General features: G+C 75.3%; 37 protein-coding genes and 1 pseudogene. 18 read left to right on the top strand and 20 right to left on the bottom strand.

Annotated features, from left to right (window positions below):
* Positions 1-108: 108 nt before the first annotated feature.
* Together ABZ570_RS22555 and pknB are read right to left on the bottom strand one after the other, a co-directional pair.
* Positions 109-1017: a deoxyribonuclease IV gene (locus ABZ570_RS22555; protein WP_358066852.1), complete on the bottom strand. Its 909-nt coding sequence runs from the start codon at positions 1015-1017 to the stop codon at positions 109-111.
* Positions 1014-2999 carry a Stk1 family PASTA domain-containing Ser/Thr kinase gene (gene pknB / locus ABZ570_RS22550; RefSeq protein ID WP_358066850.1) on the bottom strand — a complete coding sequence of 662 codons (1986 nt, stop codon included), beginning with the start codon at positions 2997-2999 and terminating at the stop codon, positions 1014-1016. Before pknB ends, ABZ570_RS22555 begins: the two co-directional genes overlap by 4 nt.
* A gap of 207 nt (positions 3000-3206) precedes the next feature.
* Between pknB and ABZ570_RS22545 the strand changes: the two genes are divergently transcribed.
* Positions 3207-3551, top strand: coding sequence for an Rv2175c family DNA-binding protein (locus ABZ570_RS22545; protein ID WP_358066864.1), 345 nt, complete (start codon positions 3207-3209; stop codon positions 3549-3551).
* 149 nt (positions 3552-3700) lie between these two features.
* Here the strand turns inward: ABZ570_RS22545 and ABZ570_RS22540 are convergent, their stop codons facing one another.
* Positions 3701-4783 carry a polyprenyl synthetase family protein gene (locus tag ABZ570_RS22540; RefSeq protein WP_358066847.1) on the bottom strand — a complete coding sequence of 361 codons (1083 nt, stop codon included), beginning with the start codon at positions 4781-4783 and terminating at the stop codon, positions 3701-3703.
* 9 nt (positions 4784-4792) lie between these two features.
* The gene (locus ABZ570_RS22535; protein WP_358066844.1) at positions 4793-6235 is read right to left on the bottom strand and encodes a helix-turn-helix domain-containing protein; all 1443 of its coding nucleotides are present in this window, start codon (positions 6233-6235) and stop codon (positions 4793-4795) included.
* A 226-nt stretch (positions 6236-6461) separates the two neighbouring features.
* On the opposite strand from ABZ570_RS22535, the gene metF reads away from it, so the two are divergent.
* Positions 6462-7379 (top strand): methylenetetrahydrofolate reductase [NAD(P)H], encoded by a 918-nt coding sequence (gene metF / locus ABZ570_RS22530; protein ID WP_358066841.1) that lies wholly within the window; start codon positions 6462-6464, stop codon positions 7377-7379.
* Positions 7380-7424: 45 nt separating this feature from the next.
* The gene (locus ABZ570_RS22525) at positions 7425-8114 is read left to right on the top strand and encodes a CDP-alcohol phosphatidyltransferase family protein (RefSeq protein ID WP_358066838.1); all 690 of its coding nucleotides are present in this window, start codon (positions 7425-7427) and stop codon (positions 8112-8114) included.
* A gap of 104 nt (positions 8115-8218) precedes the next feature.
* Here the strand turns inward: ABZ570_RS22525 and crtI are convergent, their stop codons facing one another.
* The 6 genes from crtI to ABZ570_RS22495 all read right to left on the bottom strand — a co-directional run bounded on the left by crtI (position 8219) and on the right by ABZ570_RS22495 (position 13770).
* Entirely contained in the window at positions 8219-9706 is a 1488-nt protein-coding gene (crtI, locus tag ABZ570_RS22520; protein WP_358066835.1) for a phytoene desaturase family protein, read from the bottom strand.
* A gap of 11 nt (positions 9707-9717) precedes the next feature.
* Entirely contained in the window at positions 9718-10845 is a 1128-nt protein-coding gene (locus ABZ570_RS22515; protein WP_358066833.1) for a glycosyltransferase family A protein, read from the bottom strand.
* 34 nt (positions 10846-10879) lie between these two features.
* Positions 10880-11887 carry a carotenoid biosynthesis protein gene (locus ABZ570_RS22510; protein WP_358066830.1) on the bottom strand — a complete coding sequence of 336 codons (1008 nt, stop codon included), beginning with the start codon at positions 11885-11887 and terminating at the stop codon, positions 10880-10882.
* A complete protein-coding gene (locus tag ABZ570_RS22505; RefSeq protein WP_358066828.1) occupies positions 11884-12462 on the bottom strand; it encodes a GNAT family N-acetyltransferase in 579 nt (192 codons plus the stop codon). The genes ABZ570_RS22510 and ABZ570_RS22505 overlap by 4 nt, the downstream gene beginning before the upstream one ends.
* Positions 12459-13190, bottom strand: coding sequence for a monooxygenase (locus ABZ570_RS22500; RefSeq protein WP_358066825.1), 732 nt, complete (start codon positions 13188-13190; stop codon positions 12459-12461). Before ABZ570_RS22500 ends, ABZ570_RS22505 begins: the two co-directional genes overlap by 4 nt.
* A 70-nt stretch (positions 13191-13260) precedes the next feature.
* On the bottom strand, positions 13261-13770 hold the full coding sequence (locus ABZ570_RS22495) for a YbaK/EbsC family protein (RefSeq protein WP_358066822.1): 510 nt from the start codon (positions 13768-13770) through the stop codon (positions 13261-13263).
* A 118-nt stretch (positions 13771-13888) separates the two neighbouring features.
* Between ABZ570_RS22495 and ABZ570_RS22490 the strand changes: the two genes are divergently transcribed.
* Both ABZ570_RS22490 and ABZ570_RS22485 read left to right on the top strand, forming a co-directional pair.
* Entirely contained in the window at positions 13889-14491 is a 603-nt protein-coding gene (locus ABZ570_RS22490; protein ID WP_358066819.1) for a TetR/AcrR family transcriptional regulator, read from the top strand.
* Between the two features lie 42 nt (positions 14492-14533).
* Positions 14534-15178: a lysophospholipid acyltransferase family protein gene (locus ABZ570_RS22485; protein ID WP_358066816.1), complete on the top strand. Its 645-nt coding sequence runs from the start codon at positions 14534-14536 to the stop codon at positions 15176-15178.
* Between the two features lie 70 nt (positions 15179-15248).
* Here the strand turns inward: ABZ570_RS22485 and ABZ570_RS22480 are convergent, their stop codons facing one another.
* The 3 genes from ABZ570_RS22480 to ABZ570_RS22470 are packed head-to-tail and all read right to left on the bottom strand — an operon-like array spanning position 15249 to position 17994.
* Complete coding sequence (locus ABZ570_RS22480; protein WP_358066813.1) at positions 15249-16046, bottom strand: FAD:protein FMN transferase; 798 nt, start codon at positions 16044-16046, stop codon at positions 15249-15251.
* Between the two features lie 14 nt (positions 16047-16060).
* Positions 16061-16576: an FMN-binding protein gene (locus ABZ570_RS22475; protein WP_358066810.1), complete on the bottom strand. Its 516-nt coding sequence runs from the start codon at positions 16574-16576 to the stop codon at positions 16061-16063.
* A gap of 20 nt (positions 16577-16596) precedes the next feature.
* A complete protein-coding gene (locus ABZ570_RS22470) occupies positions 16597-17994 on the bottom strand; it encodes a ferredoxin reductase family protein (RefSeq protein WP_358066807.1) in 1398 nt (465 codons plus the stop codon).
* 546 nt (positions 17995-18540) lie between these two features.
* Between ABZ570_RS22470 and ABZ570_RS22465 the strand changes: the two genes are divergently transcribed.
* The 9 genes from ABZ570_RS22465 (at position 18541) to ABZ570_RS22425 (ending at position 29138) form a co-directional block, all read left to right on the top strand.
* Positions 18541-19044 carry an SAV_6107 family HEPN domain-containing protein gene (locus ABZ570_RS22465; RefSeq protein ID WP_358066804.1) on the top strand — a complete coding sequence of 168 codons (504 nt, stop codon included), beginning with the start codon at positions 18541-18543 and terminating at the stop codon, positions 19042-19044.
* Between the two features lie 138 nt (positions 19045-19182).
* On the top strand, positions 19183-19953 hold the full coding sequence (locus tag ABZ570_RS22460; RefSeq protein ID WP_358066801.1) for a hypothetical protein: 771 nt from the start codon (positions 19183-19185) through the stop codon (positions 19951-19953).
* Positions 19950-21569 carry a DNA polymerase Y family protein gene (locus ABZ570_RS22455; protein ID WP_358066798.1) on the top strand — a complete coding sequence of 540 codons (1620 nt, stop codon included), beginning with the start codon at positions 19950-19952 and terminating at the stop codon, positions 21567-21569. Before ABZ570_RS22460 ends, ABZ570_RS22455 begins: the two co-directional genes overlap by 4 nt.
* A 150-nt stretch (positions 21570-21719) precedes the next feature.
* Positions 21720-25124 carry an error-prone DNA polymerase gene (locus tag ABZ570_RS22450; protein ID WP_358066795.1) on the top strand — a complete coding sequence of 1135 codons (3405 nt, stop codon included), beginning with the start codon at positions 21720-21722 and terminating at the stop codon, positions 25122-25124.
* Between the two features lie 96 nt (positions 25125-25220).
* Entirely contained in the window at positions 25221-25400 is a 180-nt protein-coding gene (locus tag ABZ570_RS22445) for a hypothetical protein (RefSeq protein ID WP_358066792.1), read from the top strand.
* A 14-nt stretch (positions 25401-25414) separates the two neighbouring features.
* Positions 25415-26164 carry a methyltransferase domain-containing protein gene (locus tag ABZ570_RS22440; RefSeq protein ID WP_358066789.1) on the top strand — a complete coding sequence of 250 codons (750 nt, stop codon included), beginning with the start codon at positions 25415-25417 and terminating at the stop codon, positions 26162-26164.
* Positions 26161-27324: a nucleotide pyrophosphatase/phosphodiesterase family protein gene (locus ABZ570_RS22435; protein WP_358066786.1), complete on the top strand. Its 1164-nt coding sequence runs from the start codon at positions 26161-26163 to the stop codon at positions 27322-27324. Before ABZ570_RS22440 ends, ABZ570_RS22435 begins: the two co-directional genes overlap by 4 nt.
* A 46-nt stretch (positions 27325-27370) precedes the next feature.
* Positions 27371-28630 (top strand): DNA polymerase IV, encoded by a 1260-nt coding sequence (locus ABZ570_RS22430; protein WP_358066783.1) that lies wholly within the window; start codon positions 27371-27373, stop codon positions 28628-28630.
* 115 nt (positions 28631-28745) lie between these two features.
* On the top strand, positions 28746-29138 hold the full coding sequence (locus ABZ570_RS22425; RefSeq protein ID WP_358066780.1) for a DUF3040 domain-containing protein: 393 nt from the start codon (positions 28746-28748) through the stop codon (positions 29136-29138).
* A gap of 221 nt (positions 29139-29359) precedes the next feature.
* Here ABZ570_RS22425 and ABZ570_RS22420 read toward each other — a convergent pair whose 3' ends face one another.
* Genes ABZ570_RS22420 through ABZ570_RS22410 form a run of 3 tightly spaced genes read right to left on the bottom strand, consistent with a single transcriptional unit; the run spans position 29360 to position 34191 of the window.
* Positions 29360-31825 carry a DUF3488 and transglutaminase-like domain-containing protein gene (locus tag ABZ570_RS22420; protein ID WP_358066777.1) on the bottom strand — a complete coding sequence of 822 codons (2466 nt, stop codon included), beginning with the start codon at positions 31823-31825 and terminating at the stop codon, positions 29360-29362.
* A 16-nt stretch (positions 31826-31841) separates the two neighbouring features.
* Complete coding sequence (locus ABZ570_RS22415; RefSeq protein WP_358066774.1) at positions 31842-33140, bottom strand: DUF58 domain-containing protein; 1299 nt, start codon at positions 33138-33140, stop codon at positions 31842-31844.
* 1 nt (position 33141) lies between these two features.
* Positions 33142-34191 carry a MoxR family ATPase gene (locus tag ABZ570_RS22410; protein ID WP_358066771.1) on the bottom strand — a complete coding sequence of 350 codons (1050 nt, stop codon included), beginning with the start codon at positions 34189-34191 and terminating at the stop codon, positions 33142-33144.
* Positions 34192-34584: 393 nt separating this feature from the next.
* Between ABZ570_RS22410 and leuS the strand changes: the two genes are divergently transcribed.
* On the top strand, positions 34585-37425 hold the full coding sequence (gene leuS / locus ABZ570_RS22405) for a leucine--tRNA ligase (RefSeq protein ID WP_358066768.1): 2841 nt from the start codon (positions 34585-34587) through the stop codon (positions 37423-37425).
* 180 nt (positions 37426-37605) lie between these two features.
* On the opposite strand, the gene ABZ570_RS22400 is transcribed toward leuS, so the two are convergent.
* Genes ABZ570_RS22400 through ABZ570_RS22385 form a run of 4 tightly spaced genes read right to left on the bottom strand, consistent with a single transcriptional unit; the run spans position 37606 to position 40561 of the window.
* Entirely contained in the window at positions 37606-37884 is a 279-nt protein-coding gene (locus ABZ570_RS22400) for a hypothetical protein (protein ID WP_358066765.1), read from the bottom strand.
* A 1-nt stretch (position 37885) separates the two neighbouring features.
* Entirely contained in the window at positions 37886-38584 is a 699-nt protein-coding gene (locus tag ABZ570_RS22395; RefSeq protein WP_358066861.1) for a VTT domain-containing protein, read from the bottom strand.
* Positions 38585-38601: 17 nt separating this feature from the next.
* Positions 38602-39324: a glutamine amidotransferase gene (locus tag ABZ570_RS22390; protein WP_358066762.1), complete on the bottom strand. Its 723-nt coding sequence runs from the start codon at positions 39322-39324 to the stop codon at positions 38602-38604.
* On the bottom strand, positions 39314-40561 hold the full coding sequence (locus tag ABZ570_RS22385; RefSeq protein ID WP_358066858.1) for a MurT ligase domain-containing protein: 1248 nt from the start codon (positions 40559-40561) through the stop codon (positions 39314-39316). The genes ABZ570_RS22390 and ABZ570_RS22385 overlap by 11 nt, the downstream gene beginning before the upstream one ends.
* Positions 40562-40916: 355 nt before the next feature.
* Here ABZ570_RS22385 and mraZ point away from each other — a divergent pair, with 355 nt between their 5' ends.
* The 3 genes and pseudogenes from mraZ to ABZ570_RS22370 form a co-directional block, all read left to right on the top strand.
* Positions 40917-41348 carry a division/cell wall cluster transcriptional repressor MraZ gene (gene mraZ, locus ABZ570_RS22380; RefSeq protein ID WP_089006009.1) on the top strand — a complete coding sequence of 144 codons (432 nt, stop codon included), beginning with the start codon at positions 40917-40919 and terminating at the stop codon, positions 41346-41348.
* 206 nt (positions 41349-41554) lie between these two features.
* Entirely contained in the window at positions 41555-42664 is a 1110-nt protein-coding gene (rsmH, locus tag ABZ570_RS22375; protein ID WP_358066855.1) for a 16S rRNA (cytosine(1402)-N(4))-methyltransferase RsmH, read from the top strand.
* Positions 42661-42855 (top strand): annotated as a pseudogene (locus ABZ570_RS22370) (hypothetical protein); the annotation flags it as partial. The gene rsmH and the pseudogene ABZ570_RS22370, both read left to right, overlap by 4 nt.
* Between the last annotated feature and the right edge of the window lie 84 nt (positions 42856-42939).

Genomic DNA, 42939 nt, shown 5'->3' with positions numbered 1-42939 from the left:
CTTCGCCCTGCTCCGCCGGTGACCGCGCCCGGGCCCGCCCGCGGCGCGGATCCCGACGCAAACTCCTTGATCAACGCGGACCGGCGGGCGGACCGGCGGGGGTCGGGGTCAGGGGTGGAGGCGCTTGAGGGTGGCGATGTCGGCGGCGTGGCCGACGTGCTTCTCCGTCGGGGTCTCCACCAGGATCGGGACGCCCGCAGTGGCCGGGTGGCACATCAGCTCGGCGAACGCCGGCTCGCCGATGGTGCCCTTGCCGATGTTCTCGTGCCGGTCCCGCGTGGAGCCGCACAGGTCCTTCGAGTCGTTCGCGTGCACCAGCTTCAACCGATCGGCGCCCACGGTGGCGACCAGAACGTCGAGCGTGCCGGTCATCCCGCCCTCGGCGGCCAGGTCGTGCCCGGCGGCCCAGGCATGGCAGGTGTCGAAGCAGACCCCCATCATCGGGTGACGGTCCACCGCGTCCAGGTACGGGCCCAGATGCTCCACCCGGGAGGCCAGCGACCGGCCACCGCCGGCGCTCGGTTCGACCAGCAGCATCGGCCCGCCAGCCGCCGCCGCCTCGTCCAGCAGCGGCAGCAGGGCCTCGCGGACCTGTCGCATGGCCGTCTCGGCGTGCCCCGCGTCCACCGCGCTGCCGGCGTGGAACACCACCGCCTCGGCGCCGATCGCCCGGCCCCGCCGCAGCGCGTGCGCCAGGGTCTGCGCCGACCGCTCCACCGTGGCCGGGGTGGGGGAGCCGAGGTTCACCAGCAGCGAGGCGTGGATGAAGACCGGCAGGCCCCGCTCGCCGCAGCCGTCCCGGAACAGCGCGTCCTGCTTCGGGTCGCCCGCCGGTAGCGCCCAGCCCCGGGAGTTGGAGACGTAGACCTGCACCACCTCGGAGCCGGCCGCGTCGACGTACGGCAGCGCCGCCTTTGCCAGACCGCCCGAGGTGGGGGTGTGCGAACCGACCCGCCGCCGCCCGCTCGCGGTGTCGCCCTCTGTTCGCGACTGCGGGGCTCGCTCCTCGCGGCTCACAGGCAGGTCACCGTGACCGGGGTGCCCGGGGGCACCGGAGTGTTCTCGCCCGGGTTCTGGAAGTGGACCACCCCGTTCGGGTTGAGCTGCATCGTGGTCGGGAAGCCCTGGCTCTCCAGCGCCTGCTTGGCCTCCTGGCAGGGCATGCCGATCACCCGGGGAACGGGCACCTGCGGCGGCCCCTTGCTGACCTCCAGCTTGACCTGGGCGCCCTTCTCCACGCCGGTGCCGTCGGCCGGGCTCTGACCGAGGACCTCGTCCTTCGGCTTGTCCGAGTCCTTGTACGACTCCACCGGGGTCAGCCCGAGCTGGGTGAGGATGCCCCGCGCCTCGCCGAGGTTCTTGCCCACCACGTTCGGCACGGTGACCGGGGCGCGGCCCTTGCTCAGCACCACCGTCACCTTCGTGCCGGGCTTGACCACCGTGCCCGGCTTCGGGTTGGTACTCAGCACCACCCCGGCCGGCAGTTCGTCGTCGTACTTGGCGGGGCCCTTCGCCACCACCAGCTTGGCGTCGGTCAGCTCGGCCTGCGCCAGCTCGAATTCCTTGCCCACCACGTCGGGCACGGGCAGCTGCTCCGGGCCGAGCGACAGGGTCAGGGTGATCGTGCCGCCCTTGAGGACCCGGGCCGAGGAGGCCGGGTTCTGCCCCAGCACGCTGTCCTTCGGCACCTTCTCGTCGTAGCGGGGATCGGCGTACTCCAGGGTGAAGCCGCCGCGGGCGGCCTGCGCCTCCGCCTCGGCCTTGGTCAGGCTCACCAGCTGCGGGGCGACCGTGTAGCGGCCCACCCCGAACCACCAGCCGCCGACCGCCGCGACCAGGCCGAGCACCACGACCGCCGCCGCCACCGCCAGCCGGCCGCGTGGCGAACCCATGAGCCGCGCGCGCAGCCCGGCCAGCCCGCCACCCAGGTCGTCGTCCTCGGGGACGGCCGGGCGGCGGTGCGGGCGCTGCCCGCCGCTCTCGGGCAGCCGGGCCCAGGCGGGGCGCTCGGCGGGGCGGACCGCCGCCACCACCATGGTGGGCTGGGCCACCGGTGCGGTCTCGTCGGTCACCCGCCGCAGCACCGCGGTGTGCGAGTTGGGGTTGCCCAGGTCGTCCCGGGCCACCTGCACCTCGGCCAGCAGCGCACCGGCGTCGGCGGGCCGGGCGCCCGGGTCCCGCCGGGTGGCCCGGCCGACCAGTTCGTCGAGGGCCTTCGGCAGGCTCGGGACCAGGGTCGACGGGGCGGGCACGTCCCGGTCGACGTGCTGCCACGCGACGTCCACCGGGCGGTCGCCGTCGTACGGGACCCGGCCGGTGAGCATCTCGAACAGCACGATGCCGGCGGAGTAGACGTCGGTGCGGGGGTCCGCACGCCCCTCGGTGACCAGCTCCGGAGCCACGTAGGCCACGGTGGCCATCAGCTGGTTGCCGTTCTCCTCCTCGGCGCTCGCCTCGACCGCGCGGGCCAACCCGAAGTCGGCCACCTTGACCACGCTGTCCACCAGGTTGAAGGTGCCGCCGGTGGGCGCCTCGGCGACCAGCACGTTCTCCGGCTTGACGTCGCGGTGCACCAGGCCGGCCCGGTGGGCGGCGGCGATGGCGGCGAGCATCTGCTCGGCGATCGCGAGGGCCTCGTCCGGGTTGAGTCGGCGCCGCTCGGCGAGGACGTCACGCAGCGTGCGGCCCCGGACGTACTCCATCACCAGGTAGGGGAGGCCGGCGTGGGTGCCCTGGTCGTAGACCGCCACCACGTTGGGGTGGGTCAACCGGGCGATCGTCTTCGCCTCGTCGGTGAACCGCTCCACGAAGCCGGCCGTCCGGGACCGTGCCTCGGGTGCCTGGGTCGGGTGAATGATCTTGACCGCCACGGTGCGCTCCAGGCGCTCGTCGGTGGCGGTGTACACGGTCGCCATGCCGCCGCGCGCCACGCGACCGCGAATGCGGTAGCGCCCGTCGATCAGCGAGCCCAGCAACGTGTCGGCGACCTGTGTGTCCATCGGCAGGCAGTCTATGTGTCCGGAGGGTGAAGGTTGAACAGGATGCTACAGCCGGGGTCGGACGCTCGTCCCGTCGCGCTCCCGGGCGGGCGTCGCCGCACGCCGGACGCCCGGCGGGGGTGCCGGTACCCGGCACGGACGGGCGCGTGGCAGGGTGGTCGGGTGACCGATTCCGTACCCGCCGACGCGGCCGCCACCGGCGCCGACCTGCCCGGACCGACCGACCCCGCCGGCTGGCTGACCCTGCCGGACGTGGCCGAGCGCCTCGACCTGTCGATCAGCAAGGTGCACCAGATGATCCGGGACCGCGAGCTGATCGCGGTACGCCGCGACGGCGTCCGCCGCGTGCCGGCCGACCTGGTCGCCAACCGCACCGTGCTCAAGCACCTACCCGGCGTGCTCAACCTGCTCGCCGACGCCGGGTACGACGACGAGGAGGCGCTGCGCTGGCTCTACGAGGAGGACTCCACCCTCCCCGGCACCCCGGCCGCCGCCCTCGCCGGTGACCAGGCCCGCGAGGTCAAACGCCGCGCCCAGGCCCTCGGCTTCTGACCACTCCGACCCACCCGGCTCCTCGTTGATCATGAGGTTGGCGGCGGTTCTGGACATCGACTTCGCCGCCAACCTCATGATCGCCCGGCCCGGCCCGGCCCGGCCCGGGCTGGGCCGGTCCGGTCCGGGAGGGGAGGGGGCAGGGTGGGTCAGTCGGTGCGGCGGGTGGCGGCGATGGCCAGGTCGACCAGGGCCTGGCGGGCCTCGGTGTCCAGGTCGACCGTGGCGAGGGCGGCCAGCGCGCCCTCGGTCAGCGTCGCGATCCGCCGCTCGGTACGCTCCAGCGCCCCGCTGGCCGTGATCAGCTCGCGCAGCCGGGTCACCCCGTCCGTGTCCAGCCCAGGGTCGCCGAGCCCGGCGAGCAGCAGTTCCCGGCCGGCGTCGTCGGCCCCCTCCAGGGCCGTCGCCACCAGGTACGTCCGCTTGCCCTCGCGCAGGTCGTCGCCGGCCGGCTTGCCGGTGCGGTCCGGATCCCCGAAGACGCCCAGCACGTCGTCGCGGAGCTGGAACGCCTCGCCCAGCGGCAGCCCGTACGCCGAGTAGGCCGCGTGCACCTCGGCCGGGGCGTCGGCGAGTGCGGCGCCCAGCAGCAGCGGCCGCTCGACCGTGTACTTCGCCGACTTGTAGCGGGCCACCTTGCCGGCCCGCTCCCGGGAGGTGTCCCCGGTCACCTGGGTCAGCACGTCCAGGTACTGCCCGATGGTCACCTCGGTGCGCATCTCGTCGAAGACCGGACGGGCTCGGGCCACCGTACGGGGGTCGAGGCCGGCGGAGTGCAGCAGCTCGTCCGACCAGACCAAACAGAGGTCACCGAGGAGGATCGCCGCGGCGTCGCCGAATCCGTCCGGGTCGCCGCCCCAGCCGGCCGCGCGGTGCCGGGCCGCGAAGCGCCGGTGCACCGCCGGCTCGCCGCGCCGGGTGTCGGAGCGGTCCATCAGGTCGTCGTGCATCAGGGCGCTGGCCTGCACGAACTCCAGCGCGGCGAGGGCCGCGACCACCTGGTCGGAGTCGACCCCGCCGGCGCCCCGGTAACCCCAGTACGCGAAGGCGGGGCGCAGTCGCTTCCCGCCCCTCAGCACGAACGCCTCTATCGCCTCGGCGACCGGCACCAGGCCGTCGTCGATGGCGGTCAGCCAGCCGCGTTGGCCGGCGAGAAACTCGGTGAGGGCCTTGTCGATCCGCTGACGCAGGCCGGCGCGGTCGACAGGGGATACGGGAGCAGCGTGGGTCACGCCACGACGCTAGCCGGTCCCTGCCGGCCGCGTCGTGCCGCCATGGCGGGGTTTTGGCGCGCGGGGACGGGATCCCGCCGCGACGGGCCGGGCCGCCGCCCCGCGCGGCAGGTACGGGCGGGCCCCGGCGAGCAGGCCGGCGTACCGCCGGGCCGCCGGCTCGTCGCGGTGCGTGGCCAGTCGGCGGCGTACCTCGGTGAGCTGGCCGACCGCCCGGGGCGAGCCGGACCGGACGGCGTCGAGCAGCGCCTCGCCGGCCACCGCGCAGGCCCCCGCCACCTCGCCGAGCTGCAGGTGCGCCCGGGCCAGCCAGCCGCCGTAGACCGCGGCGCGGCGGGGGCCGCCCCGCCCGCGCACCACCCCGGCCAGCAGCGGCACGGCGGGCCCGGGGCGGCCCAGCGCGACCAGGGTCCGTCCGGTCATCGCCGCCAGCTCGGCCTCGTCGAGCCAGTACAGCCAGGGCGGCTCCCGGCCCGGGCCGGGCCCCCCGGCCCGCTCGGCGGCGGCCAGCGCCTGCCGGGCGGCGCGCGCCCGCCCGGCGAGCGCGGCGGCGAGCGCCACCCGGTGCAGCAGCAGCGCCCGCAGGCCGGGAGAGGCCGCGTCGCGGCAGCCGGCGTAGCCGATCCGGGCCAGCGTCAGCGCGCCCAGCGGATCTCCGATGCCGGCCAGCAGATGGCTGGCCGACCCGAGCACGTGCCCGGCGAGCCCCCGGTCGGCGGCGGCCACCGCCGCGCGCAGCGCCAGCCGGTAGGCGTCCAGACCCCCGGCGTCGCCGGCGAGCCAGCCGGCGAGCTGCGCCGACTCGGCCAGCACCGGCAGCAGCCGGCGGCGGCCGGCCGGCCCGGTGACGGCGAACTCCCGGGCGGCCCGGCGTAGTCGGCGGGTGCCGTGCCCGGCCAGGTCGGCCCCGCCCAGCAGGTCGTCCCAGCGCCGCAGCTCGGCCAGGGCGGCCCCGGCGGTCTTGTCGGCGAGCAGTTCGCGTGCGGCCCCGTCCGGCCGGTCCCGGGCGGTCCCGGCGGTCTTGTCGGCGAGCAGTTCGGGTGCCGCCCAGCCCGGCGCGGCCAGGGCGCCGCCGGTGAGCGGACCGCCCATCGACGCGCCGGACGGGTCGGCCGCCCAGCGGTGCGCGAGGGCGAGCAGAGCCACCCGCGAGCGGGAACCGGCCCGATCGACCACGGCCGGCACCACGCCCAGCCGGCGGCTCTGCGCCGCGGCCTCGGCGAGCAGCTCACCCGGCACGCCGAGGACCACCGCGAGCCAGCCGGACCAGAAGTCGCCGGGGAGCCGACGGTGCCGCTCCCACCGGGAGATCTCGTGGCGGGTCAGGGTCGGCACCCCGGAGGCGGCGCAGAGCTCGGCGGCGACCCGTTGCTGGCTCCAGCCGCGGGCGGAGCGCAGCTCGGCGAGGAGCGGCCCGAGCGGGCGCGGCTCGGCTGGCGGGAACGGGGTCATCGGTCCTCCGGAGGGTGTCGGCGGGGTGTCGGCGCGGACGCCCGGCACTGCCGGACCGGCACGCGCCGATCGTGCTGACCCCCGCGCGGACCCCCGGACCGGTCACCGCCGGGCCTCACCGCGCTGCCCCCGTTTCTACCCCCGGGGTACGACGCTTCCGCGGCACGCGTGCTCGCGGGCTGGGAAGTTCCTGGGTACGACGGGACGTGCCGGTTACAGTCGGTCCGTGGCGCTCGGTCTTCCTTCGGTCCTCCCCAACCCGCAGCCGGCCATCGGGGAGCTGATCCGCGACGGCCAGCCCACCTTCTCGTTCGAGTTCTTCCCGCCCAAGACGCCCCAGGGCGAGCGCCTGCTCTGGCAGGCCATCCGCGAGCTGGAGCCGTTGCGCCCGTCGTTCGTCTCGATCACCTACGGTGCGGGCGGCTCGACCCGGGACACCACGGTCGCGGTGACCGAGCGGATCGCCACCGAGACCACCCTGCTGCCGATGGCGCACCTGACCGCGGTCAACCACTCGGTCGCCGAGCTGCGGCACGTCATCGGCCGGCTGGCCTCCGTGGGGGTCCGCAACGTGCTGGCCGTGCGCGGTGACCCGCCGGGCGATCCGGGCGGCGAGTGGGTCCGGCACCCGGAGGGCGTGCGGTACGCCGAGGAACTGGTCCGGCTGATCCGCGACGCCGGCGACTTCAGCGTCGGGGTGGCCGCGTTCCCGTACAAGCATCCGCGCTCGCCCGACGTGGCCAGCGACACGGCGTACTTCATCCGCAAGTGCCGGGCGGGCGCCGCGTTCGCCATCACCCAGATGTTCTTCGACGCCGACGACTACCTGCGGCTGCGGGACCGGGTGGCCGCCGCCGGCTGCGACACCCCCATCCTGGCCGGCGTGATGCCGGTGACCCAGATGGGCACCATCGAGCGGTCGGTGCAGCTCTCCGGCGCGCCGTTCCCGCCCGCGCTGGCGGAGCGGTTCGCCCGGGTCGCCGACGACCCGGAGGCGGTCCGCCGGCTCGGCATCGAGCAGGCCAGCGAGATGTGCGCGCGGCTGCTGGACGAGGGCGTGCCGGGGATCCACTTCATCACCCTCAACCGGTCCACCGCCACCCGGGAGGTCTGGCAGCACCTGCGGGCCGGCGCGCGGGTGTGATCACCTCGCCCGCGACACCCGGGCCGCCCTTCGACGGTTGATTCGGTGGTGGGCACACAGCTGAACTGGGACCAGTACGCGACCGCGTGGGCGCGGCTGCACGGCGGGTTCGATCCGCGGGCCGCCGCGCCGGTGGTCCGCGCCTGGCTGCGCTTCGCCTACCACCTGGGGTACGTCCTGGGCCGGCTCCGGGTCGGCCCGACCCCGGTGACCGTGTTCGGGGTGCTGCTCTGCGTCTGCGTACCGCTGCTGGTCGGACGCCCGGCCGACGGGCCGTTCCTCGGCGCGCTGTTCGTGCTGCTCGCCGGGGTGGCGGACAGCGTCGACGGGGCGGTGGCGGTGGTCACCAACCGCACCACCCGGCTCGGCTACGTCTACGACTCGATCGCCGACCGGCTCGGCGAGGTCGCCTGGCTGATCGCGTTCTGGCTGCTCGGCGCGCCGGGCGCGCTGGTCGCCGCGGCCGGCGGACTCTCCTGGCTGCACGAGTACGTCCGGGCCCGGGCGGTCGCCGCCGGAATGCGTGAGATCGGCGCGGTGACCGTGGGGGAGCGCCCCACCCGAGTCTGCGTGGCCCTGGTCGGGCTGCTGGTCGCCGGGCTCACCGGGCTGATCGACGCCGACCTGACCGCCGGCACCATCACCATGGCCGCCGCGGTCTGGGTGCTGCTGGCCGGCTTCGGCCTCGGGCAGCTCCTCTCCACCGTCCGCCGCACCCTCATCGACGCCGGCTGACCCGCCGCCGCCCGCCCGCCGCCGCCCGCCGCCGCCCTCGGCGGGCGGTGGCGGTGAGAAGGGAACCCTTCTCGACCACAGGCGTTAAGCGGGGGCCCTTCCTTTCACCAGGCCGGGCCGATGGCGGTGGTGACGATCTCCGCGGAGAGGGTGACCATGGGGAGGCCGCCCCCGGGGTGGCTGGAGCCGCCGACCAGCCAGAGCCCGTGTGCCGGGCCCCGGTTGGCCGGGCGGAGCAGCCCGCCCGCCGTGCCGTAGATCGCCCCGCCGGGCGTGCCGGTCGCCGCGTCCAGGTCGGCCGGGGTACGGATCTCGCGGAACACCAGCCGGTTCCGGACGTCCACGCCCCGCTCGGCGAGCACGTCCAGGATCCGGTCGGCGTACGCCTCGGCCAGCCCCGGCCGCCGCCAGTCGACCGCGCCCGCGGCGGTGCCGTGGCGGGCGGCGTTGACCAGCACGAACCACGCCTCGTGCCCGTCCGGGCGGACCGCCGGGTCGTCGGCCACGGTGACGAAGACCGTCGGGTCGGGCGCCGGCCGGGCTCGCACCCCGCGCCCCGGGGTGCCGAAGACCGCGTCGAACTCGGCGTCGTGGTCGTCGGGGAAGAAGACGGTGTGGTGCGCCAGCCCGGAGTCGCCGCGTACGCCGAGCAGCAGCACGAAGCCGGCCAGGCTGCGGTCGGTGAGTCCGGCCAGTCGGCGCGGGCTGGGCAGCAGGTCACGGTAGAGGGTGAGCGCGTCCACGTTGGCCACCACCACGTCGGCGGGGACCGGGGCGGCCATCCCGGCGAGGCGTACCCCGTGCACCCGGCCGCCGGCGGCGTCGATCCGGGTGACCGTCGTGCCGGTCTGCACCACCACGCCGAGGTCGAGGCAGCGGGACAGCAGCGCGTCGGCGAGGGTGGCCAGCCCGCCGCGCAGGTACCAGCCGCCGTACGTCAGCTCGGCGTACGGGACGGCGACCAGCGCGGCCGGGGCGCGGCGCGGGTCGGCGCCGGTGTAGGTGGCGTACCGGTCGAGCAGCATCCGCAGCCGCGGGTCGGACAGGTGGCGGCGACCCAGGCCGCGCAGGGTGCGGCCGGGGGCGATGGCGGCGAGGTCGCCGAGCCGCCAGGCCAGCGCGGCCAGGTCCCGGGGCGAGTCGACGGTGCGGCGCAGGACGTCCCGGTGCGAGGCCGCCCAGACCTGGCCGGCCCGCCGCCAGAGCCGCTGCCAGTCGGCGGCGGACCGGTCGCCGAATGCCGCGCCGATCCGGGCGGCGAACTCTGCCGGGTCGGCGCAGGAGTCGAGGGTGGGGCCGTCGCCGGGGAAGACGTGCCGGACGATCGGGTCCAGCGGCACCAGGTCGAGGTACTCGTCGAGCTTCGCGCCGGTGGCCTCGAAGAGCTCGTGGAAGACCTGCGGCAGGGTGATCAGGCTCGGCCCGGTGTCGAAACGGTACGCGCCCTCCGGGGTGTCGTGGACGTACCGGCCGAGCTTCCCGCCGACCGTGTCGGCCCGCTCGAAGACGGTGACCTCGTGCCCGGTGACCGCCAGCCGGGCGGCGGCGGCCAGCCCGCCGACCCCGGCGCCGATGACCACGATCCGCGCCATGCCGCGCCCCCCTAGCCGACCGGGCGACCCCGCCAGGTGAGCCGGCGTCGCTTCCGCAGATGGTACGACCGGAATGTCAGCCAACCGAGGACCACGACCGACACCGGGTGTGTCAGCGCGTCGGGCCAGGCCCGCCCGCCGGTGGCCCGCGCGCTGACCACCCGCCCGGCCACCCCCAGCAGATAGGCCAGGAACGCGAGCCCGGCCGGCGCCGGCGAGTCGGCCGCCAGGGCGCCCAGGGCGATCAGCGGGGGAGCGGTGAAGAGCACGAGCAGCAGGGCCACCACCACGGCGGCGGCGCTCGGGTGCCCGAACGAGGCCCATAGCGACTTGGTGTAGCCGTCGCGCAGCTGCGGCCAGGTCCCGTACATCCGGCAGGCGGCCAGCCGGGAGCCGTCGGCCAGGGCGATCCGGTCGCCGGCGCGCTTCACCGCCCGGGCCAGTTCGACGTCCTCCAGGACCTTGTCGGCCACCGCCGCGTGCCCGCCGGCCCGCAGGTAGCCGGCCCGGTCCAGGACCAGGAACTGGCCGCCCGCCGCGGCGAGCGACGGCCGCGGCGAGCGCTCCATCGCGCGCAGCGGCAGGAAGGTCAGCCACAGCCACTGCAGCAGCGGCTGCACCAGCCGGTCGGCCGCCGTCCGCACCACGATCCGGGGGTACGGCGACAGCAGCGCGGCCTTCGCGGCGCGCAGCTCGGTCACCGCCGCCGCGACGGCGTACGGGGCGAGCACCACGTCGGCGTCGACGAAGGCCAGCACGGTCGGGGCCGGGTGGGTCCGGGTGGCGAGCTGCCAGCAGGCGTGCGGCTTGCCCAGCCAGCCGGGTGGCGGGGCGACCCCGGTGAGCAGGGTGACCCGGGGGTCGTCGCCGGCCACCGCGCGGACCACGTCGGCGGTGCCGTCGGTCGAGCCGTCGTCGAGCACCACGATGCGCAGGTCGGGCACCCCGCGCTGGGCGAGCAGCGCGCGCAGGCACGGCGTGACCCGGTCGGCCTCGTCGCGCAGCGGCAGCAGCACGGCCACCGCCTCGGCCACCTCGACCGGGCCGGCCGCGGGGCGGCGCAGCCAGCAGGTGGCGTTGACGAGGGCGTGCGCGGTCAGCGCGGCAACCGCGGCGACCAGGGCGACCAGGGCGCTCATGGCACCGGCACACCGAGCTGGCCGCTTCGCTCGCTCATGTCACCGCACCGGAGCGGGGTGGCGCGGGGTGCGGCTGCCGGTGGGCGGTGGCGCCGCGGCGGGCGCCCAGCAGCGCCACCGCCAGCGGCACGGCGGTCACCGCCATGCCGATCCCGCCCCAGAGCGCCGAGGCCGGCAGCCGGAGGAAGACCGCGTGCGCCAGCAGGCTGGCGGCGTACGTCCACAGGTAGAGCGCGAACATCGGCGCGTCCCGCCGGTCGGTGCGGTCGACGGCCGGCCCGGCGAGCGGACGCAGCGCCGCCGCCAGCAGCACCGTGAAGAGCAACCAGCCGAGGTAGTTGCTGACCGGCACGCCGGGCAGCCCGGGCAGGGCCGGGGTGGCGTCCCGCCACGTCCAGTAGCCCTCGGCCACCATCTGCGGGTCGAGGAAGAGGTCCCAGGTGACCAGCCCGACCGCGGCCAGCGCCACCCGGCCGACGCGGCTCCGACAACTCCAGCTCGGCGCGTCTAGCGCCGCGCCGCGAGCTGGAGCCGTCGTCCGACAACTCCAGCTCGGCTGGCGGCCGTAATTCGGCCTTCCCGCCGCTAGACGGCGCTCCGGACCGAATGCGGGCCGGTCCGGCGCCGCGCCGCGACCTGGAGCCGTCGCCGGTCGTGCTCCGGCCGGGGTGGCGGCGCCGGTGAGCCGGACCGCGGTGAGCCAGGCCGGCCAGGCCATCCAGGTCCACGCGAGGGGGATGACCAGCGGCACCCCGGCCAGCTTCGGGCCCAGCTCGCCGGAGTAGTCGTAGCCGCCGAACGGGAAGCCGGTGGCCACCCCGAGCGCCTCGACCGCGAACCCGCCGCCGGTGGCCACCACGACCAGCGCGAGCGCGGTACGCGTACCCCGGCTGGCCAGCGCGTGGCCCACGGAGAGCAGACAGCCGAGCACGACCGTGGCCGTGGTCAGCCCGGCCCGGGTGGTGCCCGTGGTGAGCGGATAGCAGATCTGGGCGAGGACCAGGCCGGCCAGCAGCGCCCAGGGCAGCCGGCCGCGGATCACGGCGTGGCCGTACCCGGGGCGGTGGCCGGGCCCGGTGGAGGCAGTGGCAGGTCCCGGCCGAGCACCCCGAACGGCCGCTCGTCACCGGGGAAGTGGAAGTCGCGCAGGATGTCGACGAAGCCGAACCGGCGGTACAGCCGCCAGGCCCGGGACCGCTGCTCGTCGGCCTCCGGGGTGGAGAGCAGCGTGGTGGTCCCCTCCGCCATGGTGAGCAGGGCGCGGAGCTGGCCGGCGCCCAGGCCGTGCCCCTGCGCGGGCGGGCGGACGTGCAGCTCCACCACCTCGAAGGGGTGGTTCAGCCAGCGCCGCCGGGCCTCGGTGTCCAGCGCCCGGTGCACCTGGTCGTGCCACCACTGCCCCGCGGCGCCGAGGTAGCCGTAGCCGAAGCCGGCCAGGTGCCCCTCGCTGGTGAGGCTGGCCACGGCGCGGAAGCCGGGGCGGCGGACGTGGGTGGCGATGTAGCCGCGCCGGGCCTCCAGCAGGTCGGCGCGGTAACCCATCGCCTCGCCGTAGACGGCCACTACGTCGTCCAGCCGCCGGACCAGATCGTCCGGCGTCCACCGCACCAGCCTCATGCGTGTCCTCTCGCCGATCCCGGGTCGCCCTCGGCAGCCCATCCCAGCACCGCGGGGTCGCCGACCAGGCCGCGCACCGCGAACCGCGCGAACAGCTCCTCCGCGTACCACCCCTCCGTCGAGGTGCGGGTGATCGCGGCGCGGTGCTCCGGGTGACGGTACGCGAACGCGACGAGGTCCGCCGCGTCGCGCCACACACTCACCGTGCCCTGCCAGCCCAGCGGCGCCTCGCCGACGCCGAACCGGGCGAGCAGCCCGGGCGCGGCGTGCAGGGCGGCGGCGACCGGCGGGACGGCCCGCCAGAAGGTGACCGCCCTGCGGGCCCGCAGCCGGGCCCGGGTCAACGCCAGCACGGGGCCGGTGACCGGGCCGCCGGGCGGCTCGCCGAACGGCCGCCGGCCGGACCACTCGCCCCGGCTGGTCAGTGGGCGCAGCTCCAGCCGGGCCGAGGAGCGGGCGATCCGGGCCCAGGACCGGCCGACCGGCGAGGCGTCGAAGCCGGCCGCCGCGGCGGGGGAGTCCCACGCCACCAGGGCGGCCCACCGGGTCAGGTCGGCGTCGCCGGGCCCGAAGCCGGTGCCCGTCCCGGTGCCGAGCAGCTTGCCGAACCGTACGCCGGGGGTCCGGCGCAACCGCGCGGGATGCGCCGCCATCCGGGCCAGCGCCCGGGGGACCGCCGCGCGGGGGATCCGCCACACGTGCAGCGTGACGAGTCCGGGAACGCTCACACCACCGCTCCGCTTCGCTCCGCGGCGGCGTGAGTGGTGCTGAGCTTGACGGTTCGCTCGCTCCGCTCGCTCACGCCACCGCTGTGGGGGTGCCGGCGGTGATCCGCAGCAGCTCCGCGTAGGTGCTGGGGAAGACGGCCCGGGGCACGCCGCCGGCCGCCCACACCTCGTCGTACGCCGCCAGGGCGGTGTCGACCAGGGTGCGCAGCGGCTGGGGGTGGCCGACCGGGGCGACCCCGCCGATCACCTGCCCGGTGTGCCGCTTGACGAACTCCGGGGTGGCCCGGCGCAGCCGGGTGACCCCGATGGACGCGGCCAGGCCGGCGGTGTCCACCCGGTGCGCGCCGGAGGTGAGCACGAGCAGCGGCGCGTCGTCCGCGTCGAAGATGAGCGAGTTGGCGATGGCGCCGACGCCGACGCCGAGCGCCTCGGCCGCCGCCGCGGCGGTGTGCACCGCCTCGGGCAGCAGGCGGACCTGGCTCGCCGCGCCGGAGCCGTCCCGCGCGCCCGCGTCGTCGAGCGCGCGCTGCACCGCCCGCACGTTCGGGTGTACCGCCTGCACGTCTGGCTGTGACTGCATGTCGCTCATTCTGCTTCCTGCCCCGTTCCTCGTCACACCCACCCGGGCGGGACGCAGGGCGGATGCTTCGCCCCTCGTGCAGTAGACATTGTCTACGGGTCTCTGGTAGACAGCCGTTGTGGATCAGTCGAACGGCGGGCTCCGGGCTCGCCTGGTCGCGACGGGCGTCGAGCTGGTGGCCCGGCGGGGGGTGGCAGGGCTCTCCCTGCGGGAGATCGCCCGCCAGGCCGGGGTGTCGCACGGGGCCCCTCGTCGGCATTTCCCGACGCATCAGGCGCTGTTGGTCGCCATCGCTCGGGAGGGCTACCGGGAACTCGGCCGGCAGATGGACGAGTTGCTCGCCGACGGTGACCAGGACCCGTACGACCTGCTGCTCGCGCTGAGCCGGCGGTACCTGGAGTTCGCCCACGGAAACCGGGGCATGTTCGAGTTGATGTTCCGGCACGACCTGTTGCGGGGTAGCCAGATGGGCCTGCGGGAGGCCAGCGTGCCGCTGTTCGAGGTCCTCGTCGACCTGGTCGCCCGCGCCCGCCCCGCCCGGCCCGGCGGGCCGCCGGCCGCGGTGATCGCCGGCGCCCTCTGGGCCAACCTGCACGGCCTGGCCCAGCTCCGACTGTGGGGCAGCCTGCAGTTGGTGACCCGGGTCGACGAAGCCGAACCGTTGCTGCGCGCCGCGCTGGACGCCCATCTCGGGCCCGCCGCGATGCCCGTCCGCCACTGAGAGCGAGGACTGCCGGTGCTGGTGCAGGCGATCGTACGACGAGTGATCGCTCCGCTCGTTCGGCTGCTCTACCGGCCGGTCGTGGCGGGGCGCGGGAACGTGCCGCGACACGGGCCGGTGATCCTGGCGGCCAACCACCTCTCCTTTCTCGACAGCATCGTGATCCCCCTGGTGGCGCCCCGGCCGGTGGCCTTCCTGGCCAAGGCCGAGTACTTCCGGCGGCCCGGGTTCCGGGGCTGGCTGACCCGGGCCTGCCTCACCGGGATCGACGCCGTGCCGGTGCCGCGGGGTGGCCACCGGGCCGCCCAGGAGTCGCTGGAGGTGGCGCTCGGCGTCCTCGCCGCCGGGCGGGCGTTCGGCATTCACCCGGAGGGCAGCCGTTCCCGGGATGGGCGGCTCTACCGGGGGCGTACCGGTGTGGCGTGGCTCGCGCTCGCCTCCGGTGCGCCGGTCGTCCCGGTCGCCGTGGCCGGCACCGACCGGATCCAGCCCGTCGGCGCCCGACTGCCCCGGATCGGGCGGATCACCGTACGCTTCGGCGCCCCGCTGCACTTCACGCCGCGGCCGGGCAGCGCCGGTCAGGCCCGGCGTGCGGTCACCGACGAGATCATGGCGGCGATCCACGAGCTGTCCGGCCAGGAGCTGGCCGAGGGCTACAACGAGCTCTCCGCCACCACCGTCGGGTGACCCGCCCGGGCTCATCCGCGTGCGCGGTCCGCGGTGCCGACACACTGGCCACGGATGTCGGCCTGCCCGACTATCCGGTGCAGGTGTGAGTCGGCCAGTTCGGGGTGGCCCGGACCCGCCCGGTGGCGTCCACCAGCAGGGCCGCGTACCCGTCCAGGGTGGCCAGCCAGTCGAGCGCGTCCGCGCCGCGGGCGACGGCCGCGGTCGCGTACACGTCGGCCCAGAGCAGTTCGGGGCCGACCACGGTGACCGACCGGACGGCCTCGGTGGGCCGGCCGTCGCGCGGGTCCACGATGTGCGCGCCGCGCCGTGCGGTGCCCGACGTGGCGACCGCGCCGTGCGCTCGCTCGACGACGTCGAGCATCCGCTCCGGGTGGTCGGGGTCCTCGACCCCGACCCGCCAGGCCGGCCGGCCCGGCGCGGCGCGCAGCAGCACGTCCCCGCCGGCGTTGAGGCAGAGGTCGTGGCCGGGCACGTCGGCGAGGTGCCGGGCGGCCCGCTCCACGGCCCACCCCTTGACCAGGCCGGACGGGTCGAAGCCGACGCCGCCGCGGGGCAGCGGCAGCCGCCGGGCGTCGAACCACCCGCCGGTACGGGTGCGGGCCAGCTCGCAGAGCGCCAGCACCTCGCGCACCACCGGCCCGGCGGTGGCCGGGTCGGGCAGCGCGCCGCCGAGCCGGCCCAGCACGCTGTCCGGCCGGTACGTGCTGAACACCGCGTCCGCCTCGCGCAACTCGGCGAAGACCCGCTCCACCCGCTGCGCCACCGCGTCGGTGTGCACCTCGGGGCCGCGCAGGTGCACGCTGACCGGCAGCCCCATCACCTGCATCACCCAGGCCCGCCGGTCCGGCTCCACGGCCAGGTTCATCGTCGCCACCCCGCTCATTTCAGATGCGCCGCGTCGATGGCGGCCTGAAGGGACTCGCGGTAGCCGTCGCTGGTGACGGTCGCGCCGGAGACGGTGTCGATCCGGGCGCTCTGCGCCGCGAGGGCCTCCTGCCGCAGGATCGGTACCGCGTAGTCGTTGATCTCCTGGTCGCGGCGGTTGCCGTCGGGCACCCGTACCGCGATCACGTCGGTGATCTTCCCGCCGGAGACGGTGATCTTCACCTGCACCGGCCCCCACCGGGTCTGCGCCACCGACCCGGTGGCCGTGCCGCTGCCACTCGCCGAGCCCCCCGAGGAACCGCTCGACGAGCCGCCCGACGAGCCGCCCGACGAGCCGGAGCCGGTGCCGGAGCCGTCGTCGGTGGCGGTCCAGGAACTGCCCGCCGAGCCGTCCGAGCCGGAGGTGATCGCGCTGGTGTCCCCGCCCGGGCCCATGGTGCTGGTCTTGTAGCTGAACAGCAGCACCAGCGCGGCCACCGTGGAGAGCAGCCAGAGGGTGATCCGTCGCACGGATCCTCCTTTCGTGCCTGTCACCAGGCGAAGCATTCGTGGTGGGTGCGCGCGTCGGGGACGCCGGCCGCGCGGGTCGCGGCGCGGGCGGCGTCGACCCAGCCGTCCGGTCCGCAGAGGAAGACGTCGTGTGCGGCGATGCCGGGGGAGAGCCGGCGCAGGGCCTCCGCGTCGGACATCCCCTCGGCGTACGCGGGCAGCCAGCTCGGGCGTGCCGCCCGGGGGCCGACCAGATGGTGCACCACCAGCCCACGTTCGGCGGCGAGCTGGTCCAGCTCCGCCCGGAAGGCCAGGTCCGCGGGGGTACGCGCGCGGTAGAGCAGCACCGCCTCGCCGGGGGCGTACGGCAGCTCCCAGAGCAGCGCCAGCAGCGGGGTGATGCCGACCCCGCAGGCGAGCATGGTGATCCCGCCGCCGCGCCAGTGCTCCCCGGTCAGCCGCCCGTACGGCCCCTCGACCAGCACCTTCGTGCCGGGGCGGAGCGCCACCACCCGGGCGCTGCCGTCGCCGAGGTCCTTGACGGTGATCCGCATCAGGTCCCCGTTCGGCGGCGCCGACAGCGAGTACGGGTGCGCCCGGGACCAGCCGGGGCCGTCCAGGAACCGCCAGAGGAGGAACTGCCCGGCCCGGACGGGCAGCCGGTGCAGGTCGCGCCCGCGCAGCCAGACCGAGGTGATCCCGGGCGCCTCGGGGACCACCGCGGCCACCTCGATCCGGTGCCGCAGCGAGCGCCAGGCGGGCAGCCCGAGCCGGTAGACCAGCACGCTGGCCAGCGCCAGCAGGTAGACGGTCCACCAGTAGGCGCGGGCGGCGGCCGAGCCGACGAAGTCTGCGCCGGCCCAGAGCTGGTGCGGCAGCGCCAGCGCGACACCGAGGTACGCGTACAGGTGCAGCAGGTGCCAGGACTCGTAGCGCAGCCGGCGCCGGGCCGCCCGGACCGAGGTCGCCACCACCAGCACCAGCAGGGCCAGCGCCGCGGTGGCCAGCAGCATCCCGGGGTACGTGACGACCAGGTCCCAGGTCTCGGCCAGCACGCCCCGCCGGGCGGTGCCGGCGTACCCGAGGGCGGTCAGCGCCACGTGGGCGAGCAGCAGGTGGAAGGAGGTGAAGCCGGCGAGTCGGTGCCAGCGGGCGATCCGGTCCTGGCCGAAGCGCCGCTCGATCAGCGGCACCCGGGCCATCAGCACCACCTGGATGAGCATCAGGTCGGCGCTGACCAGGCCGGCGAGCCGGCCGAGCGAGGTGAGGCCGGTGGCGAGGCCGCCGAGCAGTTCCTGCACCCCGCGGTCGGCGGTCCAGAGGGCGGCGACGACCAGCAGGCTGAGCGCGGCGGCGGTGCCGGCGGCGTCGCCCCACCAGGCGGGAGCCGACGGCAGGAGGCGGCGTACGGGCCGCCGGTCGGCGACGGCGGCGGTCACCAGGCGGTCGTTTCGGTACGGCTGGCGTTCATGGTGCCAACCCTGGGCCGGGCAGCTCGGCGTTCCCTTTGCCGATGCTGTGCACCACCTGAGAATCCTTCGGGCGTCGGCGGGTCGCCGCCGACTCGCCGGGCCGGGCGGCGATCGGCACGCGGCGGGGCCACACGTTGCATTTTCGTCGGAGGAGAGGTGTACTGTCAGGGCAGTTAGAACGAGTGTTCGATTCAGTCGTACGCCCGTTCCAACGTCCGGGAGTGGTGTTTCGCGGCGCCGGCTCCCGGGGAGGTGCGGTTCCGCGGACCGCACCGGGCTCCGGACAGTCGCGAGTCCGGGCCCGTCAGGCAGGATCGTCGCCCGCCGCCCACGACCCCCGGGCGGCGGGCGACGGACCCGCCGGTACGCCGGCCGGGTGTGGTGTGGGGAAGCGTCCACACCCGGCCGGCCCCCACCCGGTGCGTCTTCCTCCGCACCACCGCTCCGGCGTCCTGCCGGCGGATCCGATCCGTCGCGCGGCCCGCCCGCCCCGGCCCATGCGGAGGAGAGACCATGCCGACCAGTCCGGCCCAGGCCCCGACGGTGCCCGCGCACGTGCTGCCGCACCGCACCCCCGCCCAGCTGCTCGCGGTGGCCCGTCACGGGCTGGCCGAGGCGGGCCGGACCCGCCCCGACGGTCTCCGGTACGCCGCCGCCCACCTCGCGGCGCTGCGCGCTGCCGCCGCCCTGCTCGCCGCCCGCGCCCGGCCCGCACCCACCCGCCGGAGCCGGGTCACCAGTGTCTGGGTCCTGCTCGTCACCGTCGCCCCCGAGCTGCACGAATGGGCCGACTACTTCGCCGCCGGGGCGAGCAGACGGGCCGCCGCCGAGGCCGGCATCCCCCGGGTGGTCACCGCCCGGGAGGCCGACGACCTGCTCCGCGCCGCCGAGCAGTTCGTGGCCGTGGTGGAGACCGCCCTCGGTCTGGCGCACCAACCGGCGTTCGACGGTCTGTTCCGGCCGCTCCGGCTCGGCGGGTCTGACGCCACGCCGCGACCCGGAGCAGCCGCCGCCTGACCGGGCGACGCCGTCCGGCCACCGACGGGGGTGGCCGGACGCGCCGTGCCGACTCCGGCGGTGCCCGCCGCAGTGAGATCCAGCAGCACCACCACGGGGTCGGGACCCGTGGGCGACACACGACAGGGGGAAGGTCCGATGGCGGGCCGCATGGTGGTCGGTTCCGCCGCACTGGCCGAGCTGGTACGTCCGGCGAGCGCGCCCGATCCGGCGGGCGGTCACCGGGTGCTGCCCGTCCGGCCCGAGCTGACCGGGCTGCTGCCCAACCGTGGGCTGCGGCGCGGCAGCACCATCGCGGTCGGCGTCGGGCAGCCCCGGCGCAGCGGCGGAACCTCGCTGATCCTCGCCCTGCTCGCCGAGGCGTCCCGGGCCGGCTCGTGGTGCGCCGTGGTCGGCGTGCCCACCTTCGGAGCCGGCGCGGCGGCCGAGGCCGGGATCGCCCTGGACCGGCTCGCCCTGGTGCCCGATCCCGGGCCCGAGTGGCCCACCGTCGTCGCCGCGCTCATCGACGGGGTGGACGTGGTGGTCGCCGCCGTGCCGGCCACGGTCTCCGCCTCCGTCGCCAACCGGCTGGCCGCCCGGGCCCGGCAGCGCGGCAGCGTGCTCGTCCCGTACGGCCGGTGGGACGGCGCGGACGTCACGCTCCAGGTGGTTCGCGGGGTCTGGGAGGGGCTCGGACCGGGCCGGGGGCGGCTGCGCCGCCGGGAGGTGACGGTCTCGGCGCGCGGGCGGGGCGCGGCCGCCCGCCCCAAGGAGATCAAGGTCTGGCTGCCCGGCGACGAGCTGACCCAGGTCATCCCCCGGGCGGCTGCGGCCCGCGTCGCCGCCCGCACCACTTCGCCCCGGCTCCGCGTGGTGGCGCCGCCCGCCCCGGCTGCCCGGTCCCGCACCGCGGTCGGTCCGGCATGACCGGGGCGCGGACCCTGCTGCTCTGGTGCCCGGACTGGCCGGTCCTCGCCGCTGAGATCGTCGACGGGGTGCCCGCCACCGGCCCGGTGGCGGTGCTGCACGCCAACCGGGTGGTCGCCTGTTCCGAGCGGGCCCGCGCCGAGGGCGTACGCCGGGGGCTGCGCAAGCGGGAGGCGCAGGGGCGCTGCCCCCAGCTCACGGTCGTCGACCACGATCCCGGCCGGGACGCCCGGGCGTTCGAGCCGGTGGTGGCCGCCGTCGAGGAGGTGGCCGTCGGGGTGGAGGTGGTCCGCCCCGGGTCCTGCGCGCTGGCCGCCCGCGGGCCGAGCCGGTACCTCGGCGGGGAGGAGGCGGCGGCCGAGCGGATCGTCGAGCACGTCGCCCAGAGCTGTGCGGTGGAGAGCCAGGTCGGCATCGCCGACGGGGTCTTCGCCGCCGGGCTGGCCGCCCGGGAGGGGCGGATCGTGCCGCCCGGCGGGACCCCGGAGTTCCTGGCCGCCCGGCCCGTCGAGGCGCTCGGCCGGCCCGCCCTGGCCGACCTGCTGCGCCGGCTCGGGGTGCGTACCCTCGGCGACTTCGCCGCGCTGCCCGCCGGCGACGTGCTGGCCCGGTTCGGCTTCGACGGGATGCTGGCCCACCGGCTCGCCGCCGGCCGGGACCACCGGCCGCTCGCGGTCCGGCAACCCCCGGCCGACCTGACCGTCACCGCCGGGTACGACGAGCCGATCGACCGGGTCGACGCCGCGGCGTTCGCCGCCCGGACGCTGGCCGAGCAGCTGCACGAGCGGCTGGCCGGGTACGGGCTGGCCTGCACCCGGCTCGGCATCGAGGCGGTCACCGCGCACGGCCAGGAGCTGCACCGGGTCTGGCGGCACGACGGCCTGCTCACCGCCGCGGCCATCGCCGATCGGGTCCGCTGGCAGTTGGACGGCTGGCTCTCCGGCAGCACCGGCCGGGGCGGCGCCCGCCCGGCCCGCCCCACCGCCGGGATCATCCGGCTGCGGCTGGTGCCGGACGGGGTGCTCGCCCAGGCCGGCCTGCAACCGGGGCTGTGGGGGGAGACCGGTGCGGAGCGGGAACGGGCGCACCGCGCGTTGAGCCGGGTGCAGGGCATCCTCGGCCCCGAGGCGGTGGTCACCGCCGTGCTCGGCGGCGGGCGTTCCCCGGCCGACCAGGTTCGCCTGGTTCCGTGGGGCGACGAACGGCTGCCCGCCCGCCCCGGTGAGCCGACGGTGCGGCAGGAGCGTTCGACGTCCGGGTCGCCGGCCCGGCCGCCGGACCGAGCCTTACCGCCGTGGCCGGGGCGGCTGCCGCCGCCCGCGCCGGCCGTGGTGCTGCCGACCCCGCTCCTCGCCACCGTGCACGACGCCGCCGGCGAGCCGGTGGTGGTCAGCGCCCGGCTGGCGGTGAGCGCCGCGCCCGCGCGACTGGTCGTCGGCACCGGCCGGTCGACCGAGATCGCCGGCTGGGCCGGCCCGTGGCCGGTGGACGAGCGCTGGTGGGCGCCGGCCGAGGCCCGGCGCCGGGCCCGGTTCCAGATCTGCCTGGCCGACGGTGCCGCGCTGCTGCTCGCGGTCGAGGGCGGCCAGTGGCTGGTGGAGGCGATCTATGACTGAGCGGAGCAAGCGGTTCGCCGAGCCGGAGGCAGATGCTCCGGTGAGTGATATGCCTGTGCGGCATATTTATGACTCCCCGTCATATCGTTCATCAGCACAACCGTCGCCACCACCGGTGGTCGGGCCTCGGCGGGCCACGGGAGTGCCCGGGTGAGCTTCCACAATCCGAAGATGCCCTGGTCGGAGCTGGAGCAGGTGCTCTCCGGCCGGTCGGGCGACGGCCGGCCTGGGTGCGGCCGGTCCGGCAAGGGACGCTCCCGGGGGAGCGGGGGCGAGCGGCACCTGCACGTTGTGGACCCGCTCGCGGTCGACGCCGACGGCGGCGACTCCCCGGCGTGGAGCCGCAAGCGGCAGCAGTACGAGCCGCCCGAGCTGTCCCGCCCGGACGACGCGGTGCCCTACGCGGAGCTGCACGCGCACTCCAACTTCAGCTTCCTCGACGGGGCCAGCCACCCGGAGGAGCTGGCCGAGGAGGCCGCCCGGCTGGGGCTCACCGCGCTCGCCGTCACCGACCACGACGGCTTCTACGGCGTGGTGCGCTTCGCCGAGGCGGCCCGCGCGCTGCACCTGCCGACGATCTTCGGCGCGGAGCTCTCCCTCGGGCTGCCCGGCCCGCAGAACGGGGAGCCCGACCCGCACGGGTCGCACCTGCTGGTGCTCGCCCACGGCCACGAGGGGTACGCCCGGCTGGCCGCCACCATCTCCCGCGCCCAACTGCGCGGCGGCGAGAAGGGCCGCCCGGTCTACGGCGAGTTGGAGGAGGTCGCCGAGGAGCTGCGCGACCACGTGCTGGTGCTCACCGGCTGCCGCAAGGGGCACGTACCCGCCGCCCTGCTCACCGAGGGCGTCGACGCCGCCGCCCGGGAGCTGGACCGGCTCACCCAGCTCTTCGGCCCGGAGACGGTGGCGGTGGAGCTGACCGACCACGGCCACCCGATCGACGCCGACCGCAACGACGCGCTGGCCGAGCTGGCCGCCGCGGCGGGGCTGCCCACGGTCGCCACGAACAACGTGCACTACGCCACCCCGGGGCGCCGCCGGTTGGCCACCGCCCTGGCCGCGGTCCGGGCCCGGCGCAGCCTCGACGAGCTCGACGGCTGGCTGCCCGCCGCCGGCACCGCCCACCTGCGCAGCGGCGCGGAGATGGCGGCGCGCTTCGCCGCGTACCCGGGGGCGGTGGGGCGGGCCGCCGAGTTCGGCGCGGAGCTCGCCTTCGACCTGCAACTGGTCGCGCCGCAGCTGCCGGCGTACCCGGTGCCGCCCGGGCACACCGAGATGAGCTGGCTGCGCCGGCTGACCATGGACGGCGCCCGGGAACGCTACGGCCCGCCCGAGGCGCACCCGGAGGCGTACGCGCAGCTGGAGCACGAGCTGCGGATGATCGAGGAGCTCGGCTTCCCCGGCTACTTCCTGGTGGTCTACGACATCGTCGCGTTCTGCCGCGAGCAGGACATCTACTGCCAGGGCCGGGGCTCGGCGGCCAACTCGGCGGTCTGCTACGCACTGCGGATCACCAACGTGGACGCGGTGCGGCACCGGCTGCTCTTCGAGCGCTTCCTCGCCCCCGAGCGCGACGGGCCGCCCGACATCGACGTGGACATCGAGTCCGACCGCCGAGAGGAGGTGATCCAGCACGTCTACGCCCGGTACGGCCGGGAGCACACCGCCCAGGTCGCCAACGTCATCTCGTACCGGCCCCGGTCGGCGGTGCGGGACGTGGCCAAGGCGTTCGGCTTCTCGCCCGGCCAGCAGGACGCCTGGAGCAAGCAGATCGACCGCTGGGGCTCGGTCGCCACGGTGGACGTGGCGGACATCCCCGAGCAGGTCATCGCGTACGCCAACGAGCTGCAGCGGTTCCCCCGGCACCTGGGCATCCACTCCGGCGGCATGGTGATCTGCGACCGGCCGGTGATCGAGGTCTGCCCGGTGGAGTGGGGGCGGATGCCCGGCCGCAGCGTCCTGCAGTGGGACAAGGACGACTGCGCCGCGGTCGGGCTGGTCAAGTTCGACCTGCTCGGCCTCGGCATGCTCTCCGCGCTGCACTACGGCTACGACCTGATCGGCTCCCGGCTCGACCTGGGCGACATGACCCTGGACGATCCCGAGGTCTACGACATGCTCTGCCGGGCCGACTCGGTCGGGGTGTTCCAGGTGGAGAGCCGGGCCCAGATGGCCACCCTGCCCCGGCTCAAGCCCCGCGTCTTCTACGACCTGGTGGTGGAGGTGGCGCTGATCCGTCCCGGCCCGATCCAGGGCGGCTCGGTGCACCCGTACATCCGGCGCAAGAACGGGCAGGAACCGGTGACGTTCCCGCACCCGCTGATGCGCAACGCGCTGGAGAAGACCCTCGGCGTGCCGCTGTTCCAGGAGCAGCTCATGCAGCTCGCCATCGACCTGGCCGGCTTCGACGCGGCCGGGGCCGACCAGCTGCGCCGGGCGATGGGGGCGAAGCGCTCGGTGGAGCGGATGGCGCAGATCGCCGACCGGCTGTATGCCGGGATGGCCGAGCGGGGCATCACCGGCGAGCTGGCCGACGACGTCTACCGCAAGCTCACCGCCTTCGCCAGCTACGGCTTCCCGGAGAGCCACGCGATGAGCTTCGCCTACCTGGTGTACGCCAGCTCCTGGCTCAAGCGCTACCACCCGGGCCCGTTCCTGGCCGCCCTGCTCAACGCCCAGCCGATGGGCTTCTACTCGCCGCAGACCCTGGTCGACGACGCCCGCCGGCACGGCGTCGAGGTACGCCGGCCGGACATCAACGCCAGCGGCGCCAAGGCGGTGCTGGAGTCCACGCCGGAGACCCGGTGGGGGAGCCGGCCGGGGGAGCCGCCGCACGCCTGGGGGCTGGGCGGCCCGGCGGTCCGGCTCGGGCTGGGCAGCGTACGCACCCTCGGCGACGGCGTGGCCGAGCGGATCGAGGCGGAGCGGGCGGCGCACGGGCCGTACCGGGACATGCCGGACCTGGCCCGCCGGGTCGGCCTGACCGCCGCGCAGCTGGAGGCGCTGGCCACCGCGGACGCCTTCGCCTGCTTCGGGCTGACCCGGCGGCAGGCCCTCTGGGCCGCCGGCGCGGCCGCCCAGGACCGGCCGGGCCGGCTGCCCGGCACGGTGACCGGCGCGGCCGCGCCCACCCTGCCCGGCATGGAGGCGGTGGACCGTCTCGTGGCCGACGTCTGGGCCACCGGCCTGTCCCCGGAGAGCCATCCGGCGCGGTTCATCCGCGACCGGCTGGACGCCCTGGGCGCGGTGCCGATCGCCCGGCTGGGCCGGGTGGAGCCGGGCCGGCGGATCCGGGTCGGCGGGATCGTCACCCACCGGCAGCGACCGGCGACCGCGGGCGGGGTGACCTTCCTCAATCTGGAGGACGAGACCGGTATGCTCAACGTCACTTGCTCACCCGGGCTCTGGCAGCGATACCGTCGAGTCGCCCGCACCAGCACGGCGCTGGTGGTGCGGGGCCGGTTGCAGCGGCACGAGGGCGTCATCAGCCTCACCGCCGACCGGCTGGACGCGATCGAGCCTCCCGTCACCCCGACGTCCCGGGATTTCCGCTGAGCGGAGTGATCCACATTACGGTTTTCCGGCCCCGGAGGCGGGAGACTCCCGGCACGGGTGGGCAGAGTGGCCCACTCGGGTATGGGGGATGAAACGATGACCTTTCACAGCACGTATCCCGGCGGCGTGGCGAACGCCCGGCGGACCCGGCTCGGTGCCGGTTGGGCGCCCACTCACGAGGTGGAGCCCCGCGAGTACGAGGTGACCGACGGCCCGGTGGCCAACGCCCAGCGGTCCCGCGCGGAGGAGGACCCCGCCGGAGGCGGCGACTCCTGACCCCGGTGCGGCGGGTGACTAGGCTCGGCGGGGTGGAGCAGACCCGAACTCTGACCCCCCGCACCGCCGTGATCTGGTCGGTGCTCCGGGCCGAGCTGGACCGCCGGTCCGGCGAGCAGCTCACCGTGCTCGACGTCGGCGGCGGGACCGGCGGCTTCGCCGTCCCGCTCGCCGACGCCGGCCACCGGGTCACCGTGGTCGACGCCAGCCCCGACGCGCTCGCCGCGCTGACCCGCCGGGCCGCCGAGTCCGGGGTCGCCGACCGGGTACGCGCGATCCAGGGCGACGGCGACGCGCTCGCCGGGCTGGTCGAGCCGGCCACGGTCGACCTGGTGCTCTGCCACTCCGTGCTGGAGGTGGTCGATGATCCCGCCCCGGTGGTCGCCGCGCTGGTCGCCGCCCTGCGTCCCGGTGGCGCCGCCAGCGTCCTGGTCGCCGGCCGGGCCGCCGCCGTGCTCACCCGGGCGATGAACGGGCACCTCGACGTCGCCGCCGCGCTGGTCGCCGACCCGGACGGCAGCGCCGGCCCCCGGGACACCCTGCGCCGGCGGTACGACGCCGACACCGCCGCCGCGCTGCTCGCCGCCGCCGGGCTCGTCGTCGAGGAGATCCACGGCGTACGCGTCCTCGCCGACCTGCTCCCAGCCGCGGTGGCGGACGGTCAGCCGGCCGCCCTGGTCGAGCTGGAACGGGCCCTGGCCGCCCGGTCGCCGTACCGGGACCTCGCCGCCCAGCTGCACCTGTTCGCCCGCCGCCCGGCATGACCGGCCCGGCGGTGGATCCGCTCGAGGCGGTCGCGCCCCGCTACGGCGGCGGCAGCCTCGCCGACATCCTGCCCAGCGCCCTCGCGGCGCTCGGCGTGCCCGGCGCGGCCGACCTGCTCGGCCTGGGGCCCCGGCTGGCCGGGGTACGCCGGGTCGCCGTGCTGCTGGTCGACGGGCTCGGCTGGTACCAGCTCCCCACCGCCGCTCCGTACGCCCCGACCCTGGCCGGTCTGGCCGCCACCGTCGGCACCCCGCTCACCTCCGGATTCCCCTCCACCACGCCGACCAGCCTGGTCACCCTCGGCACCGGTACGCCCTCCGGCGGGCACGGCGTGCTCGGCTTCAAGGTCCGGGTCCCCGACACCGACCGGGTGCTCAGCCACATCGAGTGGGCCGGCGACCCGGATCCGCTGCGCTGGCAGCCCGTGCCGACCTGGTACGAGCGGGCCCGGGCCGCCGGGGTCGCGGTGACCGTGGTCAGTCGTCCGGAGTACGGCGGCAGCGGCCTCACCCTGGCCGCGAACCGGGGCGGCGACTACCGGGGCGCGTCCGACGTCGACGCCCTCGCCGGGCAGATGCTCACCGCCCTCGCGGCCGGCGCCGGCCCGACCCTGGTCTCCGGCTACCACCCGGACCTGGACCGGCACGGGCACCTGAGCGGGGTCGACTCGGTGCCCTGGCGGCTGGCCGCCGCCGAGGTGGACCGGCTGCTCGCCCGGCTGGTCGACGGGCTGCCGGCGGACGCGGCGCTGCTGGTCACCGCCGACCACGGCCAGCTCAACGTGCCGGCGGAGCACCGGATCGACCTGGACACCGATCCCCGGCTGCGCGCCGGGGTGCGGGTGGTCGCCGGTGAGCCCCGGGTCCGGTACCTGCACGTCGAGCCGGGGGCCACCGCCGACGTGGTGGCCGCCTGGTCGGCGGTGCTCGACGGCGTCGCCCGGGTGACGACCCGGGAGGAGGCGGTGGCCACCGGCTGGTTCGGGCCGGTGCCCGAGGAGCACCTGCGCCGGATCGGCGACGTGGTGGTGGTCTGCCGGGGCACGTACGCGGTGGTCGCCACCCGGTCCGAGAAGCCGATCGAGTCCCGGCTGGTGGCCTACCACGGTGCGGACACCGCCGCCGAGATGACGATCCCGCTGCTGGTCGTCCGCGGCTGACCCCAGTTCCGCCGGCCGTGTCGGACCGGGCGGATAGTGTGCCGGCATGGGCCGCAGCCAGTCGTTGCCCCGAGGCGGTGACCCGCGCTTCGGGCCGGACGCCGACGACACCGGCTGCCCGATCCTGCACGTCGACATGGACGCCTTCTTCGCCTCCGTCGAGGTGCGCCGCCGCCCCGAGCTGCGCGGCCGGCCGGTGGTGGTGGGCGGGATCGGGCCCCGCGGGGTGGTCAGCTCGGCCAGCTACGAGGCCCGCCGGTACGGCGTCCGCAGCGCCATGCCCACCGCCCGCGCCCGGGCCCTCTGTCCGCAAGCGGTCTACCTCCCGCCCGACTTCGCGCAGTACTCTGCGGCCTCCCGCGCGGTGATGCGGATCTTCCGGGACGTCACCCCGCTCGTCGAGCCGCTCTCCCTGGACGAGGCGTTCCTCGACGTGGCCGGTGCCCGGCGGCTGTTCGGTTCCCCGGCCCGGATCGCCCGGCTGATCCGCCGCCGGGTCGCCGAGGAGCAGGGGCTCACCTGCTCGGTCGGGGTGGCCCCGAGCAAGTTCGTGGCCAAGCTCGGCTCCACCCGGGCCAAGCCGGACGGTCTGCTCGTGGTGCCCGCCGCCCGGGTCCTGGAGTTCCTGCACCCGCTGCCGGTGGCGGCGCTCTGGGGCGTGGGGGAGCGCTCCGCGGAGGCGCTGCGCCGGCTCGGCCTGAACACCGTGGGTGAGCTGGCCGAGGCGCCGGACGGCCTGCTCCGCCGGGCGGTCGGCGCGGCGGCGGCGACCCACCTGCACGAGCTGGCCTGGGGGCGGGATCCGCGCCGGGTCTCCCCGGAGCAGGTGGAGAAGTCGATCGGCGCGGAGGTGACCTTCGACGTCGACGTCACCGATCCGGCGGAGATCCGCCGCGCCCTGCTGGCGCTGGCCGAGAAGGTCGGTACCCGGCTGCGCGCGGCCGGTCAGGTGGGCCGCACGGTGTCGCTCAAGGTCCGGCTGGCCGATTTCCGCACCGTCAACCGCTCCCGCACCCTCACCGTGCCGACCGACACCGCGCGGGAGATGTTCGACACGGCCTGGGCCCTGTGGTCCGCGCTCGCCCCGGGTGAGCCGGTCCGCCTGGTCGGCGTACGCATGGAGGGGCTGGCCGCCGCCGAGGAGACGCCGCGCCAGTTGGCGCTCGGCGCGCCGGAGCGCGGTTGGCGGGAGGCGGAGGCGGCGGCGGACGCGGCGGCCGCCCGATTCGGGCGGTCCGTCATAGGTCCGGCCAGTCTGCTCGGGCAGCGTGATCGGCGACGGATCGAAAAACCGACAGGGCCATAGGTCGTCCCGCTTTCCGACGCGCGAGCCCCCTCGTAGACTTGCGGGTAAGCAGCCGGTTGGCTGCCACGGTCTGTCGGCCCGACCGGGCCGACCAACGTGACCGGGGAGGAGTGCCGTGCCGCTCTCGGAGCACGAGCAGCGGCTGTTCGAGCAGATCGAGCGGTCGCTTGCCGAGGACCCCAAATTCGCCTCGGCCGTGCGCGCCAGCGACCCGCGTTTCCACGCGCGGCGTCGCGTGCTCGTCGCTGCCGGCGTGGTCATCGCTGGTCTGGCCCTGTTGATCTACGGGGCCGTGATCAAGACGCCCCCGCTGGCCGTAGCGGGCTTCGTCGTCATGCTGGCCTCGCTGGGCTACGCGGTGCAGTCGCACCGGCGGTCCCAGTCGCCCGACCTGCACGTGGTGGGGGGCACGACGAGTCGTCGTCCCCGTGGCCGGGCCGGTCGGCGGGGCTCGTTCCTGGACCGGATGGAGGACCGCTGGCGGCAGCGCCCGGAGGGGCACCGCTGACCATGTCCCGCCACTGAGGCGGGGCCCGCGCGCGACGGCGTGTCGCCGGGACCACCCGGCGAGCGCGGTCGCTTCTGCATGCCCCGACCTCCCCGCAAGATCATGCCGTGCCGGGAAGGTGGCTACCCCCGGGGAGACAGCACGTCCTGGACGTGTGCGTGGCCGGACGCGGAACCGGCGTCCCGCCCGCCGGCGGGGGAGCGCCGGCGGGCGGGAACCGGTCAGCGGGCCGGGCGGCCCGCCAGCAGGCGCCGTGGGTTCCAGCGCAGCAGCCGCTGCCGGACCCGCCCGCCGCCGGCGACCAGCCGGGCCGAGTGCTCCGCCAGCGCGGTGCGCCAGCGCAGTAGCACCGACGGCGGGAGCAGCGCCGCCATGATCCGGGTACGCCGGTCCGCGCGCGCGGCGAGCGCCCCGCGTACCGCCCGCAGGGCCGGGTGCAGTGCCTCGCCGGTCAGCGGGTCCCGGGCGTAGCGGGCCCGTTCCTCCGCCCGGCTGAGCAGCCGGACCCCGGTCACCGCCCCGGCGTCCTCGGTGAGGGCCTCCCGGGCCAGCCGCTCGGCGGTCGCCCGGGGAGTCTCCGTCCGGTCGACGCGCACCTGGAAATCCACCAGGGTGTCCAGCAGCTCGTCCCAGGCGGCGTGCGCGTCCGCCCGGGCCCGGTCGGAGTCCACCCCGACCACGATGTCGCGTACCTCGCCCCGCTGACCGGGGACGGCGGCCAGCGCGGCGGCCGCCGGCACCGGAGCCCGGGCCCGGCGCCGCCGGCGCAACACGGAGCGACGCAGCGCCGGGACGGCCAGCAGGGCCAGCAGGGCGATCAACCCGCCCGCCCACCACGGCCAGACCGGCGAGCGCCGGGTGGGGCCGCCGTCGGCGAGGGCGAGACCCTGGTCGGTCTCCTTGTCAAGCCGGTCCGGCCGGTTCGGGCCGGCCGAGGGGTCGACCTCGCCCGGCGCGGCGCTGGTCCCCGCCGACGGGGAGACCTCCGGAGCGTTGCTGTCCGGGGCCCAGGCCGACCGGACCGAGCCCGGCACGCCGGCCGCCGGAGTGGCGTCGAACGGCACCCAGCCGACCCCGCCGAAGTAGACCTCCGTCCAGGCGTGCAGGTTCTTGTTGGTCAGCACGTAACTGCCGCCGTCGGAGCTGCTGCCGTTGGTGAAGCCGAACGCCACCCGGGCCGGGATGCCGGCGGCCCGGACCAGCCAGGCCATCGCGGCGGCGTACTGCTGGCAGAAGCCCGCCTTGGTGTCGAGGAAGTTGGTGATGTCGTCCCCGCTGGTGCCGCCCGTGGTGGTGAGCGAGTAGGTGAACCCGTTCTTCACCGAGAAGTGGTCGTAGATCGCCCGGACCTTGTCGTAGTCGTTCTGCTTGCCCTTGACGAGCCGCTTGACCAGCTGCTCGACCGCCGGGACCGACGGCGTGACGGTCTGCTGGCGCAGCACCACGTCGTCGGCCGGCAGGGAGGGCGCCGCGCGCAGCGCCGACGGACTGTACGTCGAGCGGACGTAGTCGAAGGAGTAGCGCTTGCCCCGCGAGTTCTCCCGGTTGGAGAAGATGACCTGGAGCTTCGGGTCGTAGAACCAGTTGCCGCTCAGATCCTCCGTCTTCACCGGCTCGGCGTAGACCGGCAGCAGCGCCATGTTGAGGTTCTTCGACACCTCGACGGTGGCGTGGTAGCGCTGCCGCTGGACGCCCCGGTCGGCGCGCTCCGACGGGTCGGGCAGGCCCCGGTTCGCCGACCGCCCGCTGGGGGCGCGGTCCCGGAAGCCACCCGCGAGCAGGTCGTCGGCCACCCCGAAGCGCAGGTAGAACGGGGTCGGCTCGTTGGTGGTGACCTTGACCAGCTCGTACACCTCCGTCCGGTTCAGCTGGCCACTGAGCGCGGCGAACAGGTCGATCCGGCCGGAGTGCCCGCCCTGGCCCGGCCGCCCGGTGCCGTCGCCCGTGCCGTTGCCGCCCGGGGTCAACAGCCCGCCGGTCATCCCGGGCACGGCCAGTGGCAGCGCCACCGCGACGGCCACCCCGACCACGGCCAGCCGGCGGCCCGCGGCGGCCAGCGGCGACGCCTCCCAGACGTCGACGTCGCGGCCCTCGCCGGTGAACCGGCGGCCGAACCGGCGTACCCGGTCGACGTTGTCGGTGACCAGCAGCCACAGGTAGCCGCAGGCGCCCACCACGAACGGGGTGGCCGGGACGCTGTCCACGTAGACCGCCACCGGCACCGAGTAGATGGCCAGCATCGGCAGCCCGGCCAGCGCCGGCCGGCGCAGCCCGACGGCGAGCACGTCCACCACCACCGCCACGACGCCGACGCCGAGCACGGCGACGAAGAGCAGCGAGTCGACGTCGTCCACCTTCACGCCGTACGCGCGCATGTCCGCCATCGACGCGCCGAGCAGTTCGCCGAAGTGGCCGAAGGTGCCCGGGGTGGGCAGGAACGCCAGCAGCTCGGTGCCGCCCGGGAAGATCCAGGTCAGCGCGAGGGCGAGGCCGGCCAGCATGGCCAGGACCTGACCCCACAGCGGTGCCCGGGCCAACCGGCTCAGCGCGGCGGCGCCGGCCACCGCGGCGACCGCGATGGCCACCTCGACCAGCCAGGTCCAGCGCTGAAAGATCGTCGACAGCGGCGCCGCGGCCAACACGGTCGCCGCCGCCGCGACGAAGCCGAGGTTGCGGTGTGCGATCACGGGTCCACCCTTCCGGTCATCGCACGCCTCCGGCCACCGTCTCCGCCAGTGCCGCCCGCAGCGCAAAGCCCTGCGAACCGCGAGCCGTCTGCGGCCAGAGCACGGGCAGCCGGTTGCCGTGCGCCACGCCGATCACCCGCCATCCGCTCTGCACCAGGGCGAGCGCGGCGGTGCCGTGCGCGCGTTCCGCCTCGGCCCGGGCCTTCGGCGGCAGGTTCAGCCAGGTGTTGCTGTCGAGCAGGAAGCCGACGCAGGTCGCGCCGTTGCCGCGCAGGCCGGCCAGCAGTTCCGCCTCGGCGGTGGTCAGGGTCCCGAACAGCGCGATGATCAGCCCGCCGTCGGCCCGCTGCCGGACCTGCTGCACCAGCGTGGTGATCTCGCCGCGCCTGTCCAGGTGCACCTCGGCGAGGTGATCGAGGAGCAGACCCTCGCCGGCTGCCTCGGTCGCGTCCACGTCCGCCCCCGAGCCGGTGACCAGGCGCAGCTTGTAGCCGGCCTGGCGCAGGTGCACGGCGATGCTGGCGGCGGCGGAGACCGCCCACTCGAAGCTGGCCGTCGGGCCGTCACCGCGGTGCCCGGCGGCGCGGGTGTCCAGCACGACCGTGGCCCGGCTCTCCCAGGGCTGCTCCTCCCGGCGCACCATCAGCTCGCCGGTGCGGGCCGTCGACTTCCAGTGCACCCGGCGCAGGTCGTCGCCCATCCGGTACTCCCGGGTGGCGGCGTCGTCCTCACCGTGCACCGCGACCGAGCGGGCCCGGCTGTCGCCGCTGCCCGCGTACTCGCCGGGAAGGCGGACCGCCGGCAGCGGGGTGACCTGCGGGATGACCGTGAGGTGCTCGACGCTGGGGAAGGCGCGGCTGAGCTCGCACAGCCCGAACGGGTCGGTCAGCCGGATCACCAGCGGGCCCACCTCGTACCGGCCGCGCACGTCGGCCCGCACGGTGTACGCCACCGAGCTGGCCTGGTGCGCGCCGAGCCGTTCCAGCACCACCCGGGGCCGGCTGCCCAGCGCGTACGGCAGCCGATCCTCCAGCAGCAGGGTGCCGGTGGGCAGGCGGGACAGGTTCTGCAGCCGCAGCACCACCCGGGAGCTGGCCCCGACCGGCACCCGGTGCGGTTCCAGCGACCGGTTGCAGGCGAGCTTGTAGCGGCTGCGGCCCACGTAGGCCGCCGCGAGCAGCGGCAGAACGGCGAGCAGGACGGCCACCCGGAGCAGGTCCTTCTCGCCGAGGATGCCGGCGGAGATCGCGGCGGCGGCCGCCGCCGCCAGGAAGGAGCGGCCCCGGGTGGTCAGCCCGCGCAGCCCGTCGCGCACCTCACGGCCTCCGCGGTTCGTACGGCCCGCGGCCGGTGCCGCCGGGCCGGGTGTCGTACGGGGAGCGCTTGCGGTCGGTCGGCAGCGGCAGTCGGTGCACCAGCTCGGCGACGATCGCGTCGGTGGTGCGCCGGGCCAGCTGCGCGTCGGCGGTCGGGATGATCCGGTGCGCCAGCACCGGCACCGCGAGGGCCTGCAGGTCGTCCGGGAGGACGAAGTCCCGACCCTCCAGGGCGGCCACCGCGCGGGCGGTGCGCAGCAGCTGGAGGGTGGCCCGCGGGGAAGCCCCGAGGCGCAGGTCGGGAGCCTCCCGGGTGGCGGTGACCAGGTCGATCGCGTACTGCTTGACGGCGTCGGCGACGTGCACCTGCCGGACGTGGCCGATGAGCTGGCGGACGGTGGCCGCGTCGGAGACCGGGCGCAGCTCGTTCAGCGGGTCGGCGGCGCCGTGGCCGTCGAGCATGGCCAGCTCGGCGCCCGCGTCCGGGTAGCCCATCGCGATCCGGGCGGTGAACCGGTCGCGCTGCGCCTCGGGCAGCGGGTACGTCCCCTCCATCTCGATCGGGTTCTGCGTCGCGATCACCATGAACGGGGTCTGCAGCTGGTAGGTGACCCCGTCGACGGTGACCTGCCGCTCCTCCATGCACTCCAGCAGGGCGGACTGGGTCTTCGGGGAGGCCCGGTTGATCTCGTCGCCGACCACCAGGTTGGCGAAGACCGCGCCGGGGCGGAACTCGAAGTCGTGCGTCTCCTGGTTGTAGACGCTGACCCCGGTGACGTCGCTGGGCAGCAGGTCCGGGGTGAACTGGATCCGCCGTACCGAGCAGTCGATCGAGCGGGCCAGGGCCTTGGCGAGCTTGGTCTTGCCGACGCCGGGCACGTCCTCGATCAGCAGGTGGCCCTCGGCGAGCAGGACGGCCAGGGCGAGTCGGACGGTGGCCGTCTTGCCTTCGATGACCTGCTCGATGTTGGCCACGATGGCCTCGCTGGCGGCGCGGAACTCGTCGTGCGGCAGCAGACCGCCCACCTCGTCCCAGGTCTGTTGTGTCACGGGCCTCCTCCTCGTCGCCTTGACGGCAGCTCTGTATAGAGCACCTGGACCCGCCGTTGGGTTCGCGACGCCGAGCCTCTTCTGCCGCAGAAATCTCAGTGGCCTCTCAGGCTAACCATGTTTGTCGTTGCCGCCGACCCCCGCAGGCGGTCGGTCGGTTACGCCCGGAATATTCGCCGGACCGGGGGATCGTCCCGACCCGTGGATGCGGGCGGGATGGCTCACCGGTGGGAGGAGTACACTCCGGGTCATGGCCGGAGCCTTCCTGCTTCTTACCGAGCCGTGCTGATGCGCTGAACGCGCGACAGCACGGCGGCCCCTCCTGCGCGAGGGGCTTTTTCGTGTCCGCAGCAGGCCTCCCATATCCGACATGACCCGCGCCGAGGAGACGCCATGACTGAGGCAGCCGCACCGGCGACCGACATTCCCCCGTTCCGGTACACCGCGGCCCTGGCCGCGGAGATCGAGCACCGCTGGCAGGACACCTGGGAGCGGGAGGGCACCTTCCACGCGCCGAACCCGGCCGGGCCGCTGGCCGACCCGGACCACCCGCGGGCCGGCGCCGAGAAGCTGTACGTGCTGGACATGTTCCCGTACCCGTCGGGCGCCGGCCTGCACGTGGGCCACCCGCTGGGCTACATCGGCACCGACTGCTTCGCCCGCTACCAGCGGATGGCCGGGCGCAACGTGCTGCACGCGATGGGCTTCGACGCGTTCGGCCTGCCCGCCGAGCAGTACGCGGTGCAGACCGGCACCCACCCCAGGACCACCACGGTGGCGAACATCGAGCGGTACAAGGCGCAGCTGCGCCGGCTGGGGCTGGCCCACGACGAGCGGCGCTCGGTGGCCACCATCGACACCGACTTCTACCGCTGGACCCAGTGGATCTTCCTGCAGATCTTCAACTCCTGGTATGACCCGGAGGCGCGGAAGGCCCGGCCGATCGCCGAGCTGATCGCCGAGTTCGAGGGCGGCAACCGGCCCACCCCGGACGGCCGGCCGTGGGCCGAGCTGACCGTGGCCGAGCGCCGGAAGGTGGTCGACGACCACCGGCTGGCGTACGTCTCGGAGGCGCCGGTGAACTGGTGCCCGGGGCTGGGCACCGTGCTGGCCAACGAGGAGGTGACCGCCGATGGCCGCTCCGAGCGGGGTAACTTCCCGGTCTTCAAGCGGAACCTGAAGCAGTGGATGATGCGGATCACCGCGTACGGTGACCGGCTGCTGGACGACCTGGACAAGCTGGACTGGCCCGAGCCGATCAAGCTGATGCAGCGCAACTGGATCGGCCGGTCCCAGGGCGCGCACATCGACTTCCCGACCGCCACCGCCCCGGTGCGGGTGTTCACGACCCGGCCGGACACCATCTTCGGCGCCACCTATCTGGTGCTGGCCCCCGAGCACGACCTGGTCGACGTGCTGGTGCCGGCCGCCTGGCCGGCGGGGACGAAGGAGTCCTGGACCGGCGGGCACGCCAGCCCGCGGGCGGCCGTCGAGGCGTACCGGAAGGCCGCCGCGGCCAAGACGGACGTGGAGCGGCAGGCGGAGACCCGGGAGAAGACCGGCGTCTTCGTCGGCGAGTACGCGACCAACCCGGTGAACGGCGCGCGCGTCCCGATCTTCATCGCCGACTACGTGCTGGCCGGCTACGGCACCGGCGCGATCATGGCGGTGCCCGCCCAGGACGAGCGGGACTGGGACTTCGCGGAGGTCTTCGACCTGCCGATCGTGCGTACCGTGCAGCCGCCGGAGGGCTTCGCCGGCAAGGCGTACACCGGGGAGGGCCCGGCGGTCAACAGCGCCGCGCCCGACCGCGGCCTGGACCTGAACGGCCTGGGGGTGGCCGACGCCAAGGCGCGGATCATCGAGTGGCTGGAGGCCAACGGGCACGGCACCGGCGCGGTGACCTGGCGGCTGCGGGACTGGCTGTTCAGCCGCCAGCGCTACTGGGGCGAGCCGTTCCCGATCGTGTACGACGAGACCGGCGCGCCGATCGCGCTGCCCGAGTCGATGCTGCCGGTCGAGCTGCCCGAGGTGGACGACTTCTCCCCGCGGACCTACGACCCGGAGGACGCCGACAGCGACCCGGAGACGCCGCTGTCCCGGCGTGGCGACTGGGTGGAGGTGGAGCTGGACCTGGGCGACGGGCCGAAGCGCTACACCCGGGAGACCAACGTGATGCCGCAGTGGGCCGGCTCCTGCTGGTACGAGCTGCGCTACCTGGACCCGACGAACAGCGAGCGGTTCGTCGACCCGGAGAACGAGCGGTACTGGATGGGGCCGCGCGGCGCGGGTGACTGCGGGGGCACCGACCTGTACATCGGCGGCGTCGAGCACGCCGTGCTGCACCTGCTGTACGCCCGGTTCTGGCACAAGGTCCTGTACGACCTGGGCCACGTCTCGTCGTTCGAGCCGTTCCGCAAGCTGTTCAATCAGGGCTACATCCAGGCGTGGGCGTTCACCGACGCGCGCGGCACGTACGTGCCCGCCGAGGAGGTCGTCGAGGTCGACGGCCGGTTCTTCCACGGCGAGACCGAGGTCAACCGCGAGTACGGCAAGATGGGCAAGTCCCTGAAGAACGTCGTCACCCCGGACGAGATGTGCGCGGCCTACGGCGCGGACACCTTCCGGGTGTACGAGATGTCGATGGGCCCGCTGGAGGTGTCCCGCCCGTGGGAGACCCGGGCGGTGGTCGGCTCGTACCGGTTCCTGCAGCGGGTCTGGCGGGCGGTCGTCGACGAGCAGACCGGCGAGTCGCGGGTCACCGACGCGCCGGCCGACGAGGAGACCCGCCGGCTGCTGCACAAGCTGATCGACGGGGTCCGCGGCGACATGGACGCGATGCGGTTCAACACCGCCATCGCCAAGCTGATCGAGCTGACCAACGCGCTGACCCGGCTGCCGGCCACGCCGCGCGAGGTGGCCGAGCCGCTGGTGCTGATGCTGGCGCCGTTCGCCCCGCACGTCGCCGAGGAGCTGTGGCGGCGGCTGGGCCACGACACCTCGCTGGCGTACGCGGACTTCCCGACCGCCGACCCGGCGCTGCTGGTCGCCGCGACGGTGACCTACCCGGTGCAGGTCAACGGCAAGGTGCGCGGCCGGATCGAGGTTCCCGCCGACGCCTCCGAGGACGAGGTCCGGGCGGCCGCGCTGGCGGCGGTGGCCGGCTCGCTGGCCGGCAAGGAACCCCGCAAGGTCATCGTGGTCAAGGGCCGGATGGTCTCGGTCGTCGCCTGACCTCTCGGCACGGGCCGGAGCGGCCGCAACTTGACCGGAACGGGTGGCCTCCCCTCGCTTGGAGGCCACCCGTTCCGGGAAACTGAGCGGATCTGTCATCCGCCTTGGGGTGGTGCACCGTCGGATGACACCACGAGCGATATGACGCTGAGGCATGAATATGACCGAGAGGCATATCGCTCACGGACATACAGATTGCGCGAGCGTGACACGCCCGGCAGCCGCCCCGTCCTCCCGCTCCCGCCAGGGCACCAGTCCGTCGATGTGGCCCAGCACCTGCCGGCCCTGCCCGTCCACGCCGAGGAACGCCGGCGCCAGCGCGGGCGCGGTCGCGGCCAGGTGCCGCAGCAGCGCGGCGACGAAGTCGGCGTTGGCCGGGGGAGTGCGGCGTACGGTGTCGCCGACCCGGACCACCTCGGCGATGAACCCGCCGGGCAGCGGCTCCTCGACAGCCGTCATCTCAGCTCGGGGCCAGCCGGCGCCGCCGCTCGGCGCGCCACCAGCGGTGGATGATGATCGCGCTGGCGATTAGGCCGAGGCTGGCCGGCGCGGCGGCGTACCAGTTGATCTGGCCGGGGGAGCTGACGGCGGCGCCGATCGCCGCGTAGCCGACGGCGGTGGGGACGGCGGCGATCACGCTGCCCGCCAGGAACGGCAGCATCCGGGCTCCGGTGGTGCCGTAGCCGTAGCTGACCAGCCCGAACCCGGCGATCGGCAGCAGCCGAACGGTGATCACCCCGAGCACGCTCTGCCGGGCGAACCAGCCGTCCAGCCGGGCCAGCCGGCCGCGGACCCGCTCGGCGACGAACTGCCGGCCCAGCAGGCGGCCGACCGTGAACCCGAGCGCCGCCGCGAGCAGCGCCGCGCCGAGGGCGTACGCGGCACCCTCCAGCGGGCCGAAGATCGCGCCCGCGGCGAGCGTGACGAAGGTTCGCGGGACCAACGCCACCAGCAGCAGCGCGCCGCCGACGACCGCCGCGACCGGGGCGTACCCGCCGAGGGAGTCGGCGAGCCGGGGCAGCTCGGCCGGGTCCGGCCGGGGCACCAGCAGCAGGGCCACGGCGCACCCGGCGAGCAGCAGGAGCAGCAGCCCGAACCGGCGCGCGGACGGCTGCCGGAGCAGCCGCGCGAACCGGCGGGCGTCCGGTCGCCGGGGCAGCCGTCGGGCGACCGGGCTCACGCCCGGGCGGCGGCCGCCACCGCGGCGCGGCGCTCGGACCGGAGCCGGTCGGCCCAGGTGTCGTCGAGCGCGGGCAGCTGGTGGACGCCGGTCGCCCAGCGCAGGAGCAGGTCGGCCAGGGCCGGGTTGCGGGCCAGCGCCGGGCCGTGCGAATACGTGCCGAGCAGCTTGCCCCGCCAGGCGCCCTCGGTCGCCCCGTCGTTGCCGACCCCGGTGGTGACCCGGGCCAGCGGGGACACCCCCGGACCGAGGTGGGTCCGTCCGCCGTGGTTCTCGAACCCGGTCAGGTACGGGATGCCCAGCCGCGGGTCGACCTCGCCGGCCAGCTCCCCGACGGCCCGCGTGGGCCCCCGGTCGGAGGAGAGGTCCAGCAGCTCCAGCCCGGCGTACCTGGTGCCCTTGGCGAAGAAGGAGGTGCCGAGGAGCTGGTACCCGGCGCAGACGCCGAACACCACCGAGCCCTGGGCGACCGCCCGGTGCAGGCCGCCGTCGGCGAGCAGCCGCTGCGCGCCCAGCGCCTGCGGGCCGTCCTCGCCGCCGCCGATCAGGTAGATGTCGGCGGTGGCCGGCAGCCTCTGGTCGGAGCGGACCTCCAGCACCTCGACCGGCATGCCACGCAGCTGGGCCCGGCGGGCCAGGATCAGGGCGTTGCCCCGGTCGCCGTAGGTGGACAGCAGGTCGGGGTAGATCCAGACGATGCGCAGGCTCTCAGTTGACACGGTCCAGCTCCGCTCGGATGTCCTGGAAGGCGGTGTAGTTGGCGATGACCTCCAGCCGGCCCGGTGGCACCGACCGGATCGCCTCGTCGAAGCTCCGTACGTGCTGGAACGGCACGCCGTTGACGTCGAGTCGGACGGCCAGGTCGTACGCCCGGTCGCCGGTGATCAGCACCTGCCGGCCGCGCAGCGGGGCGAAGTCGACGTCGAAGAGCCAGGAGGTGTCCAGCCCGTCGGGGTCGCGCGCGTTGATCGAGAGCAGGGTCGGCGCCTCGTCGGCCATGTCGAACGCCTCCAGCCAGCTCGCCGGGTTCTTGGCCAGCAGCAGCCGGATGTTGCGCCCGTCCCGGTCGACCTGGGCGTAGCGGCCGGCGACCGAGGTGACCGTGCCGAGCCGGACGACCGCGTCCACCGGCCGTACGCCGAACTCGGCGGCGACCGCGAGCGCGGTGGCCGCGTTGCCCAGGTTGACCTTGCCGGGAAGCTGGAGTTGGACCTTGTGCCAGGCACCGCTGGGGTCGAGCACCCCGTCGTCCTCGACGGTCCACTGCGGCTGTGGACGGCGCAGCGGGCAGCCGGTGCACCACCACTGCTCACCTGAGCGCTGGATGGTGGCGCCGCACTCGGGGCAGACCCACGAGTCGTCGTGCCAGCGCTGGCCGGCGCTGAACCAGGTGACCTTGGGCGGGAAGTGGCCCTGGGCCGGGTCGGCCGGCGGGGTGGCGGCCCAGACCACCATCGGGTCGTCGGCGTTGGCCACCACCCCGACGTCGGGGTGCCGGACCAGCGCGGCGCGCCAGAGCTGCGCCATCATGGCGACCTCCTTGGCCCGGTCGAGCTGGTCGCGGGAGAGGTTGAGCAGGGCCACCACGTGCGGCTCGGTGGCCTCCAGCACCTGGGCGAGGTAGTGCTCGTCCACCTCCAGCACCGCGTAGGGGGTGCTGCCGGCCTTGGCCAGCGCCGAGGTGTGGCCGGTGGGCATGTTGGCGCCGAAGGAGTTGGTGGCGACCCGGCCGAGCACGCCGACGGCGGCGGCGGTGAGACGGGTGGTGGTGGTCTTGCCGTTGGTGCCGGACACCAGCGCGATGGCGCGACCCGCCGACAGGTGCGCGAGCAGGTCAGGGTCGATCTTGAGGCCGATCCAGCCGCCGATCACCGAGCCGTCGCCACGACCCGCGGCCCGGGACAGCGCCGCGGCGGTCCGCGACACGGAGCTGGCCACCTTTGCCCGCAGGGGCATCTTCGCGTCCGTCACCCGAGCGAGGTTACCGGACCCCGGCGCCCCCCAGATCGTTGCCGACGGCGAACCGTTCGGGCGGACCCGCCCGGCGGACGGCCACCGGACCTTCGGCCGGATGGAGTCGATCTATGTCGGGTAGCGGACGCGCGCCGCGCGCCGCTCCGGCCCTCCACCCCGCTCCACCCCCTTTGACGTGCTCTTTTGCGCGCGGAAACGCCGCGCCACGCGGGCGTTTCTGGTTGCAGGTGGAGGGAAGTGGAGTAGAGTGGGGCGCGATGGTGAGGCCGGGAGGGCCACACCGGCCCGGGGGGTCAGCGGCGCCGCGAACGCCGCTCAGGGCGAGGGGGTTGGGCCGATGTTCCTCGGCACCCACACTCCGCGCCTGGACGACAAAGGCCGGTTGATTCTTCCGGCGAAGTTTCGGGATGAGCTGGCGGGGGGTGTCGTGATCACCAAAGGGCAGGAGCGCTGCCTCTACGTCTTCCCGATGCCCGAGTTCCAGCGGATCGCCGACCAGTTGCGCGCGCAGCCGATGACGAGCAAGGCGGCCCGGGCCTACAGCCGGGTCTTCTTCGCCAGCGCGCACGACGAGGTGCCGGACAAGCAGGGCCGGGTCACCATCCCCGCGCACCTGCGCTCGTACGCCGCGCTCGACCGTGACCTGGTCGTGATCGGGGCGAGCACCCGGGTGGAGATCTGGGACAAGGCGGCCTGGGAGGCCTACCTCGCGGAGAGCGAAGACGACTTCGCCGACATCGAGGAGGGGGTGCTGCCCGGCGGTCTGTAGGGCGTGACGACGCCCGACGTACTGCGAGATCTCCAGCCGCTTTCGAGTTCCTGGCACCCCTTCCCCGGTGCCAGGCGCACGATCCGATCGGAGGGCCGCGGCCTCCGGCGGGCGGGGAGCGGATGGGGATCTGGCGGTATGGCGGGGCGTCGTTACGACGGCGGACGCGGCACGGACGGAAGAGGTTTCAACCAGTGGGGGTCGACATGGGGGAGCTACGCGGCACGCACGTGCCGGTGCTGCTCGAGCGGTGTCTCGAGTTGCTGGCCCCCGCGCTGGGCCGGAACCGGCGGACCGTGCACGTCGACGCGACGCTGGGCCTGGCCGGCCACGCCGAGGCGGTGCTGGAGGCGCACCCGAACACGGTGCTGATCGGCCTGGACCGGGACACCGAGGCCCTGGCGCACGCCCGGGTCCGGCTGGCCCGGTTCGCCGACCGGATCCACCTCGAGCACGCCGTCTACGACGAGCTGCCGGACGTGCTGCACCGGCTCGGGTACCCGGCGATCGACGGGGTCCTGTTCGACCTTGGCGTGTCGTCGCTGCAACTCGACGCGCCCGACCGCGGGTTCGCGTACGCGCAGGACGCGCCGCTGGACATGCGGATGGACCAGACCCGGGGGGTGACCGCCGAGGAGGTGGTCAACACCTACTCGCACCCCGAGCTGGCCCGGGTGCTGCGGGTGTACGGCGAGGAGAAGTTCGCCGGGCGGATCGCCTCGGCGATCCTCCGGGAGCGCGAGCGCGCCCGGATCACCTCGTCGGCTCGGCTGGCGGAGCTGGTCCGGGAGAGCATTCCGGCACCAGCCCGACGAACCGGCGGACACCCGGCAAAGAGAACGTTTCAGGCTTTACGGATCGAGGTAAACCGGGAACTGGCAGCGCTGGAGTCGGCGCTGCCGGCCGCGCTCGACAAGCTCACCGTGGGGGGCCGCATGGTGGTCCTGTCCTACCACTCGCTGGAGGACCGGCTCACCAAGGCGGCGCTCGCCGACCGGGTCCGCAGCAAGGGCCCGGTCGACCTCCCGGTCGAACTGCCCGGCTCGGGCCCGACGTTCCGGCTGCTCAGCCGGGGTGCCGAGCTGCCCGGGGAGGCGGAGGTCGCGGCAAACCCGCGCGCCGCCTCGGTCCGGCTGCGGGCCGCGGAACGACTCGACCCGGAGGAGACCCGGCAGGGACGTACCGACCGCGAACGGTACCGCCGCCGGGTGAAGGCGATGCACCAACCGGGGACGGGGTCGCCGGGATCCGGCACGGATCCGCGGCCGGCCCCGGGGGACGGGAACGGGACGGACGAAGAGGGGGAGGGGACATGAACGTCAATCAGCGCGACGGCCGGGACGCCGTCGGGCAGCGCGCACCGCGGTCGGGGGGCCGGACCGCGGCGCAGCGCACCACGCGGGCCGCGGGCGCGACGGCGGGGGCCGATCGGCTCGACCGCCGGGGGGAGACTCGCGCCCGGGGGGCGCGCGAGTTCCCCACCCAGGGCAGCGCCGCGCTGCGGCCGGCCGAGCGGGGCGCTCGTGCCGGCCGCGTCGGCTGGGCAAGCAGACGCAACGGCTGCGCGACTGGGCGGAGGAGACCGCCACCG

Origin of the sequence: Micromonospora sp. NPDC007271, from assembly GCF_040634005.1 — a bacterium.
GTDB lineage: Bacteria > Actinomycetota > Actinomycetes > Mycobacteriales > Micromonosporaceae > Micromonospora.
This window is presented reverse-complemented; position numbering and strand designations above follow the sequence as displayed.

Bases quoted from the DNA above. Each gene is read 5' to 3' on its own strand.
- ABZ570_RS22435 (WP_358066786.1), top strand. From the start codon at position 26,161: ATGACCGGCCCGGCGGTGGATCCGCTCGAGGCGGTCGCGCCCCGCTAC.
- rsmH (WP_358066855.1), top strand. From the start codon at position 41,555: ATGGGGGAGCTACGCGGCACGCACGTGCCGGTGCTGCTCGAGCGGTGT.
- mraZ (WP_089006009.1), top strand. From the start codon at position 40,917: ATGTTCCTCGGCACCCACACTCCGCGCCTGGACGACAAAGGCCGGTTG.
- ABZ570_RS22480 (WP_358066813.1), bottom strand. From the start codon at position 16,046: ATGAACCTGGCCGTGGAGCCGGACCGGCGGGCCTGGGTGATGCAGGTG.
- ABZ570_RS22400 (WP_358066765.1), bottom strand. From the start codon at position 37,884: ATGACGGCTGTCGAGGAGCCGCTGCCCGGCGGGTTCATCGCCGAGGTG.
- crtI (WP_358066835.1), bottom strand. From the start codon at position 9,706: ATGGCGCGGATCGTGGTCATCGGCGCCGGGGTCGGCGGGCTGGCCGCC.
- ABZ570_RS22385 (WP_358066858.1), bottom strand. From the start codon at position 40,561: ATGCCCCTGCGGGCAAAGGTGGCCAGCTCCGTGTCGCGGACCGCCGCG.
- leuS (WP_358066768.1), top strand. From the start codon at position 34,585: ATGACTGAGGCAGCCGCACCGGCGACCGACATTCCCCCGTTCCGGTAC.
- ABZ570_RS22465 (WP_358066804.1), top strand. From the start codon at position 18,541: ATGCCGACCAGTCCGGCCCAGGCCCCGACGGTGCCCGCGCACGTGCTG.
- ABZ570_RS22505 (WP_358066828.1), bottom strand. From the start codon at position 12,462: ATGAGGCTGGTGCGGTGGACGCCGGACGATCTGGTCCGGCGGCTGGAC.
- ABZ570_RS22515 (WP_358066833.1), bottom strand. From the start codon at position 10,845: ATGAGCGCCCTGGTCGCCCTGGTCGCCGCGGTTGCCGCGCTGACCGCG.
- pknB (WP_358066850.1), bottom strand. From the start codon at position 2,999: ATGGACACACAGGTCGCCGACACGTTGCTGGGCTCGCTGATCGACGGG.
- ABZ570_RS22445 (WP_358066792.1), top strand. From the start codon at position 25,221: ATGACCTTTCACAGCACGTATCCCGGCGGCGTGGCGAACGCCCGGCGG.
- ABZ570_RS22535 (WP_358066844.1), bottom strand. From the start codon at position 6,235: ATGACCCCGTTCCCGCCAGCCGAGCCGCGCCCGCTCGGGCCGCTCCTC.
- ABZ570_RS22460 (WP_358066801.1), top strand. From the start codon at position 19,183: ATGGCGGGCCGCATGGTGGTCGGTTCCGCCGCACTGGCCGAGCTGGTA.
- ABZ570_RS22455 (WP_358066798.1), top strand. From the start codon at position 19,950: ATGACCGGGGCGCGGACCCTGCTGCTCTGGTGCCCGGACTGGCCGGTC.
- ABZ570_RS22430 (WP_358066783.1), top strand. From the start codon at position 27,371: ATGGGCCGCAGCCAGTCGTTGCCCCGAGGCGGTGACCCGCGCTTCGGG.
- ABZ570_RS22495 (WP_358066822.1), bottom strand. From the start codon at position 13,770: ATGCAGTCACAGCCAGACGTGCAGGCGGTACACCCGAACGTGCGGGCG.